General features: G+C 61.0%; 48 protein-coding genes, 3 pseudogenes and 1 riboswitch (1 of these 52 running past the window's edge). Of the genes and pseudogenes, 40 read left to right on the forward strand and 11 right to left on the reverse strand.

Going from position 1 to position 48,160, the window contains the following annotated elements; translation table 11 throughout:
- The 3 genes from IV113_RS05945 to IV113_RS05955 form a co-directional block, all read left to right on the forward strand.
- Positions 1 to 1,088, forward strand: partial view of a PAS domain-containing protein gene (locus IV113_RS05945; protein ID WP_291081728.1) — the 3' portion only. Its footprint begins 3,439 nt before the window's first position; only the last 1,088 of its 4,527 coding nucleotides appear in the window; its start codon lies off the left edge, out of view; it ends in the stop codon at positions 1,086 to 1,088.
- A 97-nt stretch (positions 1,089 to 1,185) separates the two neighbouring features.
- Positions 1,186 to 2,817 carry a GAF domain-containing protein gene (locus IV113_RS05950; protein WP_291081730.1) on the forward strand — a complete coding sequence of 544 codons (1,632 nt, stop codon included), beginning with the start codon at positions 1,186 to 1,188 and terminating at the stop codon, positions 2,815 to 2,817.
- Between the two features lie 118 nt (positions 2,818 to 2,935).
- On the forward strand, positions 2,936 to 5,005 hold the full coding sequence (locus tag IV113_RS05955) for an ATP-binding protein (RefSeq protein WP_291081732.1): 2,070 nt from the start codon (positions 2,936 to 2,938) through the stop codon (positions 5,003 to 5,005).
- 305 nt (positions 5,006 to 5,310) lie between these two features.
- Here the strand turns inward: IV113_RS05955 and IV113_RS05960 are convergent, their stop codons facing one another.
- From IV113_RS05960 to pqqA, 7 genes are all read right to left on the reverse strand, one after another.
- Positions 5,311 to 5,628 (reverse strand): c-type cytochrome, encoded by a 318-nt coding sequence (locus tag IV113_RS05960; protein ID WP_291081734.1) that lies wholly within the window; start codon positions 5,626 to 5,628, stop codon positions 5,311 to 5,313.
- 157 nt (positions 5,629 to 5,785) lie between these two features.
- Positions 5,786 to 7,111: a PQQ-dependent sugar dehydrogenase gene (locus tag IV113_RS05965; protein WP_291081736.1), complete on the reverse strand. Its 1,326-nt coding sequence runs from the start codon at positions 7,109 to 7,111 to the stop codon at positions 5,786 to 5,788.
- 417 nt (positions 7,112 to 7,528) lie between these two features.
- Complete coding sequence (gene pqqE, locus IV113_RS05975; RefSeq protein WP_291081738.1) at positions 7,529 to 8,737, reverse strand: pyrroloquinoline quinone biosynthesis protein PqqE; 1,209 nt, start codon at positions 8,735 to 8,737, stop codon at positions 7,529 to 7,531.
- A 5-nt stretch (positions 8,738 to 8,742) separates the two neighbouring features.
- The gene (gene pqqD, locus IV113_RS05980) at positions 8,743 to 9,018 is read right to left on the reverse strand and encodes a pyrroloquinoline quinone biosynthesis peptide chaperone PqqD (RefSeq protein WP_291081740.1); all 276 of its coding nucleotides are present in this window, start codon (positions 9,016 to 9,018) and stop codon (positions 8,743 to 8,745) included.
- Complete coding sequence (gene pqqC, locus IV113_RS05985) at positions 9,015 to 9,779, reverse strand: pyrroloquinoline-quinone synthase PqqC (RefSeq protein WP_291081742.1); 765 nt, start codon at positions 9,777 to 9,779, stop codon at positions 9,015 to 9,017. Before pqqC ends, pqqD begins: the two co-directional genes overlap by 4 nt.
- A gap of 3 nt (positions 9,780 to 9,782) precedes the next feature.
- Complete coding sequence (gene pqqB / locus IV113_RS05990; RefSeq protein WP_291081744.1) at positions 9,783 to 10,703, reverse strand: pyrroloquinoline quinone biosynthesis protein PqqB; 921 nt, start codon at positions 10,701 to 10,703, stop codon at positions 9,783 to 9,785.
- 72 nt (positions 10,704 to 10,775) lie between these two features.
- Entirely contained in the window at positions 10,776 to 10,874 is a 99-nt protein-coding gene (gene pqqA / locus IV113_RS26210) for a pyrroloquinoline quinone precursor peptide PqqA (protein WP_363318586.1), read from the reverse strand.
- Positions 10,875 to 11,030: 156 nt separating this feature from the next.
- On the opposite strand from pqqA, the gene IV113_RS05995 reads away from it, so the two are divergent.
- Genes IV113_RS05995 through IV113_RS06005 form a run of 3 tightly spaced genes read left to right on the forward strand, consistent with a single transcriptional unit; the run spans position 11,031 to position 15,089 of the window.
- On the forward strand, positions 11,031 to 12,398 hold the full coding sequence (locus IV113_RS05995; protein WP_291081746.1) for a HAMP domain-containing protein: 1,368 nt from the start codon (positions 11,031 to 11,033) through the stop codon (positions 12,396 to 12,398).
- Positions 12,395 to 13,024: a response regulator transcription factor gene (locus tag IV113_RS06000; protein WP_291081748.1), complete on the forward strand. Its 630-nt coding sequence runs from the start codon at positions 12,395 to 12,397 to the stop codon at positions 13,022 to 13,024. Before IV113_RS05995 ends, IV113_RS06000 begins: the two co-directional genes overlap by 4 nt.
- A 55-nt stretch (positions 13,025 to 13,079) precedes the next feature.
- Entirely contained in the window at positions 13,080 to 15,089 is a 2,010-nt protein-coding gene (locus IV113_RS06005) for a M13 family metallopeptidase (RefSeq protein WP_291081750.1), read from the forward strand.
- A 159-nt stretch (positions 15,090 to 15,248) separates the two neighbouring features.
- Here IV113_RS06005 and IV113_RS06010 read toward each other — a convergent pair whose 3' ends face one another.
- Complete coding sequence (locus IV113_RS06010) at positions 15,249 to 15,590, reverse strand: DUF4148 domain-containing protein (protein ID WP_291081752.1); 342 nt, start codon at positions 15,588 to 15,590, stop codon at positions 15,249 to 15,251.
- A gap of 182 nt (positions 15,591 to 15,772) precedes the next feature.
- The gene (locus IV113_RS26215; protein WP_363318587.1) at positions 15,773 to 15,940 is read right to left on the reverse strand and encodes a DUF4113 domain-containing protein; all 168 of its coding nucleotides are present in this window, start codon (positions 15,938 to 15,940) and stop codon (positions 15,773 to 15,775) included.
- A 96-nt stretch (positions 15,941 to 16,036) separates the two neighbouring features.
- Between IV113_RS26215 and IV113_RS06015 the strand changes: the two genes are divergently transcribed.
- From IV113_RS06015 to IV113_RS06095, 17 genes and pseudogenes are all read left to right on the forward strand, one after another.
- The gene (locus tag IV113_RS06015) at positions 16,037 to 16,657 is read left to right on the forward strand and encodes a glycine zipper 2TM domain-containing protein (RefSeq protein ID WP_291081754.1); all 621 of its coding nucleotides are present in this window, start codon (positions 16,037 to 16,039) and stop codon (positions 16,655 to 16,657) included.
- Positions 16,654 to 16,890 (forward strand): PepSY domain-containing protein, encoded by a 237-nt coding sequence (locus tag IV113_RS06020; RefSeq protein ID WP_291081756.1) that lies wholly within the window; start codon positions 16,654 to 16,656, stop codon positions 16,888 to 16,890. Before IV113_RS06015 ends, IV113_RS06020 begins: the two co-directional genes overlap by 4 nt.
- Positions 16,891 to 16,916: 26 nt before the next feature.
- Entirely contained in the window at positions 16,917 to 17,588 is a 672-nt protein-coding gene (locus tag IV113_RS06025; protein ID WP_291081758.1) for a response regulator transcription factor, read from the forward strand.
- Complete coding sequence (locus IV113_RS06030; RefSeq protein ID WP_291081760.1) at positions 17,585 to 18,916, forward strand: ATP-binding protein; 1,332 nt, start codon at positions 17,585 to 17,587, stop codon at positions 18,914 to 18,916. The genes IV113_RS06025 and IV113_RS06030 overlap by 4 nt, the downstream gene beginning before the upstream one ends.
- A gap of 186 nt (positions 18,917 to 19,102) precedes the next feature.
- Positions 19,103 to 19,438 (forward strand): hypothetical protein, encoded by a 336-nt coding sequence (locus IV113_RS06035; protein WP_291081762.1) that lies wholly within the window; start codon positions 19,103 to 19,105, stop codon positions 19,436 to 19,438.
- Positions 19,435 to 19,818, forward strand: a complete 384-nt coding sequence (locus IV113_RS06040; protein ID WP_291081764.1) for a hypothetical protein — start codon at positions 19,435 to 19,437, stop codon at positions 19,816 to 19,818. Before IV113_RS06035 ends, IV113_RS06040 begins: the two co-directional genes overlap by 4 nt.
- Positions 19,819 to 19,960: 142 nt before the next feature.
- Entirely contained in the window at positions 19,961 to 20,437 is a 477-nt protein-coding gene (gene bfr, locus IV113_RS06045; protein ID WP_291081766.1) for a bacterioferritin, read from the forward strand.
- A gap of 50 nt (positions 20,438 to 20,487) precedes the next feature.
- On the forward strand, positions 20,488 to 20,751 hold the full coding sequence (locus tag IV113_RS06050; protein WP_291081768.1) for a (2Fe-2S)-binding protein: 264 nt from the start codon (positions 20,488 to 20,490) through the stop codon (positions 20,749 to 20,751).
- Positions 20,752 to 21,675: 924 nt separating this feature from the next.
- The gene (locus tag IV113_RS06055) at positions 21,676 to 23,214 is read left to right on the forward strand and encodes an alkaline phosphatase PhoX (RefSeq protein ID WP_291081769.1); all 1,539 of its coding nucleotides are present in this window, start codon (positions 21,676 to 21,678) and stop codon (positions 23,212 to 23,214) included.
- A gap of 139 nt (positions 23,215 to 23,353) precedes the next feature.
- A riboswitch (cobalamin riboswitch) is annotated at positions 23,354 to 23,603 on the forward strand.
- Between the two features lie 77 nt (positions 23,604 to 23,680).
- Positions 23,681 to 23,974 (forward strand): hypothetical protein, encoded by a 294-nt coding sequence (locus IV113_RS06060; protein ID WP_291081771.1) that lies wholly within the window; start codon positions 23,681 to 23,683, stop codon positions 23,972 to 23,974.
- A gap of 473 nt (positions 23,975 to 24,447) precedes the next feature.
- Positions 24,448 to 25,272, forward strand: a complete 825-nt coding sequence (locus IV113_RS06065; RefSeq protein ID WP_291081819.1) for a helical backbone metal receptor — start codon at positions 24,448 to 24,450, stop codon at positions 25,270 to 25,272.
- A gap of 9 nt (positions 25,273 to 25,281) precedes the next feature.
- Positions 25,282 to 25,575, forward strand: a pseudogene (locus IV113_RS06070) (iron chelate uptake ABC transporter family permease subunit); the annotation flags it as partial.
- Positions 25,572 to 25,967: pseudogene (locus IV113_RS06075) on the forward strand (ABC transporter ATP-binding protein); the annotation flags it as partial. The pseudogenes IV113_RS06070 and IV113_RS06075, both read left to right, overlap by 4 nt.
- 189 nt (positions 25,968 to 26,156) lie before the next feature.
- Positions 26,157 to 26,738, forward strand: a complete 582-nt coding sequence (cobO, locus tag IV113_RS06080) for a cob(I)yrinic acid a,c-diamide adenosyltransferase (protein WP_291081773.1) — start codon at positions 26,157 to 26,159, stop codon at positions 26,736 to 26,738.
- Positions 26,739 to 26,771: 33 nt separating this feature from the next.
- Entirely contained in the window at positions 26,772 to 26,951 is a 180-nt protein-coding gene (locus IV113_RS06085; protein ID WP_291081775.1) for a hypothetical protein, read from the forward strand.
- Positions 26,952 to 26,961: 10 nt separating this feature from the next.
- On the forward strand, positions 26,962 to 27,927 hold the full coding sequence (gene cbiB, locus IV113_RS06090; protein WP_291081777.1) for an adenosylcobinamide-phosphate synthase CbiB: 966 nt from the start codon (positions 26,962 to 26,964) through the stop codon (positions 27,925 to 27,927).
- On the forward strand, positions 27,924 to 28,886 hold the full coding sequence (locus IV113_RS06095) for an aminotransferase class I/II-fold pyridoxal phosphate-dependent enzyme (RefSeq protein WP_291081779.1): 963 nt from the start codon (positions 27,924 to 27,926) through the stop codon (positions 28,884 to 28,886). The genes cbiB and IV113_RS06095 overlap by 4 nt, the downstream gene beginning before the upstream one ends.
- 332 nt (positions 28,887 to 29,218) lie before the next feature.
- Here the strand turns inward: IV113_RS06095 and IV113_RS06100 are convergent, their stop codons facing one another.
- Complete coding sequence (locus tag IV113_RS06100) at positions 29,219 to 29,488, reverse strand: hypothetical protein (RefSeq protein WP_291081781.1); 270 nt, start codon at positions 29,486 to 29,488, stop codon at positions 29,219 to 29,221.
- Here IV113_RS06100 and urtA point away from each other — a divergent pair.
- The 17 genes from urtA (at position 29,487) to IV113_RS06185 (ending at position 46,920) form a co-directional block, all read left to right on the forward strand.
- Complete coding sequence (gene urtA / locus IV113_RS06105) at positions 29,487 to 30,671, forward strand: urea ABC transporter substrate-binding protein (protein WP_291081783.1); 1,185 nt, start codon at positions 29,487 to 29,489, stop codon at positions 30,669 to 30,671. The genes IV113_RS06100 and urtA overlap by 2 nt on opposite strands.
- Positions 30,672 to 30,736: 65 nt before the next feature.
- A complete protein-coding gene (urtB, locus tag IV113_RS06110; protein ID WP_291081785.1) occupies positions 30,737 to 31,639 on the forward strand; it encodes an urea ABC transporter permease subunit UrtB in 903 nt (300 codons plus the stop codon).
- A gap of 3 nt (positions 31,640 to 31,642) precedes the next feature.
- On the forward strand, positions 31,643 to 32,686 hold the full coding sequence (gene urtC, locus IV113_RS06115) for an urea ABC transporter permease subunit UrtC (RefSeq protein ID WP_291081787.1): 1,044 nt from the start codon (positions 31,643 to 31,645) through the stop codon (positions 32,684 to 32,686).
- 50 nt (positions 32,687 to 32,736) lie between these two features.
- Positions 32,737 to 33,495: an urea ABC transporter ATP-binding protein UrtD gene (urtD, locus tag IV113_RS06120; protein ID WP_291081821.1), complete on the forward strand. Its 759-nt coding sequence runs from the start codon at positions 32,737 to 32,739 to the stop codon at positions 33,493 to 33,495.
- Between the two features lie 12 nt (positions 33,496 to 33,507).
- On the forward strand, positions 33,508 to 34,197 hold the full coding sequence (gene urtE, locus IV113_RS06125; protein WP_182120688.1) for an urea ABC transporter ATP-binding subunit UrtE: 690 nt from the start codon (positions 33,508 to 33,510) through the stop codon (positions 34,195 to 34,197).
- 26 nt (positions 34,198 to 34,223) lie between these two features.
- Complete coding sequence (locus tag IV113_RS06130; RefSeq protein ID WP_182120687.1) at positions 34,224 to 35,261, forward strand: aliphatic amidase; 1,038 nt, start codon at positions 34,224 to 34,226, stop codon at positions 35,259 to 35,261.
- 37 nt (positions 35,262 to 35,298) lie between these two features.
- On the forward strand, positions 35,299 to 36,105 hold the full coding sequence (locus tag IV113_RS06135) for a CbbQ/NirQ/NorQ/GpvN family protein (protein ID WP_291081790.1): 807 nt from the start codon (positions 35,299 to 35,301) through the stop codon (positions 36,103 to 36,105).
- 14 nt (positions 36,106 to 36,119) lie between these two features.
- A complete protein-coding gene (locus IV113_RS06140; RefSeq protein WP_291081792.1) occupies positions 36,120 to 37,811 on the forward strand; it encodes a VWA domain-containing protein in 1,692 nt (563 codons plus the stop codon).
- A gap of 122 nt (positions 37,812 to 37,933) precedes the next feature.
- Positions 37,934 to 39,097: a transporter substrate-binding domain-containing protein gene (locus IV113_RS06145; protein WP_182120684.1), complete on the forward strand. Its 1,164-nt coding sequence runs from the start codon at positions 37,934 to 37,936 to the stop codon at positions 39,095 to 39,097.
- The gene (locus tag IV113_RS06150) at positions 39,097 to 39,732 is read left to right on the forward strand and encodes an ANTAR domain-containing protein (RefSeq protein ID WP_291081795.1); all 636 of its coding nucleotides are present in this window, start codon (positions 39,097 to 39,099) and stop codon (positions 39,730 to 39,732) included. The genes IV113_RS06145 and IV113_RS06150 overlap by 1 nt, the downstream gene beginning before the upstream one ends.
- Before the next feature lie 157 nt (positions 39,733 to 39,889).
- Positions 39,890 to 40,366, forward strand: a complete 477-nt coding sequence (locus tag IV113_RS06155) for a PTS sugar transporter subunit IIA (protein ID WP_291081797.1) — start codon at positions 39,890 to 39,892, stop codon at positions 40,364 to 40,366.
- Positions 40,367 to 40,532: 166 nt separating this feature from the next.
- Positions 40,533 to 41,810, forward strand: a complete 1,278-nt coding sequence (locus tag IV113_RS06160; RefSeq protein ID WP_291081799.1) for a PQQ-dependent sugar dehydrogenase — start codon at positions 40,533 to 40,535, stop codon at positions 41,808 to 41,810.
- 83 nt (positions 41,811 to 41,893) lie between these two features.
- Complete coding sequence (locus tag IV113_RS06165) at positions 41,894 to 42,208, forward strand: cytochrome c (RefSeq protein ID WP_291081801.1); 315 nt, start codon at positions 41,894 to 41,896, stop codon at positions 42,206 to 42,208.
- 32 nt (positions 42,209 to 42,240) lie between these two features.
- Complete coding sequence (locus IV113_RS06170) at positions 42,241 to 44,355, forward strand: TonB-dependent receptor (RefSeq protein WP_291081803.1); 2,115 nt, start codon at positions 42,241 to 42,243, stop codon at positions 44,353 to 44,355.
- 362 nt (positions 44,356 to 44,717) lie between these two features.
- Positions 44,718 to 45,122 carry a RidA family protein gene (locus IV113_RS06175; protein WP_291081805.1) on the forward strand — a complete coding sequence of 135 codons (405 nt, stop codon included), beginning with the start codon at positions 44,718 to 44,720 and terminating at the stop codon, positions 45,120 to 45,122.
- A gap of 10 nt (positions 45,123 to 45,132) precedes the next feature.
- A complete protein-coding gene (locus IV113_RS06180) occupies positions 45,133 to 46,125 on the forward strand; it encodes an acetamidase/formamidase family protein (protein WP_291081807.1) in 993 nt (330 codons plus the stop codon).
- A 33-nt stretch (positions 46,126 to 46,158) separates the two neighbouring features.
- Entirely contained in the window at positions 46,159 to 46,920 is a 762-nt protein-coding gene (locus tag IV113_RS06185) for an SDR family oxidoreductase (protein ID WP_291081809.1), read from the forward strand.
- 654 nt (positions 46,921 to 47,574) lie between these two features.
- On the opposite strand, the pseudogene IV113_RS06190 reads toward IV113_RS06185, so the two are convergent.
- Positions 47,575 to 48,160 (reverse strand): annotated as a pseudogene (locus tag IV113_RS06190) (hypothetical protein); the annotation flags it as partial.

Raw genomic sequence — 48,160 nt, forward strand, 5'->3', positions numbered from 1 at the left:
ACGACATCAACAACGCCATCACACCCATGGCGCTGTACACCGAGTCCTTGCTGAACAAAGAAAAAGGCCTGAGCGAGCGTGGCAGAAAACAACTCTCCACCATCCAGCTTGCGGTGGACGACGTGGCTGAGACGGTAGCGCGCATGCGGGAGTTCTATCGGCCAGCGGATGGATTCACGCAGCGAAGCAGCGTGGATCTCAACCGTCTGGTCACACAGGTGGTGGAACTCACCCGTGCACGGTGGCGCGACATCCCGCAGCAGACAGGGGTTTCCATCGATATGGCACTCAACCTCTCCCCTTCGCTGCCTCAGGTCTCTCTCGTTGAAGCGGAAATCAGGGACGCCCTGACCAACCTGGTGCTCAACGCGGTGGACGCCATGCCCGAAGGGGGCGATCTGATCGTGGCGACATCGCAAAAGGTCGATGAAAGCGGTCAGCCTTGCGTCGTCCTGGAAATCTCCGACACCGGCGTGGGCATGGACGAGCAGACGCGCCTGCGGTGCATGGAGCCCTTCTTCACCACCAAAGGCGAACGAGGCTCTGGTCTTGGATTGTCCATGGTGTACGGCGCGCTGCAGCGCCATGAGGCTGAAATATCCCTCATGAGCGAGCCCGGGAAAGGCACGACGTTTGGCATCCGTTTCCTCGCACAGGCTTCATCGGCAACGGGGGGAGGCGATCAGGCAGCAGAGGCGACTTCAGGAAAGCGCAGGAGCCTGAAGATATTGTTGATTGATGATGAGGTGGCTCTTCTCAGTGCCTTGAGTGAGATGCTCGAGGGCGAGGGTCATCTGGTGACCTCCGCCGGTGGTGGCCAAGAGGGGCTGGATCTGTTCAAGGCGAGTTTGAAGGCGGGTGGCTACGATGTGGTCATCACAGATCTCGGCATGCCCCGGGTCGATGGGAATGCGGTGGCCACGGGGGTAAAAGCCATGTCGCCCAAAACGCCCGTGATCATGTTGACTGGGTGGGGGCGCCGCATGCTGGAAGACGGTGTCTTGCCTCCTTGCGTTGACCATCTGCTTGGCAAGCCTGCACGCATGGCTTTATTGCGAGAGGCTCTGGTAAGTTGCATGTCGGGTTGACGCCAGGCATGAGTTGAACCACCAACTGCCTTGCCGATCAGAGCCAAATAGTGGTTAGCGATTCCAGACCAACCTAGGCTGTGGCTGCTCACATTTGATGGTTTTTTACTTTAAAACAATGAAATTTCCAGTCCCTGAGAACGAAGAACAAAGAGTACAGACGCTGCTCGACTTGCAGGTACTCGATTCCCTGCCCAGCCCGGTGTTTGACAGCATCACTGAGCTGGCTGCGAGCATTTGCGGGACCGACATTGCCTTGATTTCTCTGGTGGACGCTGAGCGGCAGTGGTTCAAGTCTCGCCTGGGATTCGAGCCGAGCGAGACTGGCCGTGACGAGGCCTTTTGTTCGCACACCATCATGGACTCAAAGTCTGTGCTGGTGGTCAATGACGCAACTCGGGACCCGCGCTTCGCTCAACTTCCGCTGGTGCGCAGCGGCAGCGTGCGTTTCTATGCGGGCGCCCCCATCACCACCGCCAGCGGGAAAGCTCTGGGCGCTGTGTGTGTGCTGGACCCAGAGAAAAAGGGCTTGTCTGAGGTCCAGACGCGCCAATTGCAACACCTTGCAAACCTAACGATGGGCCTGATCGAAAACGAGGCCCTGCGCAGGCGCGAGGCGCGCATGATCCTGGACCTGGTTCGAAAAAACGAGCAGATCATCCGAAGCGTGCTGGACAAGGGGCGCGAGATGGCCGCGTTCATCGACCCTCAGCACCGCTACCTATATGTCAACCCAGCTTTTGAGCGGTACTGGATTCGGTCGCAGGAGGCCCTGCTGGGCACGCCGGTGCAGGATTTGGTGGGGGACAGGCTGTACCGCGAGGTGTGCAAAGTCGGTATCAACCAGGCACTCAGCGGTCACGAGTCGATGCTCACTTTTGAGTACAGCTTCCCCGGCAAAGGTCTGCGGCGAATGGAGTTGCTCCACATCCCTGCCCTCAACGATGAGGGGCGCGTGCATGGGGTGGTTGAGCGTCATCGCGACGTGACGGAACTTGCCGAGCAGGCCGATCTGCTGCGCAGCCATGCCTCCGAACTGGAGGTCCGGCGGGTCTCGCTGGACCGTTACCTCCACGCCATCTCGCACGAGCTCAAGCAACCGGTGAACGCGATCAACAACGCCACGCCGGTGCTGATGGCCAAGTTGGACGGCACGCTGCCTGAGCTCGAGCAGAAATGTTTGACTTACATCGAGCGCGGTGGGCGCCGCCTGGCTCGCTTGCTGGAGGATATGCGCCTGTTCGGGGAACTGGATGGGCGCACTCTGACGGTGGCTCGTCACAATGTCCGCTCACTGCTGGAAGAGAGTGTGATGCATCTGCGCGATGAAATTAAGCAGCGTCAGGCCACGGTGGATCTTCAAGTCGATGGCGATCTGTGGGTGGATGCGCCGGTGTTTGAACTGGCCGTCCGCTGCCTACTGGAACACTCCTTGTGGTCCTCAGATAAAACGCCTGCGCACATCGTTGTGCGGCTCATGAAGGAAGGCGACCAGTTGCGGCTAGAGGTCATCGACCCCAGCGTTGCGAACCCTCTGCCAGTCATCGGGTCTGAACGTGTTCATCAATACACCAGCGCCCTGCCAGCATCCACGCTGTCTGTCGCGGAATTCACGGTGATGAACGACGCTGTCTTTCTGGTCGTCGGCCTCGAACGACTAAGATCCGACTTGAGCGGCTGGTCGATTGATCGGCCTGCGACTTTGAGCATGAACATGGCAAGAAGTTGACGACCTGGTCGCAGAGGTCTGGCGCAGGGTGATGACCGGAGAAAAGAAAAAGCGTAAAGTATCAGAGCGGGCTGCACGAAGAGAGCTGTCACTCATAACCTGACGATGGGCTGCGGATATGAAGGAACTTCAAAGCTCTTTGGAAGAGGCCGCACGCCTTGCGGTTCTTGATCAAATTGGAGTCGCGTCAGTACAGGCTGACGCCATCTTCGATTCCTTGGTCAGCGCCGTATCAAGTACCTTGAGCGTCCACATTTCGGCGCTGATGTTGGTTGATGCCGAGCAGCAATGGACGTTTTGCTCTGTCGGTTGGGATAGTTTCCGGTCTTCGTCGCGCGATTCCAGCTTCTGTGCTTATTCCATTCTTGACGACGCTGTGTTTGAAGTCGAAGACACGCGTACGGATGAGAGGTTTTGCAACAATCCCTTCGTGACAGGCGAGCCCTTTTTCCGGTGGTACGCCGGCGTGGCTCTTTCTGTGAGAGGCCAACGCATCGGTGCACTGTGCGCGATGGATACCGCGCCGCGACGCCTGACCTCAATAGAAAAATCGTTTCTCGCGTCCATGGCGGAAATAGCAAGCCGCTTGCTTGAAGAAGGACTGCTCAAGGCCGAACGTGACCACGCGCTGAAGATCGCTTCCGAGAGCGAGGAGCGCTTGCGCTTTGCGCTCGATGCAGCCGGTATTGGTGACTGGGACATGAACCTGCAGACCAATGTCGCGCGGCGTTCGTTGAACCACGATCGCTGTTTTGGCTATGCAGACGCTGTTTCTGAATGGGGCTACGACACATTCCTGAAACATGTCCACGCCGAGGATAGAGATCGCGTCGACCAGCACTTTCAAGTAGCACTGGCGACGCTTGGTGAGTACGACATAGAGTTCAGGTGTGAGTGGTCAGACGGTTCGACCCATTGGCTGTGGTCCAAAGGTCGCTTTTACGCCGACTGCGAAGGCAAGCCTTATCGCGTGGCTGGGATACAGGTTGATGTCACGCCGCGTGTCCAGTCCGAGGTGCAGCGAATATCCCTTGAATCTCAAGTGCGAGAGGCTCAAAAACATGAGGCGATTGGCACATTGGCCGGCGGTATTGCGCACGATTTCAACAACATACTGGGAATCATTCTTGGCAATAGCAAGCTCGCAGCGGAAGACGCGGGATTGAACGCGTCCATCCTCGAATCTCTGGAAGAAATCGAGAAGGCGGGATTGCGCGGACGAGATCTCGTTCAACAAATCCTTGCATTCAGTCGCAAACAGCCCACCAATCGGGTGGCGGCACAGCCCGGGAAGCTGCTGGGAGACATGACGAGAATGCTGCGCCCGATGCTGCCAGCACAGGTCTCATTGGTTCTGGAAGTGGACGATGACACGCCACTCATCAACGTTGACCGGGTGCAGATCGACCAGGTGATGATGAATCTCGTCACCAATGCTGTACACGCGATGGCGTCGAGGGCCGGGACGATTCGAATCTCGGCGAGAGGCTGTACTGTTTCGGACTCCGATATCGGCCACGGCTGCCTTCTGGATGGTCCTTGCGTTCTGATCTCTGTGGTCGACAATGGCTCAGGCATGGACATCGAAACCAAGCAGCACCTGTTCGAGCCATTCTTCACAACCAAACCAGTGGGTGAGGGCACTGGGCTGGGCCTTTCGGTAGTGGAGGGTATCGTGACTCGGCATGGTGGCAAGATCGTCTTCGACAGCACACTGGGGGTCGGCACACGATTTGATCTCTACTTTCCAGTCGCTCAAGAGGAGCGCAGCGGCGAGGTTTCCATCGAAACTCCCGCAACTATTTCCTCGCCTGTAGTCAAAAGCCGAGTGCTGTATATCGATGACGACGAGGCACTGGTTTTCCTCGTCACCCGCTTGCTGGAGCGGAGCGGGCACGCGGTGACAGCGTTGGTTTCGTCTGAAGAGGCGCGAGAGTTGCTTCGGACCACTAATGAAAGGTTCGACGTTGTCATCTCCGACTACAACATGCCCGGCGATAACGGCATTGAGGTACTCAAGGATGTGATGTGCCTAAAGCCAGGTACGCCGGTCGCGCTCATCTCAGGCTACATCACAGACGCCATGCGCGAAGAAGCAGCGAGCGTCGGTGTAAAGGAAATCATTTTCAAGCCCAATTCTCCCCAGGAACTGGCGCAGGCGATGCACAGGTTGCTACAACCCGATTGAGCGAGTGTCGGGATCGGCCGCGCAACGCCCCAGCGGATGCGGTTTCAGTGCTCTCTACGATCTGTCACCGCTCAGCAGCGGCCTGTGGGCCAAGGGCACACTATCCGCCCAATAGTGGAGTTACCCGTCAGACGCCGGCTTTCCAGCGGACATCCGCCTTGAGTCATTGTGGTGCATCACTGCTTGCACGCCAGATCAATAGCTTGGCTTTCAGCCGCCGCGGTCTGGTGAGGTCCGGTCACGCCACATTGATTGTTGGATACAGGGGTTTATGTGACGCTTTGCAGCCTCGCGGACGTCCTCGTTCAGGGCTTGAGCGCCAAGATCAGTTCGGCCAACGTACGAGCATCGGCCTCGCTGACGGTGGGCTGTGGCGGCATCATGTCTTCGCCCCACACACCACTGCCTCCTGCCCGGATCTTGGTAGCGAGCAACGCCACAGCACCGGCGTTACCGGCATAGCGGGCAGCCACTTCATTAAGGTTAGGTCCGTACTTGCGCTTGTCGATCAAGTGGCAGGCGCTGCAGTTGTTCCGCTGCAAAAGCGTCTGTAGCTGTGCGGTGTCGGCGTTTGCCTTGGGGCTCCAGAACACCGCAAAGCCACCCGCAAGCAATGCAAGCATGGCCCAGGGCAGTCGGCGCGTGATGGGGGAAGATGGCAAATGATTCATAGTCAAACCTGCATGAAGTGACCAACGTTCAATCGGTGGTCGGGGTGGTGAAGCGGTGATCCATAAAAAAAGCGCTGCCGAGCGGCAGCGCTCCCAGCGCAGAACAGGCTCAGTTCGGCGTCACGCGATAAATCATGCCGCTGGCTTCATCGGCGACGTAAAGCGCGTTGTCCGGGCCCATTGACACGTGACGGAAGCGACCAGCGAATGTCGGCCAGGACAGTTCCTGGCGAGTGGCGGTGGAGCCGTCCTTGCTGATGTCAAGGATGTCGATGCGGTTGCCTGTCGGCGTGCCGTGGATGCCGATGCCGGCGTAGCCGACGGCCAGACGGCCTTCCCACTCCTTCCACTGCTTGCCCGTCAGGAACACACTGCCGCACATGCCCTGCGACAGGCCGTTGTTGTTCCAGGCCGGCTTCATGGCGTCGGGGTAGGCACGCACGTCGGTCATGGACATGAACGCGCTGCGCTCGGCAGGCGGCATGGCGCCCATCTGGTTAGGCGAGTAGCCGCAGTAGTTGTCCGGGCAGGCGGGGCGTCCGTTGCGGTTGTCACGCGGGTCCCAACCACCGTTGCCGCCGTTGACGAGCTTGGTGACCTCGTCGCTGTGCCAAGGGCCGTTCTCCGAAATGAACGGCTCGTTCGTGCCCGGACGAAACGCAATGCCTTGCGGGTTGCGGAAACCGTAGGCGAAGATGCGTTTGTCAAAACCCGCCGGCGGGTTGTTGCCCGCGGCGGCTTTCCCGTCGCGATCCACGCGCAGCACCTTGCCGCGAATCTGCGTGGGACTCTGCGGGCCTTCGCCGTTGTGGTTGTCGCCGGTCGTGACGTACAGGAAGCCGTCACCCGGGTTGAAGCGGAGGCGGCCGCCGTTGTGCGCGCCCGGCCCACCAAACGGATGGTTCGACTTGGCGGGCTTGTAGCCGATGTCGTTGATGATTTCGACGATGTCGGACACAGAGGACAACGAATCGCCCACCTTCATCCGCATGACGATGTTGTTGTAACCACCGTAGGTGCGGTTCGCGCCCTTCGAGCTGGAATACAGGTAAACAAAGCGGTTGCTCGCGAATTGCGGGTCGATTGCGACGCCCTGCACGCCAGCTTGGCCGTCGCAGAACAGATCTGCCTTCACGCTCGCGTAGCCGGTGGTGCCACCTACACCGAGCAGCGCGGTTGTTTTGCCTGAGGGCAGCCGCACAGACAAGCCCTTGCATTTCTCGGTGTAGAACATGGTGCCGTCGGGCAGGAATGCCATGTCCCAGGGCGACTCGGTCTTCTGGAAGTCCTCTACCTTGACGGTCACCTGCGCGGCGGCAACTGTCGACATCGCCCCGATGACAGCGGCGAGGCCGATCGGCAGCAGGGACCACGGCGAGCGGTGCGTGGATGGTGAATCGCCCGGGGCGTCTGCAGAAAATACCTGTTGAGTCATGTCGTCTCCTCATTTGGTTTTCTTGAGCGGTATGGCTCCTGGGATCTTGCATTCTTGACCCGACCCCACCCCAAAGGTTAGCCACGGCACGCGCCAAGGTACTTAGCGTTTTCCCTAGAAAACTCCGCAGGCTTATCAGCCCACCTGTTCGTCGAATGCCAAGGGCCCGACTGAGTACATAGCTCGAGACCACCGAGCGGAGGCTCAGCGCGGGCACCTGCAGGCTGGCGGCAATCGACGACACGGCCGTTTTGAGGATGGTCGCATCGAGCTTCTCAATGAACAGCGCCGTGGCCACGATCCACGGCAGGTAGCGCTTGGCGGCAGAGCGCCCCGTCGCGGCGCTGGCAGGGTGGGTGGTAGCTAAGACGTTGATACTCCGTGCCGCTCCCTTGCTGTGCGGCTGGGCTGCACGCGTTAACTCTTGAGCGTGGCTGCGGCCGGTCCAGGCAGCGCCGCGCCGAGGCGGCGGGAGTTAACGGGGTTTCGGAACACCAGCGGCTGCTCCCGAACACCGCGGGCAGCGCCGTTGGCCGCGGTGGCTGCGGACTTGGCCGCCTGCGCCACGGCATCGACTACCTGCTGATGGTGCGGGCTCTTCACGCACACCGGGTCGGCAGCTGCCGGGTCGTTGGCCAGCATGAAGGCTTGGCAACGGCAGCCACCAAGGTCCTGTTCACGGAATTCGCAGCTGGTGCACGGCTCCTTCATCCAGCCGGTGCCGCGGTAGCGGTTGAAGCCTTCAGAATCGAACCAGATGTCGCGAAGGCTGTGCTCGCGCACATTCGGAAAGCTCAACCCCGGCAGCATCTTCGCTGTGTGGCAGGGCAGGGCGGTACCGTCCGGCGCGACGGTGAGAAACATATTGCCCCAACCGTTGACACATTTCTTTGCCCGACCTTCGTGGTAATCGGGGGCAACAAAAAAGATGCGCATGCGGTCGCCGAGCTTGGCGCGCCAGCGGTCTGTCACCGTCTCGGCCTCGCGCAGCTGCTCATGCGTGGGCAGCAGGTGGTCGCGGTTCAGGTAGGCCCAGGAGTAGTACTGGGTGTTGGCCAGCTCCAGGTATTCGGCGCCCAACTCGGCTGCCATCTCGATGATGCGGTCCATGTGCTCGATGTTCATGCGGTGGATCACCACATTCATGACCATCGGCCAGCCCTGATCCTTGATGATCCGTGCGACCCGGCTCTTCAGGTCGAAGGTCTTGGTGTGCGATAGAAAGTCATTCATCTCCGGCGTCGAATCTTGAAACGACAGCTGGACATGTTCGAGGCCGGCGGCTTTCAACGCCGCGGCGCGCGCGGGGCTCAGGCCGACGCCGGAGGTCAACAGATTGGTGTAATAGCCGAGCCGGCGTGCTTCGGCGACGATCACCTCCAGGTCATCGCGCACCAGCGGCTCGCCGCCGGAGAGACCGAGCTGCACGGCGCCCATCTCGCGGCCCTCGCGCAGCACGCGCAGCCAGTCGTCGGTGCTGAGCTCCGCTTCCTGGCGCGCGAAGTCGACCGGGTTGTAGCAGAACACGCAGTGCAGTGGGCATCGGTAGGTCAGCTCGGCGAGCAGCCACAGCGGCGGGCCGATGGCCGGTACGGCAGCGGGAGTGACGGGCATGCTGATGCTCATCTCGCTCAGTCCCAGATCAGCCAGCGCTGCTTGCCGGCCAGCTCGACAAAGGCCAGTACGTCGGCTTCGAGGCCTTGCAGCCCATGGGTTTGCTCTATGTCGGTGGCTATCGCGCCGACGCTGCGCAGGCCGTCGCAACGCGTCATGATCTCACCCGCGCTGCCATTGAGCTTGACCATCCCTTCGGGGTAAAGCAGCACATGGCAGTTCTGCACCGGCTCCCATTGCAGCCTGAAGCCCGCGGATACGCGCGGCACCGTGGTGCGTGTCAGCTCGCTCATGCGGGGCTAACGCCGTAGCGTCCCGCCATTGCGTCGTTCATCGCCCACAGAATGTCGAGCTTGAACTGCAGCACCTCCAGCGCACGCTGCTGCTGCGCCCGGGTGTTGAAATGCGCCATCGTGATGGCCAGGCCCTGTTCGACGTCGCGCCGCGCCTGGCTGACGCGGCTGCGGAAGTAGTGCAGGCCGGCCGGCTCGATCCAGCCGTAATGCTCCGGCCAGGTGGCCAGCCGCTGCTTGTGGATCTCTGGCGCGAACAGCTCGGTCAGCGAGGAGCACACCGCCTCCTGCCAGGGCGCCCGCCGGGCAAAGTTGACATAGGCATCGACCGCGTAGCGCATTGCCGGCACCACATGGCGCAGATCGAGCACCTCGGCGCGCGTCAGTCCAACGGCTTCTGCCAGGCGCAGCCAGGCCTCGATACCGCCTTCGTCGCGGATGCCATCGAGCTCGAAGCCGTCATGGTCGAGGATGCGCTGAACCCAGCCCCGTCGCACCAGCGGATCGGGGCAGTTGGAAAGCACCGCCGCATCCTTGATCGGGATCGCGATCTGGTAGTAAAAGCGGTTGGCGACCCAGCCGCGCACCTGTTCCGCGTTGGCGCGGCCGCTGTTCAGCATCATGTTGAACGGGTGGTGGATGTGGTACGAGCGGCCGCGTTCTCGCAGTCGGGTCTCGAACTCGGCATGCGACCAGGCGGGCTCTGCAGCAGTGCTGGCGTCGCCAGGGCGTGACTCAGGCAAAAGGATGTCGGCGCGCATGGGTCAGAGCTGGATGGCCATGTTGTCCTCGCAGACCACGATGCCATGGCGCGTCAGCGTCGCGCGCTCAGCCGAGTCTTCGTCGAGGATGGGATTGGTGTTGTTGATGTGGATCAGGTAGCGGGCGGTGGCCGCCGGCAGCTTGGCCAGCCACTCCACCATACCGCCGGGCCCGGATTGCGGCAGGTGGCCGATCTCGCGGGCGTGCTTGCGGCCGAGCCCCAGGCGGGGCATCTCGTCGTCGGTCCAGAAGGTGCCATCGACAAACACCGCGTTAGCGCCGCACATCGCGTCGAAAACGGCTGGCGTGATCGCGCCGAGACCAGGGGCGTAGAAGGCGGTCTTGCCGCTGCGTCGGTCGCGGATCGTCATGCCGATGTTGTCGCCCGCCACCGGGTCATCGCGGTGCGGCGAATAGGGTGCGGCCTTGCTGGATAACGGCAGCGCACTGAACAGCAGATCGGGTACGCCAGGCACCTCGAAGCCTGTGCCGTCGAGGTCGATGCGGTGACGCTCCACACCGCAGTAGTGCGAGAGCACGCGCAGCACCGGGTTGCCCTGGGTGAGGTCCTCTTCAACCGGGTCGGTGCACCACAGTGGCAGCGCGCTGCTGCGCTCACGCAGCATGAAAAGGCCGGTCGCGTGATCGACCTGGCCGTCCATCAGCACCACGCCAGCAATCGCCGTGTCGCGCGGCGCGCGGTTGGGCTGCAGCGTCGGGTGACTGCGAATTTGTTCGAGGATGTCGGGGGACGCATTGAACAGCACACCGTCAAGAGCCGTGTCGGGCTGCACGAAGATCGATGACTGGGTGCGCGGCTTGGCATTGAGCCGACCGGCGCGCACACCGGCGCAATTGCGACAGTTGCAATTCCATTGCGGGAAACCGCCGCCGGCGGCTGAGCCGAGTATCGTGATGCGCATCAGCGGCTTGAGTAAGGAGATCCTCCCTCTGCGCTGCGCAGGCGGCACAGAGGGAGAATCATGGACTTCGGATCAGCGATTCGCGATGTACATCGTGATCTCGAAACCAAAACGAAAATCAACCGCGGTGGGGGTTTGCCATTGCATAAAAAATCTCCGGTCGGGTGGCATGGGCTCCGGTCGGACCCCAAGAGGACTAGTTATCCTGACACTGATACTGCAGTCTCTGCCTCACCTCACCCAGCCATGCCGCCATGATTCGCGCATCATGATTTTCATGATTCGGTGGTGTGCCGTTCAGGCGGCGGCCGTTACTATGTCGACTTAATGACGCTCCGGCTGAAGATCAATCTCATTGTCGGCACGCTCACCCTGCTCTTCATCGCCGCCGTGATCTTGCTGCAGCTGCGCAGCTTGCGCGAAGCCGTGCACGAGGAGGTGGTGGCGGCCAATCGGGTTGCTGCACAGATGCTCAACCGCACGGCGTCGCGCTATGCCGCGCAGGGCGGTCCGGCAATCCTGAACTTCCTGCAGGGGATGGGCAGGGTGCGCTCAAACGACATCACACTTCTCGACCGCGAAGGCCAGGAGCTGTACCGCTCGCCACCGTCCCTTTACAAGACCGGCCGTGACGCGCCCGCCTGGTTCGCGCAGCTCGTCTCGCCGCCAATATCGACTCAGGCGATTGATTTGCCGGACGGCAAGCTGCTTGTGCGAGCCAATGCCTCGCGGGCCGCGCTGGATGCCTGGGATTACGTGCGGCAGCTGCTCATAGTGAGTCTGCTTTTGCTGTTGGCAGTCAACGCGCTGGTCTTCTGGCTGGTCGGCAGCAGCGTCCGGCCGTTCGGGCAGATCGTCGGTGCCCTGAACCAGTTGCAGGCCGGACGGCTGGACGTCCGCTTGCCCCGGTTTGCCGGCACTGAAGCGGCCGCCATCGGCAGCGCCTTCAACCGCATGGTCGACCAGCTCGAGCATCAGTTCGAGACTGAGGGGCGCGCGCTGCGGGCCGAGTTGCAGCTATCGAACAGCCGCGAGCTGACGCGCTGGATCGACCAGCAGATCGAGCGCGAGCGCCACATGATCGCGCGCGAACTGCACGACGAACTGGGACAGTCGGTGACGGCGATGCGCAGCATGGCCCTGTCGATTGCCCAGCGCATGCACGCCCTGGACCCGCAGGCTGAAGCGGCGGCACGCCTCATCGCCGACGAATCCTCGCGCTTGTACGACGCCATGCACGGCATGATCCCGCGCCTGACACCGCTTCTGCTGGACAACTTCGGGCTGACCGAGGCGCTGCGTGATCTGGTCGAACGCACCCGCCTCAGCCAGCCCGACCTGCGGCTGACGTTGAGCATCGAGCTGGGCCAGTCGGTTCTAGGCAGTGATGCCGCGCTCGCGCTGTACCGCGCCGCTCAGGAGGGCATCAGCAATGCACTGCGCCACGGTCAGGCGCAAACCCTGCTGCTCGCGGTCGAGGGCAGCGCAACGACCGTGAGCCTGCGCCTTCAGGACGATGGGCAGGGCCTGCCCGCCGATTGGTCGGACCGTGCCGGACACTACGGGCTGCGCTGGCTTACCGAGAGGGTCGAGGCACTCGGTGGCGCGTTGGTGGTCGAGTCGGCACAGCCGCGCGGGGTGTGCTTGCTGGTGCAGCTGCCGATCGATGCCGCGGCAGCGGCGGTTGCGTCATGATCCGCATCATGTTGGTCGACGACCATGCGCTCGTGCGCATGGGCTTTCGCATGTTGCTGACCGATGCGTGCTGCGAGGTTGTGGCCGAAGCCGACAGCGGCGAGCAGGCCTGCATCGATTATCCGCGTGTGCGGCCGGACGTGGTCGTGATGGACGTGTCGATGCCTGGTATGGGCGGGCTGGAAGCGGTGCGTCGCCTGTTGGCGCAGGACCCGAAGGCGCGCGTGCTGGCGCTGTCTGCGCATGAGGACACGGCGCATCCGCAGCGGCTGTTTCGCGCCGGAGCAATGGGCTACGTGACCAAGCGCAGCGCACCCGACATGCTGATTGCCGCCGTCACAGCCGTGTCGCGCGGCGACCGCTATGTCGATGCGCAGACCGCGCAGGCGCTGGCGCTGGCCCAGGTCAGCGGCGATACCAGCCCAGCCGAGATCCTCAGCGAGCGCGAATTTTCAGTGTTTATCCAGCTCGCGCGAGGCCAGACCGTGGCCCTGATCGCCGAGACGCTTCGGCTCTCACCCAGTACCGTCGGTACCCATCTCTACCGCGTCAAGCAAAAGCTTGGCGCCAGCAACCAATCCGAGCTGACCCTCGTCGCGCTGCGCTGGGGCCTGATCCAGGCCTGATGCCGACACCGCTTGCATACGCTCCCACGCCAACTGCTTACCCAGCGAGAAGCCCTTGAAGTCGAACGATCTGACCCCGCCGATTGGCTTGCGCTGCGGCTGCTTTGGCAGCCCTGCTTTCGCTGGTTTAGACCTGAGCGGCTGCGACCCCGGGGTGCGTGCGCAGGACGATCTTTACCGCGCCGTCAATGGCCGTTGGCTGGATGAAACCGAGATTCCGGCTGACCGGCCGCGCCACGGCAGCTTCAGCCAGCTGAACGATCGCACCAACGCGCAGCTGCGTGACCTGGTCGATGAATTGGTGGCCGTGCCTCAGGCGCCCGGGAGCGTGGCCGATCAGGTCAGCGCGTTCTATGCGGCCCATCGGGACACCGAGGCCATCGATCGGGCCGGGCTGGCGCCGATCCGGTCGCTGCTGGCCGAGATCGATGGTCTTCAAACCCCACTGCAGCTGGCGCAATGGCAAGGCCGTATGCAGGGCCAGCTCGACACGCCAGTACGGCTCTGGGTAGCCCCTGATTTTGAGCAGCCAGGGGTCAATCGGGCGATCACCTGGCAGGGCGGGCTGGGACTGCCTGACCGCGCATATTTCCTCGATACCGACGACCCGCTTCTGGCCGCAGCGCGCGCCGCTTACGCCGAATATCTGCTCTGCTTGGCCACTCTTTCCGGCGAGCCAAACCCGGCAGCGGCGGCCGAGCAGGTGATGCAGATCGAGCAGCGCATCGCCGCGCTGCACTGGGACCGTGTCGACAACCGCGATCCGGCCCGGCTCTTCAACCCGATGACCCTCGCCGAACTGATGCGCGATGCGCCAGGATTCGACTGGGTGGCGTTTCTCGAAGCGGCGGGCCTTGTCCTGATTGACCGACTGTCGGTATCGCAGCCCAGCGTGGTCCGCGGCATCGGCCGGCTTTTCGCCGAAGTGCCGTTGGCGGACTGGCGATGCTATTTCCGATTGCACTGCCTGGATGCGGCAGCCGAATGCCTGCCGGCGGCGTTTCGTGAGGCGCACTTTGCGTTTCACGGGACAGCGCTGACCGGCGTCAAGACCGAGCGGCCACGTTGGCAACAGGCCATCAGCGAGCTCAACCGGGCGTTCGGCGACGGTCTCGGCCAACTCTATGTAGCCCGCCATTTCAGCCTCGCGCACAAACGAAAGGCGCAGGCGTTGGTGAATACGCTGCTGGCTGCTTACCAGGAATCGATCGATAACCTTAGCTGGATGACACCGGCGACCCGGGCCCGGGCCCTGGAAAAGCTGGCCAAGTACACCTGCAAGATCGGCTACCCGGAGCGCTGGCGTGACACTCGTCAGCTGCTGGTGCTTGCAGACGACGCGCTTGGTAACCGCCAGCGTGCGGCCCGCTTCGAATGGCAGCGTCTGGCAGCGAAGGCGGGTCAGCCGCTGGACCGGGAGGAATGGGCCATGCCGCCGCAGACGGTCAACGCCCATTACAACCCCTCGCTCAACGAGATCGTCTTTCCCGCTGCTATCCTGCAGCCGCCGTTCTTCGATATCGCGGCCGACGACGCGCTGAACTATGGCGCCATCGGCGCCGTGATCGGACATGAAATCAGCCATGGCTTCGACGACGAGGGCAGCCGCTTCGACGGCGACGGCGTGTTGCGCAACTGGTGGAGCGATGCCGACCGCGCTGCTTTCGACGCCCTCGGCGCGCGGTTGGTCGCCCAGTACGAAACCTATGAGCCGCTGCCCGGTCGGCGTCTCAACGGCCGGCTCACCCTAGGCGAAAACATGGCGGACCTGTCGGGCCTGCAGATCGCCTTCAAGGCCTACCGCCGGGCTTCGGCCGGCGCCGCCGCACAGGGGAACGATGTCTGCAGCGATGCGCAACGCTTCTTCTTTGGCTGGGCGCATGTCTGGCGCGACAAGGTGCGCCCGGAGCGGGCTTTTCAACTGCTGGCCATCGACCCACATGCGCCCGCCGAATTCCGGGCCAACGGCGCCGCGCTTAACCACGACGGCTTCCATGCGGCCTTCGCCACCCGGCCTGGCGACCGCATGTTCAAGCCGCCAGATGAGCGCATCCGCATCTGGTGATGGTGCTGTTCTTGATGCGCCGTTCACCCGTCATTTGGGGCGGGAGAGGTGAGTTACAAGTGTGGATAAGGCGCCACCCCGGCCCAGCTCCAAACGTGAAAAAGCCTCCTGAAGCAGGAGGCCTCGTTCGACAACGAAAGCTGGGCGAGATTGCCTTGCTCAGCCGCCTTGGTTTTGAAGTTTGGCGCGGGCCAGGCTGCCGTCCATGTGGGCTTTGGCCAGCTCGTCCTGCACTTGCGCACGGGTCTTTCCCATCGCGGATGGGCGAGCGGGGTATGCGCTGGGGTTCAGCTGGTAGGCGGTCAGGCCGCGCTCGCTGTCCCCGATGATGTCGCCGATGCGGATGGCTTCGGCGAGCTCGGCCTTGACCTGCGCGCGGGTCTTCGTGCTTACGCTGTCAGGTTGGCCGGAGGGGTACTTGTTGCCACCTCCAGCAAAAGCGGAACTCGCGCCCAGAGCGGCGAGGGTGAAGAGGGCAGTTGAGAGAATGGATTTTTTCATGAGGGTTGGTCAAAAAGGTTGAAGGGAATTGCATGTCGCACACTGGATACGCACGAAACCCCCAACCAGATGCACCCTCAAGTCTGTTTTGTTACCAATCAGTACAATTTCGCGAGACGTCGACCAAACAAAGAAATGCTCCTCCATCCCTTCGCTTTAGGGGAGCGTTCAACCAGCCTGCGTCAGAAGCCGACGTCCTCAAACTCAGGGACCTTGTGTTCAGCAGCACCCTTCAGAGTTGATGAATGAAGGTCTTCCCAACAAGTCGTGTACCGCGGCGTCAGTAGGCTCTGTCGCATCTCAAAGTCGAGCAGCGGATGCGGAGACCAACCGGGTACAACGCCCCACACAGCTCCGGGTCGTGAAGGAACATTTATCAATTCCGTTCAGCTTCGGTTCACCCACTTGTTCCTAAGCTCCGTCTCACATCAACCAAGGAGCTCTCCATGAAACGTACTTCCATTCTTTGTCTGACCACGTTGCTGGCAGCGGGCGTCCAGGCCCAGACCTTCAACGACACTGCCCGCGTGCGCAATGTCGAACCGCGGTACGAGAACATCTCCGTGCCGCGCAACGAGTGCACCAGCCAGTGGGTGACCGAGCAGCAACCCGTGGCGGCTTCGCGCAATTACGGGGGGCTGGCGGTTGGCGGTGTGGCCGGCGCCTTGCTCGGCAACCAGGTTGGCAAGGGCCGCGGCCGCGATGCCGCCACCGCGCTCGGTGCCGTGGTCGGCGCGCTGGCAGCCGAGCACTTTGCCAACCAGAACAACTGGGGTGGTGGCTACCAGCAGGCATCCCAGCCGCAGCAGCGCCAGGTGCAGAACTGCCGCACTGTCAACGACGTGCAGTCCCGCCTCACGGGTTACCAAGTCGAATACGAGTACCGCGGGCAGGTCTACAACACGGTGACCCGCGAGAACCCAGGCCGCACCTTGCCGATTCGCGTTTCATTCACTCCGGTTGAGAGCGAGTACCAAGGTGGACGCCAATACCAGGGTGGACGCGAATACCAAGGCAGGCGTGATGAACGTGGCGGACGCGAATACCTCGATACTTACAACCGATGAACACATTTGCCAGACTCCTCTGCGCCACCCTGCTGCTGGCATCCAACCTGGCCTGGGCCGACCTGAGCCGCGACGACGCGGCCGCAGTGGCCCAGCTGGCCAGTGGCGGCCGCGTGTTGTCCGCCGAGAAGTCCGAGTCTTCGGGCCGGCCGGTATGGCGCATCAAGGTGGTCACGCCGGCTGGTGAGGTCCGCGTGATCCAGGTTGACGTCGTCACTGGCCAGACCCGCTAAGGCCAGCCTGCTGCAGCTACAGCCCCATGCGCTTGTTACTGATCGAGGACGATGCCGCGCTGCGGCTCACCTTGGCCCGCCAGCTGGAGGCCGATGGGTACCGGGTCGACCAGGCCAGGGACGGCGAAGAGGGCCTGTTTCTGGCGCGCGAGTACCCGGTCGATCTTGTCATCGTTGACCTGGGGTTGCCCAAGCTGAATGGGCTGACCATCGTGCAGCGTCTGAGGCAGGCCGGCAGCGCCCTGCCCATTCTGATCCTCACCGCGCGCGGCAGCTGGCAAGACAAAGTGGTGGGCCTGGAAGCCGGGGCCGACGACTACCTGGTCAAGCCGTTCGAATACCCGGAGCTGGCAGCGCGGCTCAAGGCCTTGCTGCGGCGCTCGCTGGGGGCCTCCACTGACGTGCTGACGCTCGGCCCCCTCAGCATCGACCCGACGGCGCAGGCGGTGCGGCTCAGCGGCGCGGTGCTGGAGCTCACGGCGTTCGAGTACCGCCTGCTTGAGCATCTGGTGCGCCAGCGCCCGGCCATTGTCACCAGGCAGGCGCTGTCGGATTACCTATACCCGCACGGGGAAGATCGCGACAGCAACGTGCTCGAGGTGCTGGTGGGTCGCCTGCGGCGCAAGCTCGACCCCGACGGCAGCGTCGGCCCGATCGAGACCGTGCGGGGGCGGGGCTACCGGTTCACCCTCGAATGAAGGCAGGCTACTCCATCCGTACCCGCCTGCTTCTGGGTGCTGCGGTGGTGCTGCTGGCGTTTATGGCCGGCGCGGGGCTGGCGGTGCAGCGTGCGAATACCGAGAGCGTGCGCGCGGCCTATTTCGGCCGGCTGCAGAGCACCATTTACCTGCTGCTGGCTGCTGCCGAACTCGATGCCGGCGGAGCGCTGGTAATGCCGCCCGAGTTTGCGGAGCCGCGCCTGTCGCTTCCGGGTTCCGGTCTGTACGCGGGTATTTACAACGTGTTGCACAGGGATCAGTGGCAGTCGGCCTCGACCCTGGGCCTGCAGCCACCGTTCCGGCACAGCCTGCAACCCGGTCAATGGCGCAACGAGACGGTGGATGGGGCCGGCAAGTCCTTCCTGTCGGTCAGCTATGCCGTCACCTGGAAGGCCTCCGAGCGTGAGGCACCGCTGGTGCTCACGGTGCTGGAGGACCGCGCGGCCTTCGACCGCGAAGTCGGCGCCTTCACCCGCACCCTTTGGCTCTGGCTGGGGGGTGCTGCCGTGCTGCTGTTGCTGGCGCAGCTGTGGCTGCTGCGGTGGGGCCTGGCGCCGCTGCGGCACGTGGCCAGCGAGATCCGGCGTATCGAAGATGGCGGGCAATCGCGCATCGAGGGCCGCTACCCTACCGAAATCTCCAGCCTCACGGACAACCTGAACAACCTGATCGAGCAGGAGCGCGAGCGCCAGGCCCGACATCGCGACGCGCTGAGCTTTCTCGCCCACAGCCTGAAGACTCCGCTGGCTGTGCTGCGCAGCGCCCTGGCCGAGCCGGCGCAGCTGCCCGCCACCGTGGCCCAGCAGGTGAGCCGCATGGACGACATCGTGCAGCACCAGCTGGGGCGCGCCATCGCCGGGGGCGCCGCGCGCTTTGCGCCGCCACTTCTGGTAGCGCCGATCCTGGAGCGCATTCGCAGCGCGCTGGCCAAGGTGTATGCCGAAAGGGCATTGGACTTCAGCGTCGAGTGCCCGGCCGACCTGGCCTGGCGCATCGACGAGGGCGACTTGTTCGAGATGCTTGGGAACCTGCTGGACAACGGGGCCAAGTGGGCGCGCACCCAGGTCCTGGTGCGGATATGGCGTGAGCCGGGATCCTTGTGCATTCGCATCGAGGACGACGGCCCTGGATTCAGCGACACCGAGTCCATCTTGCAACTGCACGTGCGGGGGGACGAGCGAATGCCCGGGCACGGCGTCGGGCTGGCAGTGGTGAACGACCTGGTGACCAGCCACCAGGGGGAGCTGAAACTTTCAAGTAGCACATTGGGCGGCGGGCGGGTAGACATCGTGTTGCCGGTGCCCTGAGGGACATGCTCCTCAGACTGATCCAGGAAAAACACGGATGCGAAAGGGGGCAACGCTTTTAATGAGAGTGATTCTCATTTAATATGAGGTATCAAGGCTGATCCGGAGCTCCAAGCAGCTCCGGACTGGCAGCCGGCACCTCACGCACCCAAGCGCGAACTCTTTACTCTTATGGAGACTGCTGAGATGAATGAAACAGAACTGCCTGAAACAGAGGAGTTTGTCATGCCATGCGCCGAAGCCATGTTGGCAGGCACGCTTGCTTTGATGACGGGCCACGCCCAGAGCGCTTGTGTGAGCCAACGCGACCTCATGGGGCGCAAGATTCGATCCAATTTGTTTTTTCTCGGTCAACACCCGGGGCTCACGCCGAATTTCCGCACTGTGGTGCAGCGTATGCACCAGCATTGGGATGTGCTCCTGAAGGCCCCTGACCAGAGTCAGAAGTTGACGGAATTGAGAACCGACGATCTCTTGCCCGAGCGACGCCTCTGGCACCCCACCGCATCCACGGTGCAATGAGCACCATACCCATCGACGTGGCGCACGAACACGCCGTTGTGTCGCGTCATCTGGGGAATGTCCAGCACCGGTTGTCAAACCTCATGCGGGAAAAGAACGAAGCGCTCGAAGCCCTGCAACACGAAGTTATACGTTTGCGCGCGGATCTGGTGATTGCGCGAACGCACATTCTTTGGGGCATAGGGATACCAGCGATGTCCGTGAATCGCAAAGTCCGGGCGCCTTACCGGGTGAAGCCATTCGCGTATGTGTCGCATGACCTTGAAGCGGCCAGGCAAACCATCTGTCAAACGGGTTGCACCGGGCATGCACATCACTGGTTGACCGAGGATGGACAATGCCGCTGGAGCGGGCGGGCTTGTGAAACCAGCGCGGACTGATTGATGAAATTTGCCTTTGGAAGCGTGCAAAAGCGTCGTCGCGCTTTGAGCAACGCAGATCGAGCAATGTCGGAAAACTCACACTTAACCGGCGGGAGACGCACAATCGGCAGACGATCAACAACTCACAAAAGGAACACTCATGAAAGGCGACCCGCAGGCCATCGGACACCTACAGGCTCAGTTGAAAAACGAGCTTACCGCCATCAACCAATACTTCGTGCACTACCGCATGCTCAAGCACTGGGGCTTGGACAAGCTTGCGAAGAAGGAATATGAAGAGTCGATCGGCGAGATGAAGCACGCCGACAAGTTGATGGACCGGATTTTCACGCTGGACGGCCTGCCCAACCTGCAGGACCTTGGCAAGCTCAACATTGGCGAAGACGTGCCGGAGATCCTGAGCAGCGACCTGGCGCTGGAGACCGGTGCTCAGAAGACCATCAAGGACGGCATTGCCCACTGCGAGACCGTGCGCGACTACGTTTCGCGCGACCTGCTGCAGGGCATCCTGGACGACACCGAAGAGCACATCGACTTTCTGGAAACCCAGATCGAGCTGATCGACAAGGTGGGTTTGCAGAACTACCTGCAGAGCCAGATGGGTTCGGTCAGCTGAGAAGATCAAAGGGGAGGGTCACCTTTGGTCGGAAGAGGCTCGTTGAATGAATGAGATTCATTATCATCGGATCTGTTTTGCCCGAGCCACTCGCCACGATCGTATGCGTTTGCCACCGCGTTAGCGACAAGACAATTGCACACTGTGCCCGCTCAGGCATGGGGTTCGACGACACTCAGCTTGAGTTGGGTGAGGCAACTCAGTGCGGGCAGTGCGAGGGATGCGCTCGCTCCCTGTGCTCTGAATGCGTGCCAAGAAATGCAGTGGCTCATTTGCAGCGGCAAGATCAGATCGAGCGCACGATTCCTAGTTGAACACTGACGCACAACCCGGCGATCAACAACCGCTGCGAACAGGACTTCTGTTTTTGTTGTCTGCTCGAGATTGACTGCCCCGGTCAGGTGTTTAGGGACCATGCACATCTTTCGCCGAAAGCTGGCATACCTGATCGACCAGGCGACCGACAGATGAACCCCCAGCAGCGGCCACTCAACTGCTATGAGGTACTCCGTGCCGGTCGAGCGAATGCTCCGCGTCAATTCGACCGGGTCTTTGCGACCCAGTTACGCCTGATCTCTTCTGACGAGCCAGCGTGCGCCAGTTGCCAGTGTGCGGATGGAAACGCTGATCTATCACGCACGAAGGGTCTGTACCGCGCAGATGGGTGCGACTGCGGTGATGATCACGATGACCAACCCGCTCGGGCCCGCGGCAGCGTCGCCTCTGCAGACGAATGTGCACGCATTCGACGGCCACCGTGTAACGCTGGACTTATAGGCTCCCTTTGCGGTCGCTGCAGCCCCGAAATAAGTACCCGACCGGGCGTCAACATCGCCTTGGCTTCTCTCAGACGGTATCAACTCGCAGAAATGGACAAATCTGCAATCGACGTGTGACTCGCTCGGGCTGCCATGGAGTTATCACACGGCCTCGCTGCAAAACAGACCCTGGCCGCTTGCGGGTGTACCTATGCTCACTGGCACCAAGCAGTCGTTCGGCACAGCCAGCGCCGTTGAAGTGAACGGCGGCTATGCGAATGGCTGCAGTCGCTGGGCCCGACCGAAGCTGGCTACGCCGTCTTGGCGATCCGCCTGCTGGTGATCAAGAACCTCGCTGGCCTCTTTTTTCACACCTTCTTCATTTAAGTCACCTAGCCTTTAAAACGATCGCACGTTCCTAGTGCGGTCCTGGCGCTGGTCTGGCGCGCCAGCAACCTGCATGACTTTAAGGAGAGAGATGTGAATTCCCCATTGAATCGCCGTCGCTTTATGGAGTTATCGAGTGCAGCAGCGGTCGGCACCGCGCTTGCCCCGCTGGGCCTTTTGAACGCACGCATCGCGTCTGCCCAGCCAAACTGCAGCTACGCGAGTATGACGGTGCCGGGTTTCGGTCCGCTCGCGTTCAACCAACTGCCGCTCAACACTTCCCAGCTGGGCACACTAGCGCAGGTACCCCTGATCGCCTTGCCCCCTGGTTTTGTGTACACCGCCATCTCCCTGCGCGGCTCACTCGACTCTGAGGGAAAAACAGTGCCTGGAGGTCACGACGGAATGGCGTGTTTCCAAGGTCGCTCAGGAACCTATGTGCTGGTCCGCAACCACGAGCTCAACCCGACCTCATCGTCCCCGGGTTGCTTGACGTCAAACAGTAAGCAGTACGACCCCTTCGTCGGCAACGCCGCTGGCTTGGGCGGCGGCGGCACCATGACTTTGGTCGTCGATCGTAACGGGCAGGTATTGCAGGACTACATCTCTCTCGGCGGCACCATCCGCAACTGCGCCGGCGGTCCCACGCCGTGGTCGTCCTGGATCAGCTGCGAGGAGAACACGAACGTTCCCACCAGCGCCTCCTCCAATCAAGTGGCCAAGAAGCACGGCTACAACTTCGAGGTTCCTGCACTTTTGGGGCAGGCCGTCGACCCAATTCCTCTGGTGGCGATGGGTCGCATGAACCATGAAGCCGTCTCTGCCGATCCGAACAGCGGCTACATCTACCAGACGGAAGACCGCGGCGACAGCGCCTTCTACCGCTTCGTGCCCAAGGTCCGCAAGCCAAGCAAGTTCGGCGACCTGCAGCAAGGTGGTGACCTCTATGCGATGGTCATCAAGCCCGGTCAGCGGTCCGCCTGCACCGGCGCGCCTTTGCCGCTCAGCAGTCCCCAGGGCACCGAGGTCGTCGACACACGCGGCCTGAGGGGCGGCTCAACGGGCAGCATGCTGCCCTTCATTGGCCAGCCGCTGGCCGTGGAGTGGGTGCGTCTGGAGGAGGTGGATCCCGCGGGCGATACGCTGCGCGCCGAAGCGCAGACCAAGGGCGCGGCGATGTGGTTCCGTGGAGAGGGAGCCTGGTATCACCAGGGCAGGCACTACTTCGTTTGCAGCAACGCTGGCGACGCCGGCGAGGGGCAGGTGTGGTGTCTTGACCCGCGCAACGAGACCGTGACCTTGGTGGTCGAATCGACTTCCGAAAACTTGCTGGACGGCCCGGACAACATCACGGTAGCCCGTGACGGAACGCTGTACCTTTGCGAAGACGGAAGCGCTGGCACGCCCGGCAACGCCAATTACAGCCAGCGCGTGGTCGGTGTGGACGCGACGGGAGGCCTGTTCGACTTCTGCAAGAACATCATCCCAGGAAACACCTCAGAGTTTGCGGGCGCCTGCTTCTCACCCGACGGCCGCTACATGTACGTCAACATGCAGGGGGCAGGCATTACGCTTTGCATCTGGCGGTCAGACAGCCGTCCGATCTACCTGCGCCCGGGCTTCGCCAGCTGAGTTTCGCAGCCTTAAGGGGCCGGTCGGCAATCGACCGGCTCGGTACTCTCGCGTCCATCACCATTGATGTCGCAGACGCAAGAGTTACTGCTGAGATCTACGAGCGCACGGAGATCTAATCGGGTACGGCGCCGCCCATAGCTACAATCGAATCGTTGGTGCTCGCAGCATGATTCACGTGCTGCAGTTCAACGGGAAGCAGGGGGGCTAGTCCACAAGGACGAGCCTAACCTGCGCTGCCCCCGCAACGGTAAGCAGACGAGAGACCTGACGCAGATCGGGCGACTCCGCTTTCATCACGCAGCCACTGGACGACCGCCGTGTCGTCTGGGAAGGCGATGGAGGTTGTTCTGTCAGCCCGGATACCGGCCAACAAGGTAGTGGTGCGTCTGACAATAGTCGCGCCGCCGTGACGCTCATGCACCGTCGGGGAAGGCGGTGAGGGCATGTCTCTTGTTCTTTCATCATGAAAACCCGAAACTTGCTTGGGCCATTGCTCGCGCTGTTCCTTGCCGTTCTGGCCTCATTGCCTTCTTACGCCCAGTCCATGGAGCCAAAAGGTCTTCCCGAGACTGCCATTACAGAGACTCGTGTTGAAACGTCTTCAGCTGCAGTCCGTGGTGACGTTGTAGTGATCGACACCAACGTTTTGGAGCAATTCAAAGGGCGGACGCTCTCCGAGGTGATTTCACGCAACGCTGGCCTACAAATGTCTACCAACGGCGGTTCAGTAAAACAACCCAGTTTATTTTTGCATTGAACAGAGGCGCATCACGACCTGCTTCTCATCGATGGAGTTCGGTACGGTTCCTCGACGTCTGGCAGCGCCGACTGGGACAACATTGCGCTGTCCTCTATTCATGCAGAAACGCCTTGCATCTCTCGGACAACAACTGCTAGCGCTGCCAGCTGGAGCAGTGCGTGGCCACACGCTTAACTATTCACTCTGTGAAACCAAGTTGGAGCTGGTTCGCCAAACCGAATCTGCGCTCGGAGGAACCAGCGGAAAAGGCGAGGTCGTGTTCCAGTCGGGCTCCGTGCAAGCGACGTACTTCCACGCGTGGCTTGCCTCCTTCTTCCACGCGCGGTTTGCCGCCAACCCTGTGCCCACGGCGTCTCTGCTCCTTCCAGGAGCCACCAATTGACCTCCGACCGCTGCTCAGACTTAAAGGAGTCAGCATGAAAGACTTCACCATCAAACCTTGGCTGAGGGTTGCCGTACTGCTGTGCGGCATGGGCAACCTTCACGCCGCCGGCCTTCGGGTTACCGACGACCGCGGCGTGGAGGTGTCGCTGCCGAAGTCGCCACAGCGCATTGTCTCGTTGTTACCCTCGCTCACCGAGACCGTGTGCGAGCTCGGCCAGTGCAATCGGCTGGTAGGGGTAGATCGGTATTCCAACCACCCAGCTTCGGTTCGAGACCTGCCCAAGGCGGGTGGCGTCATCGACCCCAACATCGAAGCTATCGTGGCGCTCAAACCCGACGTGGTGCTCATGGCCACCTCGTCCCGCGGCGTGCAGCGTTTGGAAGCGCTGGGCCTGAATGTGCTGGCCATGGATCCCAAAAGCTCGGCCGACGCGCAACGTGTCATGGGCAAGCTTGGCCAACTGCTGGAAGTTCCCGATGCGCAGCGGATCTGGCGTGCTGTGGAAGCAGGCGTGATGGCTGAGGCGCAGTCACTGCCACCTCGCGCACGCTCGCTGCGCGTGTACTACGAGGTCAGCGCCGGTGGTTACGCGGCGGGCACGCAGTCGTTCATCGGCGAAATGATGGCGCGCCTGGGCGTGCAGAACATCGTGACCCCCGATCTCGGACCGTTCCCGCGCATCAACCCCGAGTACGTCGTGCGCGCGAACCCCGACCTCATCATGATCGGCGTGCGCAACGTGCAGGGTATGGAGCATCGTCCCGGATGGCGCGGCATGCGAGCCTTGCGTGAGCAGCGAGTGTGCGTGTTCACAGCAGAAGAATCCGACGTGCTGGTACGCCCCGGCCCACGCATGGCCGAAGCCGCCCGGGTGATGGCGCGCTGCATTCAGGAAAAGGGCTTAATGTGAGCGGGTGTCCTAGTGGTGGTGCTGGCGCAGACCACGGGTGCGGCTGTGGCGCAAACCGGTTTGATCGCCTTCGTGGGTCTGGCTTCTCCGCACCTCGTGCGCTCCATCGTCAAGACCACACACGGCCGCCTGCTGGTGTTGAGCGCCATGATGGGGGGCCTGTTGCTGATGGCCGCCGATGTGCTCGCACGCTGGATCATCGCGCCGCAGGAACTGCCGGTGGGCGTGCTCACTGCGGTGCTGGGGGGCAGCTACCTGTTGTTGCTGATCCACCGGCGGCGTCGGCCCGGAGGTGGGCTGTGAAGCGGGCCTTGCAAGCCACGGGCATCTGTGTCGAGCTGGGCGCCATCCGTGTGCTGCACGGCATCGATTTGGATTTTTCTGCCGAACGCTGGACCAGCGTTGTGGGCCCCAACGGCGCTGGCAAGTCCACCCTGCTGAAGGCGCTGGCCGGTCTGCTGCGGCACAGCGGTCGGGTGCAGCTGATGGGCCGACCACTGGCGCAGTGGCGTGGCCGCGAACGCGCGCGCTGCCTGGCCTGGCTGGGGCAGGGCGAGCAGGGGGCGGACGACCTCAGTGTGTGGGACGTGGCCATGCTCGGGCGCCTGCCGCACCAACCCTGGCTGGCTCCGCCTTCGCACGCCGACCGGGTGGCCGTGGCGCAGGCCCTGCGAACCACCCAGGGATTGGAATGGCGAGAGCCGCATGGCGCTGCACGCACGCCAGATGGTAGTAATCGCGAAAGACTAGGTGGTACAGCAGGGCTATTGCCAAGACCTTGTCACCCATCAGGCGCTGGGAAGATCTTTGACCACCGCATCGCCATCCATTCGCTGAGTGAGCAGTGACTGGTTCAGCTTCGTTAATGTTTCTGGAGTCCGCACATGCAGATCGAATCCCCCCCGACCGACAAGCAATACGACAAGCCCGAAGGTGAACGCCGCGGCCTGGTGATCGTGCACACGGGCGACGGCAAGGGCAAAAGCACGGCAGCCTTTGGGCTTGCGCTGCGTGCATTCGGCCGCACGCATGTGCACGGCAAGCTGGTGAAGATTTTCCAGTTCATGAAAGTACCCAGTGCTCGCTTCGGTGAGCACCGAATCTTCGAGCAGCTCGGGCTGCCGATCGAGGGGTTGGGCGACGGCTTCAGCTGGAAGAGTCAGGACCTGGAACATTCCGCCCAGCTCGCGCGAGATGGCTGGCTGAAAGCCCGCGCTGCGATTTTGGGGGGTGATTACTTCATGGTCACTCTCGACGAGCTGACCTACCCGCTGATTTACGGTTGGCTGCCGCTTGACGACGTGTTGCAGACGCTGCGAGATCGTCCGCGCCATGTGCACGTGGTCATCACCGGGCGCCGCTGCCCACCCGAGATCATTGAACTGGCCGATACCGTAACCGAGATGACCTTGGTGAAACACGCATTCAAGGCGGGCATTCCCGCCCAGCGCGGCATTGAAGATTGACTCTGTTCACGAAAGAAAAGAACCATCACTAAGATGACTCTGAACGAACCGCCTGCACGTCCCGTGGCTCGCCCCTCTGTTGTAGCCACGACTACCGAACGCTGGTCTCTCGACGTCCTTTACGTCGAGAAGCCGCTCAGCAGCGGCAACTCCGGCATGGCGGCCGACATGGCCCTGTTGGTCAAGCTGGTCCTGCGGGCGCGGCGCGCCTGAGGTAACAGTCATGGCCGAACTGTGGCCCACCTCCGTCGCGGCACCGCTTGCGGTGCTGGTAGCGCTTGCGCTGGACCTTGCCCTGGGTGAACCGCCGGCACGCTGGCATCCAGTTGTGGCCATAGGGCGTTACTTGAGCTGCATGGGCTCCCGCGTGGCGCCCGCCATGGATGCGCCGCCCCAAGCGGCACGCGCCTTCGTCGGTGGTGCGCTGGCCTGGTGCCTGGGTGCTTCGCTGATCGTGGTCTTTGCGCTGGTGTTGGTAGGGCACATGGCTGGTTGGGTGTGGTGGGCGAAAGCGCTGGCGCTCGGCGTGCTGCTCAAACCGCTGTTGGCCTGGCGCATGCTGAGCGACGAGGTGCGAGCAGTCGAAGCCGCACTGAGCGAGTCGTTGCCAGCCGGGCGGGCACGCTTGGCCTGGCTGGTGAGCCGCGACGTGAGTGCGCTCGACGCGTCGCAGGTGCGCGAAAGCGCCATTGAGTCGCTGGCCGAGAACCTCAACGACTCGGTGGTGGCGCCGTTGTTCTGGTTCGTCGTGGCGGGGCTTCCAGGTGCCGCGCTCTACCGCTTCGCCAACACGGCCGACGCCATGTGGGGCTACCGTGGCGAGCGCAGCGGCCGCGACTGGACCTGGGCCGGCAAGTGGGCAGCGCGAGCCGACGACGTGTTGTCATGGCTGCCTGCGCGCATCACAGGCGTGTTGCTGGGTGTACTTGGCGCAGCGGGTGGATGGCACACGCTGGCTGAGCAGGCGCGGCGCACCCCGTCGCCCAACAGCGGCTGGCCGATGGCGGCGATGGCGCTGGCGCTTGACGTGCGGTTAAGAAAACCCGGCGTGTACGAACTGCATGGCGCGGGCCGCAGCCCGGAGGCGGCCGACACAGTACAAGCGCTTCGGCTGGCCACTCGCGTGGTGACAGTTCTCACTATGGCCGCGCTGCTGTGGGCGGGCTTTGCAGCGAAAGGCATGCCATGACGAACGCTCACGGCGGCCCCGACGCCCTGGGGGTTCCCCGCTGGGACTTCTCCACCAACGCCAACGCCTGCGGTCCGTGCCCGAGCGCCCTCGCAGCCGTGCAGCAGGCCGATGTCCGCCATTACCCCGACCCCGCGTACACAGCCCTGCGCGAATCGCTCGCAGCCTTTCACGCGGTGGATGCCGCACGTATTGTGCTGGCCGGAAGCGCGAGCGAGTTCATTGGCCGCTTCACCGGCTGGATGGCGCGCGAGGGAGCCCATCGCGTCTGGCTGCCAGAGCTGGCTTACGGTGACTATGCCCACGCGGCGCAGGCCTGGAAGTTTGAGCGCGTGCAAGACCCGGCGCGTGCACAGCTGGCCTGGTTGTGCGAGCCATCGAGTCCGCTGGGTCAGGCCGAGCCGATGGCGCAGGTTGTGGCGGTCTCAGGCGCACAGGTGGTGCTAGACCGCGCCTACGAACCGCTGCGGCTGAGCGGGCGGTGCAGCCTCGAGCCGGAAACATTACAGCAGGTGTGGCAACTGTGGACACCCAACAAGGCGATGGGGCTGACGGGAGTGCGCGGCGCGTATGCCATCGCCCCGTTGCACGCGCTGGCGGAAGCGAGAGCACTCGAGAAGCTGGCGCCCTCGTGGCCGCTGGGTTCGCACGCTGTGGCTCTGCTAGCAGCTTGGATGTTGCCCGCCGCACAAGATTGGCTAGAGGAGACCTTGGGGACTTTGCGCGACTGGAAGCGCAGACAGCTATGCATGCTGACCGATTTGGGCTGGCGCGTGCTACCCAGCGAAGCCAACTACCTCTGCGCGTCACCTTCGCGCCCGTTTGACGAACATGCCATGCGCGCAGCAGGCATTAAGCTGCGTGACACCACCAGTTTTGGTTTGCCGAATCATTGGCGTTTGGGTGTATTGAGCCCGCAAGCTCAAGACGCCTTCCTTTTGGCAACACACAACAAGTGACCTGTAGATTCTCGGGGTAGTTATCCAACATAGGTACAGCCAAGCGATGGCAGCGTTCTCAGGAGTTGAGTCTTTCGATCCTCCCTGGCAACGCCTTCCCCTTCGATGCAGACACAACTTGTACTGCGGAAGAATGGCCACCAGATCGCGAGCGATCATGTCGACCCGCAGGACCAATTCACTGGTGCAATCTCCGCAGCTGCATTAGTTCTAGAGTTGGTCACCTGCCGTTCGTGCAACCTGCTTTCTACGAAGTAGTAAGGGTATCTCCTATGGTGCGAGGTTTTGGCAGCGCATAAAAATGCGTTTGTCGAGAAATCGTCACCACTCATTCAACGTCGACTGCCAGTGCTGCCAGTCAGATGTTGGGCAAAAAAGCCCGAATCGGAATAACTCCGGTTCGGGCTTTTTCGTTTTCTGTCTTTCAACTTCGCTTCGGTCGAGATCACACCCTCGTCCGGCTGGCGGAGCCTTGCTTGATCGGAATTCTGTTGGGCTGTGGCGGTTGCTTGTCGGAGATCTTCTGTGTCTAGGGCTAACTTTTTCACAGGTGGATCACAGGTCGTCATTTCCGTAAACACAACTGCCAGGAGCTTGACCATGACTGAACTGAATCGCCGCGACATTATGAAGACCGGAGGATCGATACTGATCCTTGGCGCAGCCGGGGGGGTGCCTGCAATCGCATCAGCGCAAGAGACCGTAAAACTGGGGCTCTTGCATTCGCTGTCGGGCACCATCGCCATTGCGGAGGCGTCCTTGGTCGATGCAGAAAAGCTTGCCATTGAGGAGATCAACGCCAGCGGTGGCGTCATGGGACGGAAGATCGAAGCTGTGGTCGAAGATGGTGCCAGCGACAACTCGGTTTTCGCAGAAAAGGCCCGCAAGCTTTTGGAGCGAGACAAAGTGGCTGCCATCGTGGGTTGCTACACCTCCGCCTCAAGAAAAGCGGTTCTGCCCGCACTCGGACGTGCCAAAGGTTTGCTGTACTACCCGACGTACTACGAAGGCCAAGAACAGGACAAACAGGTTTTCTATCCATCGCAGGAGGCCACCCAATCGGTCATCGCCGCTGTGGAGTGGCTCGCTCGTGAAAAGGGCAAGACCTTCTTCTTGGTCGGCTCCGACTACATCTATCCGCGCACCTGCAACAAGATTGCCAAACCCACTATCGTGAAAGCGGGCGGCAAGGTGCTGGGAGAGGAATACGCCCCACTGGGTCACACCGAGTTCTCCTCGATCATCAACAAGATCAAGGCCGCAAAACCAGACTGCATCTACAGCACAGTCGTCGGTGGCTCCAACGTGGCCTTCTACAAGCAACTGCGCGCGGCTGGCCTTGACGGCTCGAAGCAGGTGCTGTTGTCCACGGTGGTTTCTGAAAATGAAATCGAAGGCATCGGTAAAGACAACGCCGCCGGCTATTTCGCCTGCATGGGCTATTTCCAGAGCATCAAGTCTCCCGACAACGAGAAGTTCGTCAAGGCTTTCAAAGCCAAGTATGGGCAAGACCGTGTCATTGGTGACCCGATGCAGGTTGCCTACAACAGCGTCTACCTGTGGAAGATGGCTGTCGAGAAGGCCAAATCATTCGAAGTGGACAAGGTGATTGCCGCCTCCGGAGGGATCGAGCTGGCAGCTCCTGAGGGAACCGTGCGCATGCATGCAACGAACCACCATGTGTGGAAGAAGGTGCGTATCGGACGTGCACGCCCTGACGGTCAATTTGACATCGTGTGGGAAGCCCCCGCGTTGGTTGAGCCCAATCCTTTCCCAAAGATCTGAGGGATCAGGATCGGTGACCGAGTGCCGCTGGCGCTCGGTCATCCCAACGCATCAGGAGCGGCAGGATGAATTTCGATATTGCAGTGATGCAGATGTTCAACGGGGTCAGCCTGTTCAGCATTCTGTTGCTGATGGCGATCGGTTTGGCCGTGGTGTTCGGTCTCATGGGCGTGATCAACATGGCCCATGGCGAATTGATGGCCTTGGGTGCGTACATGACGTACGTGGCATCGCTGGCCTTCGAGCGTTGGGCGCCAGCCTGGATGGATGTGTACCTCTTCGTCGCCATCCCCTTCGCATTCATGGTGACGTTTGCGTTTGGCTACGCACTGGAACGCGGCTTCATCCGCTTCTTCTACAACCGTCCGCTAGACACCTTGCTGGCCACCTGGGGCCTGAGCCTCATCATGCAGCAGACCTACCGCACCGTCTTCGGCGCGCAAGAGGTGAGCGTACCCCTGCCCACTTGGCTCGCCGGCGCCTGGGAACCGGTGACGGGCATACAGCTGCCGATCACTCGCATCTTCATCGTTGGTCTGACGATCACGGTTGCAGTAGCGGTCTACCTGTTGTTGTATCGGACTCGCTGGGGCGTGAAGGTTCGTGCAGTGACGCAGAACCGTGCAATTGCCGGCGCCACGGGAATCAATACCCAGCGCGTTGACGCCCTCACGTTTGCGCTCGGTTCGGGTCTGGCCGGTATCGCTGGATGCGTGTTCACCATGATCGGCTCCACCAACCCAGGCACCGGTCAGCTCTACATCGTTGATTCCTTCATCGTCGTGGTTTTCGGTGGCGTGCAAAGCCTTGCGGGTACAGCGCTGTCTGCTTTTGCCATCGCTCAGACGCAAACGTGGCTTGAGTTCCTCATGAGCGGATCGATGGCCAAAGCCACCATCCTGTTGCTTGTCATTGTGGTTCTCTACTTCCGACCGAACGGCCTGTTTGCTTTGCGTACTCGGAGTTGAACCATGCAAGACAACAAACACAAGCGCAGCTTCATCTCCACCATCCTCTTGATCGGTCTCTTGGTGGTGGTGCTGCCGCTCGTGCTGGATCCATTTCGCCTGAATCTGATCGGCAAGTATCTGGCGTTCGCCTTTGTTGCGCTCGGCATCGTGCTGACCTGGGGCTACGGGGGCATCTTGAGCCTGGGCCAAGGTGTGTTCTTCGGCCTCGGTGGTTACATGATGGCGATGTTTCTGAAGCTCGAAGCTTCGGCACCTGAACTCCCGGATTTCATGGTCTGGAGCAGTGTGGAGCAACTTCCAACCTGGTGGATTCCTTTCAAATCTCTTGGACTCACAGTGCTGTGCATCGTGGTGATTCCAGTTGTATTGGCCTACGTGTTTTCGTACGCGATTTTTCGCCGTCGGGTCAGCGGCGTGTACTTCGCCATCGTGACGCTGTCCTTGGCGCTCACCCTCACCGTTGTGGTGGTCGGCCAGCAAGGGGATACGGGCGGCGCCAACGGCATCACGGATTTTCGAACTTTACTCGGCATGGACATCCTGTCCGATCACTCGCTGAGGATTTTGTATTTCGTCGAAGTCGCGGTGCTGTCGCTGGCCATGCTGTTGTCGTTGGCGGTGGTGCGCAGCCGCTTCGGAAAGATCCTGATCGCCATTCGTGACCGCGAAGACCGCGTGCGATTCAGTGGCTACGACACTGCACATATGAAGGCGTTTGTCTTTGCCTGTGGAGCCTTGCTGGCGTCCTTGGGCGGAGCATTTTTCACCCTTCAGGTCGGTCTCATTGCACCCAGTGTCATCGGTGTCGTGGCGTCGGTGGAAATGGTGATTTACGCCGCCGTGGGTGGACGCATGTCTGTGCCGGGTGCTGTCGTTGGTGCCTTGCTCATCGGCTTCCTCAAGTCGTACTTGTCGGAGGCATTTCCCGAGGGTTGGCTCTACTTTTTGGGAGCTGTCTTCATCCTGGTGGTGTGGGTCATGCCCAACGGGTTGGCGGGGCTGATGGACCAGTGGTCCAACCGCCGTCGGAGCAGGGCTACGTGATGAATGTCAGCGCCACTCTCCCAAGAGCCCAACACAACGGTGCAAATCCTATGTCTCAAACGGTGACCCATACGAGTGGAAAAGTGCTCGTCGTTGAAGACCTCACGGTCTCGTTCGATGGTTTCAAAGCGGTGGACTCCCTGAGTCTTTCTGTGGACCGAAACGAGCTGCGCGTGATCATCGGGCCCAACGGTGCGGGCAAGACCACGTTGCTCGACATGATCTGCGGAAAGACCAAGCCTACGTCGGGGCGGGTGATGTTCAACGACATGGACATCACGCGCCTGACCGAGCACCAGATTGTGCGGGCGGGCGTAGGTCGAAAATTTCAGACGCCATCGGTTTACGAGGACCTCACGGTGCTCGAAAACCTCGAAATTTCCCTCCCTCGCACACACGGTGTCTTTCAGTCTTTGACCTTTCGGCGAACGCCCGAGGTCATGGACCGCATTCATGCGATGGCCGAGAAGATCTATCTCATCGAGGCCATCCACAGTCGCGCCGGCCAGCTCAGCCATGGACAAAAGCAGTGGCTGGAAATCGGGATGTTGCTCATGCAGGAGTCATCCCTGCTGCTGCTCGACGAACCCGTGGCGGGCATGAGTCCTCGTGAGCGCGAGCAGACCGGTGATTTGCTCAGCCTCATCGCTGCCGGCAAGTCCGTGATCGTGATCGAGCACGACATGGACTTCGTCAAACGCATTGCGCACAAGGTCACCGTACTCCATCAGGGAAAGCTCTTGAGCGAAGGCAGCGCAAGCGAGGTTCAGCAAGATCCCCGCGTCATCGACGTTTATCTTGGCCATTGAGGAGAGAACAGCATGTTGGAGATTTCTCAACTCAATGTCGCCTACGGCGAGTCCCATGTGATCCACGATGTGTCGTTCAAGGTAGGCCCGCGAGAGTCTGTGGCCATCATGGGTCGCAACGGGATGGGGAAGACCACCTTGCTCAAGTCCCTGATCGGGCTGCTTCCGGTGCGTTCGGGTGCGATCCGGTTGGATGGCGCGGAGATGGTCGGGCAGCCCAGCTACCGTCGCGTGCAAAACGGCATGGCCTTCGTCCCGCAAGGCCGCATGGTGTTCCCTTTTCTCTCGGTGGAGCAAAACATCCTCTGCGGAGCCGAGCACTCTGGTTATCGGCAGGTACCCGACTACATCTACCAGTTCTTCCCGGTGCTGAAGGACATGAAGCAGCGCAAGGCAGGGAATCTCTCGGGCGGTCAGCAGCAGATGCTGGCCATCTCGCGAGCCTTGGTCTCCGACCCGAAAGTTCTGATTCTTGATGAACCCACCGAAGGCATCCAGCCTTCAATCATCAAGGAAATTGCACAGACCCTCAACGTTCTTCGCCATGAGCGGGGATTTGCCGTCGTGGTGTCTGAGCAGGTACTGAGTTTTGCCCTGGATCTGGCTGACCGGTTTCTGGTCATCGATCGCGGGCGGATCGTGCACGAAGAAATGCGTGCTGAGCTCAATCAGGAAAAAGTGAAGTCGTTCCTGACCGTTTAACCCCCAACCCCTCCCAGGAGATTTTCATGAGACATGGTGACATTTCCAGCAGCAACGATTGTGTCGGCGTCGCGGTCGTCAACTACAAAATGCCCCGCCTGCACACCACCGCAGAGGTGTTGGCAAATGCGCGCGCCATTGGTGAGATGCTCGTTGGCATGAAGAAGGGACTGCCCGGCATGGACCTGGTGATCTTTCCAGAATATTCAACGCACGGGATCATGTACGACTCGAAAGAGATGTACGAGACCGCTTCGACAGTTCCAGGCGCTGAGACGGAGATTTTTGCCGAGGCTTGCCGCAAGGCCAATGTCTGGGGTGTGTTTTCCTTGACGGGAGAGCGTCACGAAGAACACCCCAACAAGGCGCCTTACAACACGCTCATCCTGATGAACAACAAGGGGGAGATTGTTCAAAAGTACCGAAAGATCATGCCTTGGGTGCCTATCGAGGGTTGGTATCCCGGCGACTGCACGTATGTCTCTGAAGGCCCGAAGGGCATGAAGATGAGCTTGATCATCTGCGACGACGGCAACTACCCTGAGATCTGGCGTGATTGCGCCATGCGCGGTGCAGAACTGATCATTCGTTGCCAAGGCTACATGTATCCCGCCAAGGAACAGCAGATCATGGTGTCCAAGACCATGGCTTTCCTCAACAACACTTACGTTGCGGTGGCCAACGCAGCTGGGTTCGACGGTGTGTATTCGTACTTCGGCCACTCGGCCGTGATCGGCTTCGATGGCCGCACGCTGGGCGAGTGCGGTGAGGAGGAGATGGGCATCCAGTACGCTGAACTGTCCATGAGCCTGATCCGTGACGCGCGCAAAAACGGGCAATCGCAAAACCACCTGTTCAAACTGGTGCACCGGGGCTACACCGGGTTGATCAACTCGGGCGATGGCGACAAAGGTGTGGCTGCTTGCCCTTACAACTTCTACGCCAACTGGATCAACGATCCGGAAGGAACGCGCGAAATGGTGGAGTCGTTCACGCGCACCACCGTGGGCACGGAGGAATGCCCGATCGAGGGCATCCCCAACGCCGCGACCAAGCATCGCTGAGCCCGAGACGCGTCTTCTTCATCTTCAGGATCCTTGCATGTCAACAGCACTCGACGAGTACCTCATACGCACCGAACCGTTCTACCAGGCAGCGGGCCCCGAGATCGAGTGTTATGAGCGCGCGTACGCGCATCGGATGCCGTTGATGCTGAAAGGTCCTACCGGCTGTGGGAAGACGCGCTTCGTCGAATACATGGCGTGGAAGCTGCAGCGCCCGTTGGTGACGCTGGCCTGCAACGAAGACATGACAGCTTCCGATCTGATCGGGCGCTATCTCCTCGATGCCGATGGAACTGCGTGGCACGACGGGCCCATGACGCTCGCCGTGCGCCACGGTGGCATCTGTTACCTCGACGAGGTAGTGGAGGCTCGACAGGACACGACGGTGGTGATCCATCCGCTCACCGATGCTCGCCGCATTCTCCCGCTGGACAAAAAAGGTGAGGTGGTGAAAGCGCACCCGGACTTCCAGTTGGTGGTCTCGTACAACCCGGGCTATCAGAGCAGCGCCAAAGACATGAAGCCATCTACGCGGCAACGCTTCGCCTCGCTGGATTTTGACTACCCATCCGAGGATAAGGAGGTCGGCATCGTGGCACACGAAGCCGGGGTGTCTGACGTGTTGGCACGGCAATTGGTCACCATCGCTCACTGCACCCGTGCACTGAAGCAAAAGGGATTGGACGAAGGCGTGTCCACTCGTATGCTCATCTACGCCGGCATCCTCATCCGAGACGGCATGTCGAAAGCCCAGAGTTGTGAAATGACGATGATCCGCCCGCTGACAGACGATCCCGACATGGCGCTGGCCATCCGCAATTTTGTCACTGCCCAGTTTGGATGACCGTGTCGCCTCACGTGAGCTCCGAGCTGTCGGGCGTTGAGCCTTTGTCGGGTTTACTGCCAGCGTTGCGCTTGCTGGCGCACGGGTTGAGCAACGGCCAGATCGCAGTGGAGGACAACAGCATGACGGGTCGGACAGAGCGCGCTGTGCTCACATCCACCCAGCTCTTGCTCACCAGCCGCCCAATGGATGAGAAGCCCGCTTTACCCGAGCGTCTGTTCGGCTTGTTGCGCGCGACGGTGGCCCATGCCGTGGCGCACCGGCGGTTCTCTCGCCCTGCACTTCCGACGCACACGCTGAAGCCCTTGGGGCTCGCTGTTGTTTCTGCGATAGAAGACGCCCGAGTCGAGCGCCTGTTGTGGTGCAGGTACCCAGGTGTGCGCCAATGGTTTCTGGAGCACCTCGCCCCGGTCCCCGATCCAGGTGACCTGAGCTTTGAAGCACTCGTCTCACGCATGGACCGCATCTTGCTGGACCCTGGGTACAGCGACGACAACCATTGGGTCAACAAAGCAAAACGACTGTTCGAAGAGGTGGCCGCGGCACATGGGCTGGAGGCCTACGACGAGTTTCGTGCGGTCGCGTCCATCTTGGCCAATGACCTGGGCCAGATGCGCGTTCGTTTCGATCCGCAGCACCACGTCGTGCCCTCGCCCTATCGGGATGACAACAGTTACTTGTGGACGTTTCCCGAAAACAACCAGGCCCAGGACGAGGCGATCGCCTCACCTCAGTCGGCTACCCCCCGCATGGCGAATGTGACCAACGGGGACGCTTCGTCATCTCCGCAGGACAACCAGGAGGAAATGGAACTCGGCAGGTTTGTGTACCCCGAGTGGCACCACGTGCTGGATCTCTGGCGCCATAACTGGTGCACCGTGTTGGAAAAGCTGCCAAGCAGCTCGGTCCAGGGGCCATCACGAGGTGGCATTGCCGCTGCCCATTCCGTCAAGCCGATGGCCCTTCGTCGTTTGAGACGATTGAGCCGCCGGCACCGGTTGCGAAGGCAGTGGGAGGGCGATGACATCGACCTGAACGCCGCCATCGAAGTGTTGGTCGATCGTCGACTCAGCCTTCAGCCTGAGCCGCGTTTGTTCATGCGAGCAGGGCGGGAGACTGGGGCCTCCAGCATTCTGGTGCTGCTCGATCTTTCCGAGTCGACCAACGAACCTTGCGGTTCTTCTGGTCAGACCTTGCTGGATCTGGAAAAGCAAGCGGCTTTCATGCTGGCGGACGCGACCGCCAACACAGACGACCGCATTGCCATACATGGGTTCAGCTCCAACACGCGGGCGCAGGTGGACTACCACCGGATGCTTGAGTTCGGAGTGCCACTGCAAGGCGCAGCCCGATCCCGCCTGGCTTCGGTGCCAGGGCGCCACTCGACCCGCATTGGAGCGGCACTCCGCCATGCCAGCGCTTTGTTGCAGGATGAGGGGGACAATCGACGCGCGATCTTGCTCGTGACCGACGGCGCACCAGCGGATGTGGACGTGTTCGACTCCGAGTACCTCACAGAAGACGCGCGGGTGGCGGTGATGCAAGCCCGAGTGGCTGGCGTGAGAGTTTTTTGTATTGCCGTGGATGCCCAGGCCGACCATTACGTTCGCAGAATATTTGGCTGGCGGGACTATTGCATTGCCGAGAACGCTTCGTCTCTTCCTACTCAGCTTCAACGGGCTTATGCCCGACTGGTCGGAGGATGAAGCATGTACGACTTGTGCAGCCACAGGTTGTGTTGTCAAGATGGGGATGTTTGCAACCATGCGTGAGAAGCTTTTGCCGCGCAAGCGGTGCGGGTGCGGCGTGAGCCGTAAAGGGGAGCCGAATGGCTAACAAAGACCCTATCAGGGTCGGTATATTGTTTTCCGCGACGGGTGTGACATCGACCATCGGGTTATCGCAGATGCATGGCGCCCTCTTGGCTGTTGATGAAATCAATGACTCGGGCGGCATAGACGGCCGGGAGCTGCAGCCCGTGCACTACGACCCCGAATCCAACCCGATTCGCTACGCTGAGTTGACCGAACGCCTCATCCATCGGGACGGCGTGAACGTGATTTTTGGCTGTTACATGTCCAGCAGTCGAAAGGCGGTGATTCCGATCATCGAAAAGTGGAACAAGCTGCTGTTTTATCCCACGCTGTACGAAGGCTTCGAGTATTCCGCCAATGTGATCTACACCGGGGCCGCTCCCAACCAGAACAGCGTGCAGCTGGCCGAATTCATAACGTCGAATTTTGGCGCCCGTGTGTATCTGATCGGATCCGACTACATCTACCCCTATGAGTCCAACCGGATCATGGGTGAGTTGGTCCTGCAGCGCCAAGGCAGTGAAAAACTGGCAGAGCGTTACGTGCCTCTCGACGCGACCGAGCGCAATTTCGCAGATGTCATGTCGGACATCCGTAACAAGCGACCAGACTTCATTTTCTCTACGGTGGTCGGCGATTCCACTGCATCGTTGTACCGGGCTTACGCAGATGCCGGCTTCGACCCCAAGACGATGCCGATAGCCAGTCTGACGACTTCCGAGGCGGAAATTTCGCAGATGGAGCGTGGCCTTGCGACAGGTCACTACACATCTGCCCCTTATTTTCAGTCGATCGACTCGGAGGCCAACCGACGCTGCCTCACCAATCTTCGACAGCGGGTTGGTGACTCATGTGTTCCGAATCTATGCTGGGAAGCGTCATACTTCCAGATGCACATATTTGCCAACGCAATGCGCCATGCAGGCAGTGACGACATCTCGACGTTGATGCCTTACATCCTGGGTAGCGAATTCGACGCGCCTCAGGGCCGGGTGAAGATTGATCCGACCAATCACCACACCTGCCTCTACCCGCGTATTGGTCGGGTCAATTCCGATGGGCAGTTCACGATCGTCCGCCAGGCCCGCCGATCGGTGTACCCTGATCCTTACCTCGTGACTCATTCACTGGGTGACTGGGCAGCGCGTTTGGACACGCTGGACAAGTTGGAGTGCTGATGAGCGAACAGGGTGAACACCGTTCTTCGTTGCGGGCCACGCCCCAGCAGCTCAAAGAACTGCGAACCTTGAATGTTGCCGTCATCCATCCCGACGACGCGGACGGACGCCAGCTTACCCAACAACTGCAGCGCATTGGTTGCAAGGTACAGGCCTTCTGGCCACCAGTGCATTCGATCTCCAAAGATGTCGATGTCGCATTTGTTGCTGTTCGACCCGACATCCTGAACTTGAATATGGACTGGGCACGATCCGAAGATGCCCCCACGGTCATTGCCGTCGTCAACTATGAAAACCCGACCATCGTGGAGGTGGTGCTGGGTTTGGGGGCCAAGGCAGTGCTTCCCTCGCCAGTCCGAACGTTTGGCTTGCTTTCAACGTTGGTGCTGGCGCGAGAGTCACACAAGGAAAATCGTGGCTTGCAAAGGCGTTTGCGCAAGGTGGAGGCGAAGCTGGTTGGCGTGCGACACATCGCTGATGCTAAGGTGATTCTGATGAAAACCCATAACGTTACAGAAACCGAGGCCTACGACCTCATTCGTGAGAAAGCCATGAGCACGCGCTCTACAACGGAGGAGGTTGCCAAGGCGATTTTCGAAGCACACGAAGTGCTATCGATGGGCGGAAGGCGCTGAACGTTTCAACTTGAAAAATGCAATATTGGGACTTGATGCCAGTTCAAGAGTGAGCCCGGTCATTCGAAAACGAGGACCCGTAAGGCAGGGGCGAACATCACCGTCATTCGACGCCCAGTACTCGTGCGACCGCAGTTGGTCCCAGACAAGGTAGAGAATGGTGCACATCGCCAGTTCCGAAAACCTGTTCACACAAACTTCCAGCACCCTCGATGTGGATGCGTACCTAGGAATAGTTGCGACCGACATCTCGACAATTTTCCAGTTTGTTGACGACAGAGTAGCTGACGGTGAGCGCATTCGCCGGGGGGCAGTGGCAAGAGCATTGACCCTTAGACAGGCTCGCGGAGGAACGGCTTTGGGCCGAGGCGTGATGCTGCCCCACGCCGCCGTGCGCAGGTTGCCATGCGCTCGTCTTGTTTACGTTCGATTGCACGGCGCGATCGACATCGAGACACCGGACCACAGACCAGTGCGAGACGTGCTGACTCTGTTGGTTCGCTATCCCGCGTCCCCCGCAGATCAGGTACTGCTTGAACGTATTCGAGACCCTTACTTCAGCCCGATCCTGATCGAGCAATTGCGTCACGGTTATGTTGCCAAAGCAACGGCTTGCCTGATGAAGTGCACATGAGGAATCGCATGTTGCTGGTGTGCGTGACGACCGATGGCCACTTCTGTTCGATTTGCGCAACAAAGTTGCCCCCACTAATTTTGGCGGCTTGTCTTCCCCTAGTGTTGACATCAAAATCGTGTTCCCGAGAAACAATATTCGGGAACTAAAACCTAAGAGGAGATATATGAAAAGCAAAAAGTTGGTGTTGGCGTTGATGGCCTGCGGCATAGCTACCGGTGTACTGGCCCAGGCAGGCAAGGACAACATTGCCACGCTCAAGCAGATGAAGGTCTCAGGCGTCGACCTGAACATCCCGCCGGTTGCGCAGGAAGGCAAGAACGCCGATGCGATCCGCGCCAACCTCAAGGCCGTGAAGCTGCCCCCGGGCTTCAAGATCGAGCTCTACGCCGTCGTTCCCGATGCGCGCCACATGGCGGTGGCCCCGAGCACCAACATGCTGTTTGTCGGCACCCGCAAGACCCGCGTGTGGGCCGTGACCGACCGCAACGGTGACGGCACGGCCGACGAGGTCAAGCCCTTCGCCCCGTCGATCAATTTCAAGGTGCCCAACGGCGTGTGCTGGACCAAGGACGGCTTCCTGGTCGTGGTCGAACACAACCGCGTGTTGAACTTCCCGGCTGCCGAATTCTTCTATGAAGGCCCGGACGTGGCCGTGATCGAGGTGGTGCCCCAGGGCGGCCTTATCCCGGTGGAGGAAGAGTCATACAACCACGGCGCGCGCACCTGCCGCGTTGCTGATGACGGCATGCTCTACGTGACCCTGGGCCAGCCGCACAACGTGCAGCCCGCGAACAAAGTCGACCTGTACGACAAGATCGGCATCGGTGGTGTGGTGCGCATGAACGCGTTCGACGGCTCCAAGCGCGAGGTGTTCTCGCGCGGCATGCGCAACTCGGTCGGCATGGACATCAACCCCAAGGACAAGTCGGTGTGGTGGACCGACAACCAGACCGACGGCCTGGGTGACGACGTTCCACCGGGCGAGCTCAACCGCGCCACCAAGGTCGGGGAGCACTTCGGCTACCCCTACTGGAACGGCAAATTCAAGGTGGCCGGTTCGCCCGCCGCCACCGACCTGAAGGACATGAAGGAACCCGCCAACGCGGTCTTCCCGCAGGTGGAGTTCCCGGCCCACCAGGCCCAGCTCGGCATGACCTTCTACAACGGCAAGCAGTTCCCGGCCAAGTACCAGGGCGGCATCTTCGTGGCCTCGCACGGCTCATGGAACCGCAGCCAGGCCACCGGCGCGCTGATCAACTTCATCCCGCTCAATGCCAACGGCACCGCCGGCAAGTCCGAAGTGTTTGCTGAAGGCTGGCTGGACGGCAACGGTGTGTACAAGGGCCGCCCGGTGGACGTGGCGCCCATGAAAGACGGTTCACTGCTGATTTCCGACGACTACGTCGGCGCGATCTATCGCGTCACGTACTCGCCGAATTGATCGGGTTCCCTCCCGGTCTCTGGCGCCAGGCGGCCTGCAGGGGTCGTCTGGCGTCCTTTTATGCTTGAACGGATCTCCTTGCCATGCGAATTTCTTTTCTTTTGGTCGCCGCGCTGAGTTTGGGCGCCGCACACGCCGCCGATCCCGTTGTTGGTCGCACCAAGGCCAACATGGCTTGCGCAGTCTGCCACGGCCCCAACGGCATGTCGATGATGCCTAACGCGCCCCACCTTGCCGGCCAGCCCGCCATCTACCTGGTGGAGCAACTCAAGAACTACCGCAGCGGCAAGCGACCGCACGAGGTGATGGGCGTGATCGCCAAACCGTTGACCGACGCCGAGATCGAGGATCTCGCCGCCTGGTATTCATCGCTGCAGATCAGCGTGCAAACGCCCTGACAGCCCCCAGATTTTCAAGACACCGACCCACCATGCAAGCGCGCTCCCTGGTTCTATTTCCCCTCGCCGTGCTGCCCGCCTGGCTGCACGCTCAAACCACCCCCCAACCGCCCGAGGCCGATGGCGGCGCGCTGGCGCCCGTGGTCATCACCGGCAGCGGCTCGGCCGACCAGCGCTGGCGCGGCGCGGCCACGGTGGACGTGGTCGATGGCCGCGAGCTGCGCGATGGCCAGTTGCAGATCAACTTGTCTGAAGGCCTGGCGCGTGTGCCGGGGCTGGTGATTCGCAACCGCGAGAACTACGCACAAGACCTGCAGGTGTCCATTCGCGGCTATGGCGCGCGTTCCACCTTTGGCGTGCGTGGTGTGCGCCTGTTTGTGGACGGAATCCCGGCCAGCGCGCCCGACGGCTCGGGCCAGGCGGCCAACTTCCCGCTGGGCAGCGCCGACCGCATCGAGGTGGTGCGCGGGCCGTTTGCATCGCTGTACGGCGCCTCCAGTGGCGGCGCCATCCTGCTCTACACCGAGGATGGCGGCAAACCCGGGGAACTGCGCGCGGGCATGGCGGCGGGTGCCAATGGCCTGTGGCGTTTCTCGACCCAGGTCACCGGCCAGACCGGCACGACCGAGACTCCAGGTTGGTCGTACACGCTGGACGTGGGCAAGTTCGCCACCGACGGCGCACGCCCGCAGTCTTCTGCGGACCGCAGCACCGCCAACGCCAAGCTGTCGCGCGCGCACGAGGGTGGACGCACCACGATCGTGTTCAACCGGCAGAGTGCGTTTGCGCTGGACCCGCAGGGGCTGAGCCGTTCGCAGTTCGACGCCAGTTCCGAGTTCACCGCTCCTCAGCCCATCCAGTTCAATACGCGCAAGTCGGTATCGCAAACGCAAGCTGGTCTGGCCTGGGACCAGGCACTGGGCAATGGTCACAAGATCGAATTGATGGGTTACGCCGGGCAGCGGCGGGTGATTCAGTTCCAGTCGATCCCGCCCGGCGCTCAAGGTGCTGCGGGCAGCTCCGGTGGTGTGATCGACCTCGACCGCGACTACTGGGGATTCAACGCGCGCTGGCGTCTGCAGCAGGAGTGGCAAGGCGGGCAGCTCGACCTGAGCGCGGGTCTGGCTGGCGATCGCCAGACCGATCTGCGACGCGGGTACGAAAACTTCGTCGGCGCCACGGTGGGTGTGCAGGGCGCGCTGCGGCGCGAAGAAACCAACCGTGCCACGACGGTGGATCCTTACGTGCGTGCCTCCTGGCAAAAGGAGGACTGGACCTTCGAAGGTGGATTGCGCCGCGTGAACGCGCGCTACGCATCGTCCGATGCGTTTTTGTCCAACGGTGATCAGAGCGGAGGGGTGGACTTCGAAGGCTACCTGCCGGTGGTGGGTGTTCGCTGGCAACTCTTGCCGCAACTGCAGGCATTCGCCTCTGTGGGGCGCGGCCTGGAAACCCCCACATTGAACGAAGCTGCATACCGCAGTGACGGTGGTGCGGGCCTCAACACCGCCCTCAACGCTTCGCGCAGCACCAGCGCCGAGATCGGTCTTCGTGGGCGCAATGCGGCAGGTCTGTGGAATGCCACGCTGTTCGACATCCGCACCCGCGACGAGATTGTCTCGGCGGGCACCATCGATGGCCGCGCAACGTTCAGCAATGGTGGCAGCACAAAACGCCAAGGTCTTGAGTTGTCGGCCGAGTACGGCATGGGCAGTGTCACGCTGAGCAGCGCGTACACCTACCTACGCGCGCGCTACGGCAGTGGTACCGCCAGCATCCCCGCCGGCAACCGACTGCCAGGCCTGCCGGAACACCAGTTTTTCTCGCAGTTGGCTTGGGCGCCGACCTTCGCATCGGGCATTGGCGGGGTGTTCACGCTCGAGGCACGGCACACCGGCAGCGTTTTCGCCAACGATGCGAACACAACCTCCACGGCCCGGGCCGAGGCTTACACGCTGCTGGGCATCGGCGCCCGCTTTGAACAAACCACCGGCGTCTGGACCTGGCGAGAGTTCGTACGCATCGACAACCTCACCGACAAAAAGCACGTGGGGTCGGTGATCGTCAACGACGGCAACAGCCGCTTCTTCGAGCCCGGCCTGGGCCGTTCACTGTCGGCCGGCATCGAGGTCTCGCGGCGCTTCTGAATGCACGCTTACCAAGCAAAAGTTTATTCTGTTCCGTAGCTGGTTGACACATCTGGTTTCGAGGTTCGATGGCAACGGTTCTCGCCCGATAACTGTTAGGACCGCATCTCTGGCGTTTGGATGCGGTGCTTACGTAGCACACCGTGAGTGGCAGCCGTTTGCGTATCCAGAAACTGGGGACCTTTTGGCGTCCACGGATAGCTCAAAAGTTAGTTCTTCAACCTATGAGCCGTAGCATAGGCGTCAACCTGGCTGCTGGCTCAGTTTTGACTCGGAGATCGTCACACCGGCATCTAGGATCGCTCCACCAAATATCGACGAAGATGTCCAGCCAACCGCTATTGATATCCCCAATCTTTCACATGATCGCGGGCGCACCCGACCCAGTGGCGCCATTTAGTCATGCCGTCGAATGCGATGGTTGGGTGTTTGTCACCGGACAAATGCCTTTCGTCGACACCTCTTTGGACACCCCTTACCCGGACGGTATCGAGGCCCAGACGCGGCAAGTCTTGAAGAACCTCAGCACCGTTCTGGCCGGTTGCGGTCTAGGGCTGGAGCATGCGGTCTCTGTGCGTGTTTACCTCACGCATTTCGAGGCTGACTACGCGGCAATGAATGCCGTGTATGCCAGCCATTTTGAGGGCGGGAGGTATCCCGCTCGAACATGCGTTGGCGTGACTGGCCTGGCCAAGGGTGCCCGGATCGAAATCGATCTCGTGGCGCGTCGAAGCGGCCTGCCGGTCTCTGCCGAACCACATGCCTGAAGGAGCTTGGATGAACTGGTTGGATAACTCGATCATGCGACAGCGCGGCGTGGCGCAGGGCCGGGCGCCAGAGACACACGCGCTGACCGAAGCGGTCCAAGGCAAATATCACTACACCATCGGCCCATACTCGGACCCCGTGTTGAAGATTCGTCCGGGCGACCGCGTGGTAGTGGAAACGCGTGATGCTTTCGAAGGCAAGGTGAAGACCGAGCAGGACCTGCCTTCGCGCGTGTTGAGCATGCCCTTTGTCAACCCGCAGAACGGTCCCATCATGGTGGAGGGCGCCAGCAAGGGGGACGTCCTGGCGGTGTACATCGAAAAGATGTCTCCAAGGGGTGACAACCCCCGCGGCACCTGCGCGATGATTCCCCAGTTCGGTGCTCTCAGCGGCACATCGCTCACTGCGCTGCTGGCAGAGGATCTTCCCGAGATCGTGCGCAAGGTGAACGTGGATGAAGAGGGCGTGTACTGGAGCAAGCGCGTCACGCTCCCATACCGTCCACACATCGGCACGCTGAGCTGCAGCCCGGAGATCGACTCGATCAACACGCTCACGCCCGACGCGCACGGCGGCAACATGGACTTGCCCGACATGGGCCCAGGCAGCATCACCTACTTGCCAGTTCGCAGCGAGGGCGGGCGGTTATTCATCGGCGACGCACACGCCTGTCAGGGTGACGGCGAGGTCTGCGGCACAGCGGTGGAATTCTCCAGCACGACGACCATTCAAGTTGACCTCATCAAAGGCTGGCAGCTGGAATGGCCACGGCTTGAGAATGAGGCCATGATCATGGCAATCGGCAGCGCCAGACCACTTGAAGATGCCACGCGCATCGCCTACAAAGAGCTGATCCTGTGGATGGAAGCCGAATATGGCTACGACCGCTGGGACGCTTACATGATGCTCAGCCAATGCGGACAGGTCCGCCTGGGCAACTTTGTCGATCCCAAGTACACCGTCGGCGCAGGCATCAGCAAGAAGTACCTCGCGCCTGCCTGAGCAAAGCGCAATTCAAACCAGCAAGGAGAAAACATGGATCTCGGATTGAAGGGCCTGAAGGCCGTGGTGACCGGCGGCACAAAGGGCATTGGACGTGCCATCGTGCAGACGCTGGCGGCCGAAGGCGCTCATGTGGCCTTCTGCGCACGCAACGCCGAGGAGGTTGCGCAGGCGGTGAAAGACTTCCCCAACAACGGCGTGAAGATCAGTGGGCGCGCAGTCGATGTTGCCGACGGACCGGCGTTGGCCGCATGGGTGAACGATGTGGCCGCTGAGTTCGGCGGGATCGACATCGTTGTTGCCAACGTCAGTGCGCTGGCGATCGCCACCGATGAGGCCGCCTGGCAGCGTGGCTTCGAGGTCGACATGATGGGAACGGTCCGGCTGGTCAATGCCGCCATGCCCCACCTTGAGAAAAGCAGCAAGGCCTCTATTGTGACGATCTCCAGCGTCTCCGGCCGGGAGATCGACTTTGCCTCGGGCCCTTATGGAGCCTTCAAAGCGGCCATCGTCCATTACACACAAGGCCTTGCCCATCACCTGGCAGGCAAGGGCATTCGCGCCAACACCGTCTCGCCTGGCAACACCTACTTTCCCGGTGGCGTCTGGAGCCAGATTGAGACCGGCAATCCTGAGTTTTTCAAAATGGCTCTGGGCATGAACCCAACCGGGCGCATGGGCACGCCCCAAGAGATGGCCAATGCGGCTGCCTTTCTGGCAAGTCCTGCAGCGAGTTTCATCACCGGGACAAATCTCGTCGTTGATGGCGCGCTGACCAAGGGTGTTCAGTTGTAGTTTTTCGATCATCTGGCCTGGGGCGGTGGCGATATGGGCGGTTGGCGGCTTTGTTGCCTTGGGCCCGTTGGCACGTCCTCGGCGTTTGTTCTGCCTGGCGGCCTTGAGCACACGCGCCACGCCGGACTCGCTGCCCAAGTACACGCCCTAGTCGGCCAACATGGGGACGATGCGCGCCGGTGGCGCACAAGCAAAGCGCGGCTCGTTGCAACCGTCAGCAGCGCTGAGCGTTCGGCAGCTCTCAGGGCATGACTGGGCATCGGGCACACGGCGCTGAGTCTGCCATCGCCCGCAGTGAGGCCCGAGCGGGCCTTGCAGCACTGAAGGGTGCACACGTCGATACCAGCGACATTGGAGGCCGGCTGCAGCAGCGCTCATGCGGCATGGGGAGTGTCGACAGGTGAAGGTACGAACTGTCAAAACTGGGTTGGCAGGGCCGAGTTCCAAAGAGGCCGCTCCATCCCACTCATAAACAGCGCGCAAAGATTTATTCATCTCAAAATCATAAATTCAATCGATTCCGTCGATAGATGAAAAGACAGGCAAGCTACACTTTTTAACCTTCACGCCGCCGAGCTTAAATTTTATTGATGTCTTGTTTAGATCGACCAAATCAATGCGGCACAATCAAATTTTTTTCATCAGAGGGTCTATTCAAGTTAAGTCATTTGGCACCAACGCCCGGCGCAATCCATCTATGTAAATATTCACCTTATTGACATCTCGCACATAGAACAGTCGCTCGCGAGCCCAGTTGCAGTTGAAGTCGGGTTTCAGACTAAGAAGTTGTCCACGCGCTAGACTCATCTCCTCTTCACCAACAGCCAAATGCCCGAGCGCGGCCAAACGGTGAGCATAAGGCCAATAATGACAATTGGAGGTTCGCACCGCTTGGCTGGCGTAGGCATTGGCGCGAGCAAAGTCGCTGGCAAACAGCTTTGCCTGTGCGCGGTACGATAAAAAAGCCCATCGCATGGGGTCATGTGGGCTGAGGTCAATTGCGTGCTGAAAAAGTGGATCTGCACGTTCAAAATCACCAACATAGACATACGTATCTGCCAATCCGCACCAGGCAATGGCCAACGCCGGATTGAGGGCCGTTGCAAATTTCATTTCTGCAATCGCATCGTCGTACCGCTTGCAGACCGTAAGCGCCCGGCCCAGAGCAAAACGCACGGTCGCATCCGGGGTCTCCTCGTTTTCAGTGCAATAAGTGACGGTACGCAAAGCTAGCACTGGC

It is taken from the genome of Hydrogenophaga sp., assembly GCF_018780385.1.
Lineage (GTDB): Bacteria > Pseudomonadota > Gammaproteobacteria > Burkholderiales > Burkholderiaceae_C > Hydrogenophaga.

Excerpts from the sequence above, each read along its gene's own strand:
- IV113_RS05965 (WP_291081736.1), bottom strand. The coding sequence starts at position 7,111 with ATGACTCAACAGGTATTTTCTGCAGACGCCCCGGGCGATTCACCATCC.
- IV113_RS06060 (WP_291081771.1), top strand. The coding sequence starts at position 23,681 with ATGAAAACCCGAAACTTGCTTGGGCCATTGCTCGCGCTGTTCCTTGCC.
- cobO (WP_291081773.1), top strand. The coding sequence starts at position 26,157 with ATGCAGATCGAATCCCCCCCGACCGACAAGCAATACGACAAGCCCGAA.
- IV113_RS06170 (WP_291081803.1), top strand. The coding sequence starts at position 42,241 with ATGCAAGCGCGCTCCCTGGTTCTATTTCCCCTCGCCGTGCTGCCCGCC.
- IV113_RS06135 (WP_291081790.1), top strand. The coding sequence starts at position 35,299 with ATGTCAACAGCACTCGACGAGTACCTCATACGCACCGAACCGTTCTAC.
- IV113_RS06160 (WP_291081799.1), top strand. The coding sequence starts at position 40,533 with ATGAAAAGCAAAAAGTTGGTGTTGGCGTTGATGGCCTGCGGCATAGCT.
- IV113_RS06085 (WP_291081775.1), top strand. The coding sequence starts at position 26,772 with ATGACTCTGAACGAACCGCCTGCACGTCCCGTGGCTCGCCCCTCTGTT.
- IV113_RS06155 (WP_291081797.1), top strand. The coding sequence starts at position 39,890 with ATGGTGCACATCGCCAGTTCCGAAAACCTGTTCACACAAACTTCCAGC.
- urtC (WP_291081787.1), top strand. The coding sequence starts at position 31,643 with ATGCAAGACAACAAACACAAGCGCAGCTTCATCTCCACCATCCTCTTG.
- IV113_RS06175 (WP_291081805.1), top strand. The coding sequence starts at position 44,718 with ATGATCGCGGGCGCACCCGACCCAGTGGCGCCATTTAGTCATGCCGTC.
- IV113_RS06000 (WP_291081748.1), top strand. The coding sequence starts at position 12,395 with ATGATCCGCATCATGTTGGTCGACGACCATGCGCTCGTGCGCATGGGC.
- IV113_RS06130 (WP_182120687.1), top strand. The coding sequence starts at position 34,224 with ATGAGACATGGTGACATTTCCAGCAGCAACGATTGTGTCGGCGTCGCG.
- IV113_RS05950 (WP_291081730.1), top strand. The coding sequence starts at position 1,186 with ATGGTTTTTTACTTTAAAACAATGAAATTTCCAGTCCCTGAGAACGAA.
- IV113_RS06015 (WP_291081754.1), top strand. The coding sequence starts at position 16,037 with ATGAAACGTACTTCCATTCTTTGTCTGACCACGTTGCTGGCAGCGGGC.
- IV113_RS06020 (WP_291081756.1), top strand. The coding sequence starts at position 16,654 with ATGAACACATTTGCCAGACTCCTCTGCGCCACCCTGCTGCTGGCATCC.
- IV113_RS06010 (WP_291081752.1), bottom strand. The coding sequence starts at position 15,590 with ATGAAAAAATCCATTCTCTCAACTGCCCTCTTCACCCTCGCCGCTCTG.
- urtB (WP_291081785.1), top strand. The coding sequence starts at position 30,737 with ATGAATTTCGATATTGCAGTGATGCAGATGTTCAACGGGGTCAGCCTG.
- IV113_RS06100 (WP_291081781.1), bottom strand. The coding sequence starts at position 29,488 with ATGGTCAAGCTCCTGGCAGTTGTGTTTACGGAAATGACGACCTGTGAT.
- pqqB (WP_291081744.1), bottom strand. The coding sequence starts at position 10,703 with ATGCGCATCACGATACTCGGCTCAGCCGCCGGCGGCGGTTTCCCGCAA.
- pqqD (WP_291081740.1), bottom strand. The coding sequence starts at position 9,018 with ATGAGCGAGCTGACACGCACCACGGTGCCGCGCGTATCCGCGGGCTTC.
- IV113_RS06145 (WP_182120684.1), top strand. The coding sequence starts at position 37,934 with ATGGCTAACAAAGACCCTATCAGGGTCGGTATATTGTTTTCCGCGACG.
- pqqC (WP_291081742.1), bottom strand. The coding sequence starts at position 9,779 with ATGCGCGCCGACATCCTTTTGCCTGAGTCACGCCCTGGCGACGCCAGC.
- pqqE (WP_291081738.1), bottom strand. The coding sequence starts at position 8,737 with ATGAGCATCAGCATGCCCGTCACTCCCGCTGCCGTACCGGCCATCGGC.
- bfr (WP_291081766.1), top strand. The coding sequence starts at position 19,961 with ATGAAAGGCGACCCGCAGGCCATCGGACACCTACAGGCTCAGTTGAAA.
- pqqA (WP_363318586.1), bottom strand. The coding sequence starts at position 10,874 with ATGCCACCCGACCGGAGATTTTTTATGCAATGGCAAACCCCCACCGCG.
- urtA (WP_291081783.1), top strand. The coding sequence starts at position 29,487 with ATGACTGAACTGAATCGCCGCGACATTATGAAGACCGGAGGATCGATA.
- IV113_RS05955 (WP_291081732.1), top strand. The coding sequence starts at position 2,936 with ATGAAGGAACTTCAAAGCTCTTTGGAAGAGGCCGCACGCCTTGCGGTT.
- IV113_RS06035 (WP_291081762.1), top strand. The coding sequence starts at position 19,103 with ATGAATGAAACAGAACTGCCTGAAACAGAGGAGTTTGTCATGCCATGC.
- cbiB (WP_291081777.1), top strand. The coding sequence starts at position 26,962 with ATGGCCGAACTGTGGCCCACCTCCGTCGCGGCACCGCTTGCGGTGCTG.
- IV113_RS06185 (WP_291081809.1), top strand. The coding sequence starts at position 46,159 with ATGGATCTCGGATTGAAGGGCCTGAAGGCCGTGGTGACCGGCGGCACA.
- IV113_RS06165 (WP_291081801.1), top strand. The coding sequence starts at position 41,894 with ATGCGAATTTCTTTTCTTTTGGTCGCCGCGCTGAGTTTGGGCGCCGCA.
- IV113_RS06180 (WP_291081807.1), top strand. The coding sequence starts at position 45,133 with ATGAACTGGTTGGATAACTCGATCATGCGACAGCGCGGCGTGGCGCAG.
- urtE (WP_182120688.1), top strand. The coding sequence starts at position 33,508 with ATGTTGGAGATTTCTCAACTCAATGTCGCCTACGGCGAGTCCCATGTG.
- IV113_RS05960 (WP_291081734.1), bottom strand. The coding sequence starts at position 5,628 with ATGCTTGCATTGCTTGCGGGTGGCTTTGCGGTGTTCTGGAGCCCCAAG.
- IV113_RS06095 (WP_291081779.1), top strand. The coding sequence starts at position 27,924 with ATGACGAACGCTCACGGCGGCCCCGACGCCCTGGGGGTTCCCCGCTGG.
- IV113_RS06040 (WP_291081764.1), top strand. The coding sequence starts at position 19,435 with ATGAGCACCATACCCATCGACGTGGCGCACGAACACGCCGTTGTGTCG.
- urtD (WP_291081821.1), top strand. The coding sequence starts at position 32,737 with ATGTCTCAAACGGTGACCCATACGAGTGGAAAAGTGCTCGTCGTTGAA.
- IV113_RS06150 (WP_291081795.1), top strand. The coding sequence starts at position 39,097 with ATGAGCGAACAGGGTGAACACCGTTCTTCGTTGCGGGCCACGCCCCAG.
- IV113_RS06030 (WP_291081760.1), top strand. The coding sequence starts at position 17,585 with ATGAAGGCAGGCTACTCCATCCGTACCCGCCTGCTTCTGGGTGCTGCG.
- IV113_RS06025 (WP_291081758.1), top strand. The coding sequence starts at position 16,917 with ATGCGCTTGTTACTGATCGAGGACGATGCCGCGCTGCGGCTCACCTTG.
- IV113_RS05995 (WP_291081746.1), top strand. The coding sequence starts at position 11,031 with ATGACGCTCCGGCTGAAGATCAATCTCATTGTCGGCACGCTCACCCTG.
- IV113_RS06065 (WP_291081819.1), top strand. The coding sequence starts at position 24,448 with ATGGGCAACCTTCACGCCGCCGGCCTTCGGGTTACCGACGACCGCGGC.
- IV113_RS06050 (WP_291081768.1), top strand. The coding sequence starts at position 20,488 with ATGAGATTCATTATCATCGGATCTGTTTTGCCCGAGCCACTCGCCACG.